This is a genomic window from Nicoliella sp. ESL1113 (genome assembly GCF_058509245.1).
In genome coordinates, this window is sequence record NZ_CP196388.1 from 230,113 (window position 1) to 287,783 (window position 57,671).

At 39.4% G+C, this 57,671-nt stretch carries 46 protein-coding genes (2 of these 46 only partly in view); 28 read left to right on the forward strand and 18 right to left on the reverse strand.

The features are described from left to right. The 8 genes from sufB to ACSYTJ_RS07870 form a co-directional block, all read right to left on the reverse strand. On the reverse strand, positions 1–1,274 hold the 5' portion of the coding sequence (gene sufB / locus ACSYTJ_RS07835) for a Fe-S cluster assembly protein SufB (RefSeq protein ID WP_491720280.1). Its footprint begins 127 nt before the window's first position; 1,274 of the gene's 1,401 nt are visible here — the first part of the coding sequence; the start codon lies at positions 1,272–1,274; its stop codon lies off the left edge, out of view. Beyond that, on the reverse strand, positions 1,267–1,704 hold the full coding sequence (gene sufU / locus ACSYTJ_RS07840; RefSeq protein ID WP_491720281.1) for a Fe-S cluster assembly sulfur transfer protein SufU: 438 nt from the start codon (positions 1,702–1,704) through the stop codon (positions 1,267–1,269). The genes sufB and sufU overlap by 8 nt, the downstream gene beginning before the upstream one ends. After that, positions 1,691–2,914, reverse strand: a complete 1,224-nt coding sequence (locus ACSYTJ_RS07845; protein WP_491720282.1) for an aminotransferase class V-fold PLP-dependent enzyme — start codon at positions 2,912–2,914, stop codon at positions 1,691–1,693. Before ACSYTJ_RS07845 ends, sufU begins: the two co-directional genes overlap by 14 nt. Continuing rightward, entirely contained in the window at positions 2,904–4,067 is a 1,164-nt protein-coding gene (locus tag ACSYTJ_RS07850; protein WP_491720283.1) for a SufD family Fe-S cluster assembly protein, read from the reverse strand. The genes ACSYTJ_RS07845 and ACSYTJ_RS07850 overlap by 11 nt, the downstream gene beginning before the upstream one ends. Continuing rightward, complete coding sequence (gene sufC, locus ACSYTJ_RS07855) at positions 4,067–4,840, reverse strand: Fe-S cluster assembly ATPase SufC (RefSeq protein ID WP_491720284.1); 774 nt, start codon at positions 4,838–4,840, stop codon at positions 4,067–4,069. The genes ACSYTJ_RS07850 and sufC overlap by 1 nt, the downstream gene beginning before the upstream one ends. 13 nt (positions 4,841–4,853) lie before the next feature. Further along, on the reverse strand, positions 4,854–5,435 hold the full coding sequence (gene nrdG / locus ACSYTJ_RS07860) for an anaerobic ribonucleoside-triphosphate reductase activating protein (protein ID WP_491720285.1): 582 nt from the start codon (positions 5,433–5,435) through the stop codon (positions 4,854–4,856). Beyond that, a complete protein-coding gene (gene nrdD, locus ACSYTJ_RS07865; protein ID WP_491719415.1) occupies positions 5,380–7,566 on the reverse strand; it encodes an anaerobic ribonucleoside-triphosphate reductase in 2,187 nt (728 codons plus the stop codon). Before nrdD ends, nrdG begins: the two co-directional genes overlap by 56 nt. Before the next feature lie 333 nt (positions 7,567–7,899). Next, positions 7,900–8,871 carry a YczE/YyaS/YitT family protein gene (locus tag ACSYTJ_RS07870; RefSeq protein WP_491717556.1) on the reverse strand — a complete coding sequence of 324 codons (972 nt, stop codon included), beginning with the start codon at positions 8,869–8,871 and terminating at the stop codon, positions 7,900–7,902. 260 nt (positions 8,872–9,131) lie between these two features. On the opposite strand from ACSYTJ_RS07870, the gene ACSYTJ_RS07875 reads away from it, so the two are divergent. Continuing rightward, a complete protein-coding gene (locus tag ACSYTJ_RS07875) occupies positions 9,132–10,013 on the forward strand; it encodes a GRP family sugar transporter (protein ID WP_491717555.1) in 882 nt (293 codons plus the stop codon). A gap of 115 nt (positions 10,014–10,128) precedes the next feature. Beyond that, complete coding sequence (proC, locus tag ACSYTJ_RS07880; RefSeq protein ID WP_491717554.1) at positions 10,129–10,905, forward strand: pyrroline-5-carboxylate reductase; 777 nt, start codon at positions 10,129–10,131, stop codon at positions 10,903–10,905. Between the two features lie 233 nt (positions 10,906–11,138). Here the strand turns inward: proC and ACSYTJ_RS07885 are convergent, their stop codons facing one another. Beyond that, complete coding sequence (locus ACSYTJ_RS07885; protein WP_491717553.1) at positions 11,139–12,071, reverse strand: replication initiator protein A; 933 nt, start codon at positions 12,069–12,071, stop codon at positions 11,139–11,141. 709 nt (positions 12,072–12,780) lie between these two features. Here ACSYTJ_RS07885 and ACSYTJ_RS07890 point away from each other — a divergent pair. The 5 genes from ACSYTJ_RS07890 (at position 12,781) to ACSYTJ_RS07910 (ending at position 16,510) form a co-directional block, all read left to right on the forward strand. Beyond that, positions 12,781–13,602 carry a ParA family protein gene (locus ACSYTJ_RS07890; RefSeq protein ID WP_491717552.1) on the forward strand — a complete coding sequence of 274 codons (822 nt, stop codon included), beginning with the start codon at positions 12,781–12,783 and terminating at the stop codon, positions 13,600–13,602. 1 nt (position 13,603) lies between these two features. Continuing rightward, the gene (locus tag ACSYTJ_RS07895; protein WP_491717551.1) at positions 13,604–13,930 is read left to right on the forward strand and encodes a DUF5388 domain-containing protein; all 327 of its coding nucleotides are present in this window, start codon (positions 13,604–13,606) and stop codon (positions 13,928–13,930) included. Between the two features lie 160 nt (positions 13,931–14,090). Next, positions 14,091–15,230 carry a family 20 glycosylhydrolase gene (locus tag ACSYTJ_RS07900; RefSeq protein ID WP_491720286.1) on the forward strand — a complete coding sequence of 380 codons (1,140 nt, stop codon included), beginning with the start codon at positions 14,091–14,093 and terminating at the stop codon, positions 15,228–15,230. Between the two features lie 196 nt (positions 15,231–15,426). Next, positions 15,427–15,759, forward strand: a complete 333-nt coding sequence (locus ACSYTJ_RS07905) for a hypothetical protein (RefSeq protein WP_491717549.1) — start codon at positions 15,427–15,429, stop codon at positions 15,757–15,759. 106 nt (positions 15,760–15,865) lie between these two features. After that, positions 15,866–16,510 carry a hypothetical protein gene (locus ACSYTJ_RS07910; RefSeq protein WP_491717548.1) on the forward strand — a complete coding sequence of 215 codons (645 nt, stop codon included), beginning with the start codon at positions 15,866–15,868 and terminating at the stop codon, positions 16,508–16,510. Between the two features lie 101 nt (positions 16,511–16,611). On the opposite strand, the gene ACSYTJ_RS07915 is transcribed toward ACSYTJ_RS07910, so the two are convergent. Continuing rightward, on the reverse strand, positions 16,612–16,878 hold the full coding sequence (locus tag ACSYTJ_RS07915; RefSeq protein WP_491717547.1) for a hypothetical protein: 267 nt from the start codon (positions 16,876–16,878) through the stop codon (positions 16,612–16,614). A 183-nt stretch (positions 16,879–17,061) separates the two neighbouring features. Here ACSYTJ_RS07915 and ACSYTJ_RS07920 point away from each other — a divergent pair, with 183 nt between their 5' ends. Continuing rightward, positions 17,062–18,852, forward strand: a complete 1,791-nt coding sequence (locus tag ACSYTJ_RS07920; RefSeq protein WP_491720287.1) for an acid phosphatase — start codon at positions 17,062–17,064, stop codon at positions 18,850–18,852. A gap of 78 nt (positions 18,853–18,930) precedes the next feature. Here ACSYTJ_RS07920 and ACSYTJ_RS07925 read toward each other — a convergent pair whose 3' ends face one another. Further along, positions 18,931–19,164, reverse strand: coding sequence for a hypothetical protein (locus ACSYTJ_RS07925; RefSeq protein ID WP_491717545.1), 234 nt, complete (start codon positions 19,162–19,164; stop codon positions 18,931–18,933). Positions 19,165–19,347: 183 nt separating this feature from the next. Between ACSYTJ_RS07925 and ACSYTJ_RS07930 the strand changes: the two genes are divergently transcribed. After that, positions 19,348–19,932, forward strand: a complete 585-nt coding sequence (locus ACSYTJ_RS07930) for a hypothetical protein (protein WP_491720288.1) — start codon at positions 19,348–19,350, stop codon at positions 19,930–19,932. A 78-nt stretch (positions 19,933–20,010) separates the two neighbouring features. On the opposite strand, the gene ACSYTJ_RS07935 is transcribed toward ACSYTJ_RS07930, so the two are convergent. Continuing rightward, positions 20,011–21,186, reverse strand: a complete 1,176-nt coding sequence (locus ACSYTJ_RS07935; protein WP_491720289.1) for an MFS transporter — start codon at positions 21,184–21,186, stop codon at positions 20,011–20,013. Positions 21,187–21,335: 149 nt separating this feature from the next. Between ACSYTJ_RS07935 and ACSYTJ_RS07940 the strand changes: the two genes are divergently transcribed. The 6 genes from ACSYTJ_RS07940 (at position 21,336) to ACSYTJ_RS07965 (ending at position 26,276) form a co-directional block, all read left to right on the forward strand. Then, on the forward strand, positions 21,336–22,106 hold the full coding sequence (locus ACSYTJ_RS07940; RefSeq protein WP_491717542.1) for a threonine/serine exporter family protein: 771 nt from the start codon (positions 21,336–21,338) through the stop codon (positions 22,104–22,106). 1 nt (position 22,107) lies between these two features. Next, positions 22,108–22,560, forward strand: coding sequence for a threonine/serine exporter family protein (locus tag ACSYTJ_RS07945; RefSeq protein WP_491720290.1), 453 nt, complete (start codon positions 22,108–22,110; stop codon positions 22,558–22,560). A 360-nt stretch (positions 22,561–22,920) separates the two neighbouring features. Further along, positions 22,921–24,378 (forward strand): MFS transporter, encoded by a 1,458-nt coding sequence (locus ACSYTJ_RS07950; protein ID WP_491720291.1) that lies wholly within the window; start codon positions 22,921–22,923, stop codon positions 24,376–24,378. An 18-nt stretch (positions 24,379–24,396) separates the two neighbouring features. Next, positions 24,397–24,888: a nuclear transport factor 2 family protein gene (locus tag ACSYTJ_RS07955; protein ID WP_491720292.1), complete on the forward strand. Its 492-nt coding sequence runs from the start codon at positions 24,397–24,399 to the stop codon at positions 24,886–24,888. Between the two features lie 331 nt (positions 24,889–25,219). Then, positions 25,220–25,855, forward strand: a complete 636-nt coding sequence (locus ACSYTJ_RS07960; RefSeq protein WP_491720293.1) for a pyroglutamyl-peptidase I — start codon at positions 25,220–25,222, stop codon at positions 25,853–25,855. A 79-nt stretch (positions 25,856–25,934) separates the two neighbouring features. Then, on the forward strand, positions 25,935–26,276 hold the full coding sequence (locus ACSYTJ_RS07965; protein ID WP_491720294.1) for a hypothetical protein: 342 nt from the start codon (positions 25,935–25,937) through the stop codon (positions 26,274–26,276). A gap of 77 nt (positions 26,277–26,353) precedes the next feature. Here ACSYTJ_RS07965 and ACSYTJ_RS07970 read toward each other — a convergent pair whose 3' ends face one another. After that, positions 26,354–27,964 carry an oligosaccharide flippase family protein gene (locus ACSYTJ_RS07970; RefSeq protein ID WP_491720295.1) on the reverse strand — a complete coding sequence of 537 codons (1,611 nt, stop codon included), beginning with the start codon at positions 27,962–27,964 and terminating at the stop codon, positions 26,354–26,356. Between the two features lie 325 nt (positions 27,965–28,289). Here ACSYTJ_RS07970 and ACSYTJ_RS07975 point away from each other — a divergent pair, with 325 nt between their 5' ends. The 6 genes from ACSYTJ_RS07975 (at position 28,290) to ACSYTJ_RS08000 (ending at position 46,715) form a co-directional block, all read left to right on the forward strand. Continuing rightward, a complete protein-coding gene (locus ACSYTJ_RS07975) occupies positions 28,290–44,015 on the forward strand; it encodes a DUF5776 domain-containing protein (RefSeq protein ID WP_491720296.1) in 15,726 nt (5,241 codons plus the stop codon). 108 nt (positions 44,016–44,123) lie between these two features. Next, entirely contained in the window at positions 44,124–44,444 is a 321-nt protein-coding gene (locus ACSYTJ_RS07980; RefSeq protein ID WP_491720297.1) for a hypothetical protein, read from the forward strand. Then, positions 44,419–44,751 carry a DUF5776 domain-containing protein gene (locus ACSYTJ_RS07985; protein WP_491720452.1) on the forward strand — a complete coding sequence of 111 codons (333 nt, stop codon included), beginning with the start codon at positions 44,419–44,421 and terminating at the stop codon, positions 44,749–44,751. The genes ACSYTJ_RS07980 and ACSYTJ_RS07985 overlap by 26 nt, the downstream gene beginning before the upstream one ends. A gap of 18 nt (positions 44,752–44,769) precedes the next feature. After that, positions 44,770–45,126 (forward strand): hypothetical protein, encoded by a 357-nt coding sequence (locus tag ACSYTJ_RS07990; protein WP_491720298.1) that lies wholly within the window; start codon positions 44,770–44,772, stop codon positions 45,124–45,126. Positions 45,127–45,228: 102 nt separating this feature from the next. Further along, complete coding sequence (locus ACSYTJ_RS07995; protein ID WP_491720299.1) at positions 45,229–46,068, forward strand: hypothetical protein; 840 nt, start codon at positions 45,229–45,231, stop codon at positions 46,066–46,068. 158 nt (positions 46,069–46,226) lie between these two features. Then, a complete protein-coding gene (locus tag ACSYTJ_RS08000; RefSeq protein ID WP_491720300.1) occupies positions 46,227–46,715 on the forward strand; it encodes a hypothetical protein in 489 nt (162 codons plus the stop codon). Between the two features lie 53 nt (positions 46,716–46,768). Here ACSYTJ_RS08000 and ACSYTJ_RS08005 read toward each other — a convergent pair whose 3' ends face one another. Then, a complete protein-coding gene (locus tag ACSYTJ_RS08005) occupies positions 46,769–48,094 on the reverse strand; it encodes an IS3 family transposase (RefSeq protein ID WP_491719859.1) in 1,326 nt (441 codons plus the stop codon). Between the two features lie 190 nt (positions 48,095–48,284). After that, entirely contained in the window at positions 48,285–48,707 is a 423-nt protein-coding gene (locus ACSYTJ_RS08010) for a MerR family transcriptional regulator (RefSeq protein WP_491720301.1), read from the reverse strand. 151 nt (positions 48,708–48,858) lie between these two features. On the opposite strand from ACSYTJ_RS08010, the gene ACSYTJ_RS08015 reads away from it, so the two are divergent. After that, entirely contained in the window at positions 48,859–49,395 is a 537-nt protein-coding gene (locus ACSYTJ_RS08015; protein WP_491720302.1) for an NAD(P)H-dependent oxidoreductase, read from the forward strand. Between the two features lie 2 nt (positions 49,396–49,397). After that, positions 49,398–49,682, forward strand: a complete 285-nt coding sequence (locus tag ACSYTJ_RS08020) for a YciI family protein (RefSeq protein WP_491717529.1) — start codon at positions 49,398–49,400, stop codon at positions 49,680–49,682. 51 nt (positions 49,683–49,733) lie between these two features. Here ACSYTJ_RS08020 and ACSYTJ_RS08025 read toward each other — a convergent pair whose 3' ends face one another. Both ACSYTJ_RS08025 and ACSYTJ_RS08030 read right to left on the reverse strand, forming a co-directional pair. After that, complete coding sequence (locus ACSYTJ_RS08025; protein ID WP_491717528.1) at positions 49,734–50,621, reverse strand: hypothetical protein; 888 nt, start codon at positions 50,619–50,621, stop codon at positions 49,734–49,736. Between the two features lie 81 nt (positions 50,622–50,702). Continuing rightward, positions 50,703–51,116 carry a LysR family transcriptional regulator substrate-binding protein gene (locus ACSYTJ_RS08030; protein WP_491720453.1) on the reverse strand — a complete coding sequence of 138 codons (414 nt, stop codon included), beginning with the start codon at positions 51,114–51,116 and terminating at the stop codon, positions 50,703–50,705. On the opposite strand from ACSYTJ_RS08030, the gene ACSYTJ_RS08035 reads away from it, so the two are divergent. Next, positions 51,052–51,249 (forward strand): hypothetical protein, encoded by a 198-nt coding sequence (locus ACSYTJ_RS08035; protein ID WP_491720303.1) that lies wholly within the window; start codon positions 51,052–51,054, stop codon positions 51,247–51,249. The genes ACSYTJ_RS08030 and ACSYTJ_RS08035 overlap by 65 nt on opposite strands. 48 nt (positions 51,250–51,297) lie before the next feature. Here the strand turns inward: ACSYTJ_RS08035 and ACSYTJ_RS08040 are convergent, their stop codons facing one another. Further along, entirely contained in the window at positions 51,298–52,863 is a 1,566-nt protein-coding gene (locus ACSYTJ_RS08040; RefSeq protein WP_491720304.1) for a PucR family transcriptional regulator, read from the reverse strand. 145 nt (positions 52,864–53,008) lie between these two features. Here ACSYTJ_RS08040 and ACSYTJ_RS08045 point away from each other — a divergent pair, with 145 nt between their 5' ends. From ACSYTJ_RS08045 to ACSYTJ_RS08060, 4 genes are all read left to right on the forward strand, one after another. Continuing rightward, on the forward strand, positions 53,009–54,223 hold the full coding sequence (locus tag ACSYTJ_RS08045) for a M20 family metallo-hydrolase (protein WP_491720305.1): 1,215 nt from the start codon (positions 53,009–53,011) through the stop codon (positions 54,221–54,223). Positions 54,224–54,235: 12 nt separating this feature from the next. After that, positions 54,236–55,444 (forward strand): pyridoxal-phosphate-dependent aminotransferase family protein, encoded by a 1,209-nt coding sequence (locus tag ACSYTJ_RS08050; protein ID WP_491720306.1) that lies wholly within the window; start codon positions 54,236–54,238, stop codon positions 55,442–55,444. A 189-nt stretch (positions 55,445–55,633) separates the two neighbouring features. Next, positions 55,634–57,022 carry an allantoinase AllB gene (gene allB / locus ACSYTJ_RS08055; protein ID WP_491720307.1) on the forward strand — a complete coding sequence of 463 codons (1,389 nt, stop codon included), beginning with the start codon at positions 55,634–55,636 and terminating at the stop codon, positions 57,020–57,022. A 16-nt stretch (positions 57,023–57,038) separates the two neighbouring features. Next, on the forward strand, positions 57,039–57,671 hold the 5' portion of the coding sequence (locus ACSYTJ_RS08060) for an NCS1 family transporter (RefSeq protein ID WP_491717522.1). It continues 729 nt past the right edge of the window; 633 of the gene's 1,362 nt are visible here — the first part of the coding sequence; it begins with the start codon at positions 57,039–57,041; its stop codon lies beyond the right edge, outside the window.

Consider the following 57,671-nt stretch of genomic DNA (forward strand, 5'->3'; position numbering starts at 1 on the left):
CTCAATCCTCTGCTCATCAAATAATAAAGCGACTCTGCAGAAATCTTGGACACCTTAGCCTCATGTTCAATGGTCGCATCCCCATTATTAATAATATTTTGCGGAATCGTATCGCTCTTTGATTCATCATCCATGATGATCGTATCACACTCAATATGTGACTTGGCACCATTACTATGCTCTGAGATACGTACCTTCCCGCGATAATTACAAGTTCCACCGGTCTTACAAATCGACTTTGAAACAATGTTTGAAGAAGTGAGCGGGGCGTTATGACGCATAATCGATCCGTTATCTTGATAAACGTGATGACTAGCAAAAGCAATTGACAGCATCGTTCCCGTTGCATGAGGACCATTTAAATCAATACTTGGATACTTCATCGTCACTTTAGACCCTAAGTTCCCATCGATCCATTCCATAGTTGCATTTTCAGCAGCAGAAGCCCGCTTGGTCTCTAGGCTATAGACGTTATCAGACCAATTTTGGATCGTCGTATACCTAGCAAAGCCGTCACGCTTCACAAATACTTCAACAACTGCCGCATGTAGGCTATCTTCAGAATAATTAGGCGCTGTACAGCCTTCAACGTAATTAACACTTGCCCCCTCATCGACAATAATTAATGTTCGTTCAAATTGACCAGTGTTGCCATTATTAATCCGAAAGAAACTCTGAATTGGAACTTGACAGTGGACCCCTTTGGGAACATACAAAAACACTCCTCCTGACCAAACAGCGGTGTTCAAGGCGGCGAATTTGTTGTTTTCAGGGCCAACTAGTTGACCAAAATATTCCTTGATCACTTCTGGGTATTCCTTCAAAGCAGTATCGGTATCGGTAAAAATTATCCCCATTTGAGCAAATTCTTGCTTTAAGTTCGCATAAACGGCTTCTGATTCGTATTGGGCCTCAGCACCTGCCAAATACTTGCGTTCCGCCTCAGGAACCCCAATTTTTTCGAACGTTTTCTTCATCCTTGATGGGACGTCATCCCAATCACGCGAAACGTGATCAGCAGCGCGTTGAAAATAATTAATTTGGTTTAAATCTAATTCAGATAGGTCTGGGCCAAAATTAGGCATTGGTAATTGATTGTAAATTTTAAGGGCCTTTAATCTAAGGTCTAACATCCATTCTGGTTCGTTTTTTTGAACTGAAATTTGCCTAACGACTGCTTCGTTCAATCCCGCTCCAGTTGTATAAATTGGCTCATATTTATCTTTAAAGCCATATTGATATTCATCGTTTAATTTTCTAATTGATTCATCCATCGTCAACATCTCCATTAATCGCTTGTAAAAGGGCCTTCCACGGCAGCATGACACATTTGATTCGCATCGGCAGTTTAACAATTGCATGCATTATCTGTGCATCTCCAAGTGATGCCTCAGTTGCTTTCGATAACGCTGCTCCCATCATTAGGCGTGAAAAACGGTCAATCAATTCATTAGCCTCTGGTAATGTTTTGCCAATCATCAGTTGTGATAACATTGCTAGCGAGGCTTTAAAAATAATACAACCGCTTGCTCGATAGTTGACTGAATCAATTACACTATTCTTTAGTTCAAGATTGAGCTGAATCCGATCACCACAAGTAGGGTTGCTAAGATTGACCATAAAGGTCGTCTTATTTAATGGACATGGATGCAATTGATTTGCGTAGTCCATAATGACTCGTTGATAAATTTCATTGATTTGCATGGTCAACAAAGAACTCCTTAGCCTCTCGAATTGTATTTACAAGCCGATCAATTTCTCGTTGTGAATTATAGATATAAGCACTGGCCCGCACTGCACCGTTCGTCCCCAATGCATGCATTAAAGGCTCTGCACAATGATACCCAGCTCGTACTGCAATATTTGCCATGTCAAGAATCGTGGCCACATCGTGGGGGTGTACACCATCGACGTTAAAAGAAACAATCCCCGTTTTCCGCTGCTTGGGACCGTATAGACTCACGCCGCTAATTTTAGCCAACTCATCATATAATGATTGACCTAAATTTTGACAACGCACTTGAATGTTGTTCATCCCCAGATGATTTAAATAGTCAATTGCAGCTCCCAAGCCTAAAACACCAATTATATTTGGCGTCCCCGCTTCCAGGCGCCATGGAATCGGCTGGACGGTAAATTGATCACGCATCACCATCTCGACCATCTCACCGCCTAATTGAATCGGCAACATTTTTGATAGATTTTCAATCCGCCCGTATAATACGCCGATTCCCGTTGGTCCCAACATTTTATGCCCAGAAAAAGCAATCCAATCGGCATTCCATTCGTTAACATCAACTGGTATTTCGGCAATTGCTTGTGCAGCATCTACGACCATTTGAGCTCCATGGGCATGTGCAATGGCTCCAATTGCTTTAACTGGATTGAGCGTTCCTAAAACGTTGGACACTGCCCCCACCGCAACGACACTTGTCCGATCATTGATAATCCTTTGCGCCTGTTCAATATCTAATCGACCACTAGCATCTATTTCAAGATACCTTAACCGTGCCCCATTGATATTCGCTAATTGCATCCAGGGCAGTAGGTTACTATGGTGTTCACTAATCGCCACAACAATTTCGTCCCCACGTTTGATCCGTGTCTTAAAATAACCATTCACGATCAGATTGAGCCCATCGGTTGTCCCACGGGTAAATATGATTGACCTTTCATTCGGGGCGTTAATAAATTTTGCAACCTTTTTCCTCACAGCCTCGTACTTGTCAGTAGTAGCTTGGGCAGCCGTGTATCCACTTCGATGGACATTATAACTGTCGTTAATATAGGCATCTTGAATAATTTTTAATACATTAGCTGGCTTTTGAGTAGTTGCTGCGTTATCAAAGTATGCCAGTGATTGATCATTATTGGTAAAAAACGGAAAGTGATTGCGCACTGATTCATCCAACATTAAAGCGATCCTCCAGTCTATTCATTAATTTATTTCTAATTGCACGTTCAGGAAATTGATCAACCAGCGGTAACAAAAAGCCCTTGGTCAACATTCGTTTGGCTGTAATCAAATCGATGCCACGGCTGTTTAGATAGTATAATTGATCAGAATCAACCTTCCCAACACTGGCAGCGTGTCCAGCAATAACATCATAATTATCAATCAATAACACGGGATTGACTTTCCCATGACTTGTTTCATCAAGCGTTAACAGCCGACTCACTTGATTAGAATAAGCGGATGAGCCGTTTGCATGAATAATTCCGTTGGTAAAAAAATGTGTTTTGGCATTATCAGCAACAACGCCGCGTTCGTTTATTTCACCATGGGTGTGAGGACCTTCATTAACAATTGATGTAATAATCGATTGCACCTGACTGCTCTCACCGAGGTTAACAATGTTAATCTGCCCAACACTATTTTGACCATCAAGATTAAGATTGCTTTCATAACGAGTATCATGATGATTGAATAGCCCAACAAAGGTTTGCAGGGATGCATTTTGTGCAAGGTATGCATTCAAAATGCGATGATTGCGGTAACTATTAGAATTAGCAGCATCGTAATATTTAACATGTGCATTATCACCTAGTAATCCTTCAACCACTAGACAATCATCACCTATTTCAGTTCGTTTATCTTCAAACATGACGGCTAGCTTTGAATTTGCGCCTGCAATGATTAAAACGTGTTTTTCTTGGGCCGAATGATCGAGCAGTTGACTAATGTTCAACGGTTTTCGAACAACTAGGTTCGGTGGTAAGTAAATGAATACTCCCGATTGAAGATAGGCCAGGTGCCTTGCATTTAATGCATTACTACGCCATTCCACCGCCTTTTCCATCAGATTTTCTTGAATCAAATTTGGATATTGACGAGCTGCACCCAATAGATCCATCAATACCATGCCCTGCTTTCTTAAATCATTTGGAGCATGGTTAGTTAAGTCAATTGGTTTTGCTATCAATGGTGGGATTTCAAATTGATATTTAGCTTGCTGACTGTCTAATGGTAATTTATTAATCATTGCACTCACTAATTGGCGTTTTATCGTAAGCCATTTTGGTTCTTGGTTGTGTTTAGAAAAGGATTCAAGCGTCATGTTAGTCATCATTCATCCACCAGCTCAACGTCTAGTCCAAGTTCATTTCGTAAGTTAGCATAACCACCATTTTCCAGTTTTTCAGCTAATTCTAACCCCCCGCTAGTAACGATCTTTCCGCCCATCATAACGTGGACCACATCGGGTTTTACATATCTTAAAATTCGATCGTAGTGGGTAATGATCAAGCAACTAAAATGAACTGAGCGCATTGCATTGATTCCATTTGAGACCACCTTTAAGGCATCAATATCCAATCCCGAATCAATCTCATCTAAAATCGATAGTTTGGGATCGATCATCATCATTTGCAAAATTTCGTTGCGTTTTTTTTCACCGCCAGAAAAACCTTGGTTCAAGTAACGATCAGTATATTCTTCTGGGATGGATAGTAACTTCATTTTCGCCGCTAGTTGGTTCATAAACTCAAAGACGCTTAACCGCTGTGACTTGGGACGCATTGCATCTACGGCAGCACGAATAAAATCAACATTCTTAATCCCAGTAATCTCAGTCGGGTATTGCATCGCTAAGAATATCCCTAACCGTGCTCTTTGATCAGTTGATAATTCATTTAGTCGAATCCCGTCTAATGTAATCGAACCGCTATTAATCGAATAACGACTGGATCCCATAATGGTTTGTGAGAGCGTTGACTTTCCCGTCCCGTTAGGCCCCATAATGACATGGATTTCCCCATCTGGAATCGTTAAATTCAATCCGTGCAATATCTCGGTACCCGTTTCGTTAATTTGAACATGTAGATCTTCTATTTTTAACACGTTATCCCTCCTATTAATGAATCAAACGATCCCACAAGACGACCTGGTTTTTTGATAATGACTCTGGAACCTTGATAATTCTTTGATTCGCGCTTCCTCTAAATTGAAGCGTCAAATCTTTTTGTGATTCTAAAAACCGCCCGTCAACTAAAATATCAATCAACGAAAGTAATTTTAGCTTGTCATAAGACTCCTGCATTAACTCATCCCAGGTATAGCCAGTCCAAGACCAAATATCTTTTGTATGCCCAAATTCCTTCCGAACTCGTTGGCAAAGTTTTAAACATACCTGTGTATTCAAAAAGGGTTCTCCACCCAGTAAAGTTAAGCCCTGAACATATGGCTTTTGCATGTCGTTTATGATCTGATCCTCTAGCTGTTGACTATAAGGTTGACCGTAGTGAAAATTTTGTGCTGCTACATTGTAACAACCAGGACAATAAAATAAACATCCACTAACGTATAAGCTACACCGAATGCCCTCGCCATCTACAAAATTGAACGGCTTATAATCTGCAACGTATTGCAAACTCAATTTATTAGCGCGCCATTCTTTGGGTGTCGGATTGTTTGGCCCTTTCATGTTCTGCCGCATTTTTGATCATTCCTCCTGTCATATGTTTTACACGCGCTGAGATTTCTACATGTCTCCCGTGAACCATTGGCCGCGCTTGTGGATTACCTAAATAACCACAAGTTCGCTTAACGACGTCACAATACCTGGGATCATGATTGCCACATTGCGGACAAACAAATCCCTTCGCAGTTGCATTAAAATCACCCTTAAAGCCACACTTAAAGCATTGATCAATTGAAGTATTGGTTCCTAGATAACCAACGTGATCGTATGCCCAATCCCAAACAGCCTCCAGTGCCTTAGGATTTTGCTTTAAATTTGGATATTCACAATAATGAATAAATCCCGCTGAAGCATAATGTGGATATGCTTCTTCAAAGGTTAATTTTTCAAATGGGTTCGGATTTTTGCGTACGTCATAATGAAAGCTATTTGTGTAGTATTCCTTATCAGTAATTGAATCGATTTTGCCAAATTTATCGATATCATCCTGACAAAACGTATCGGTTAAGGATTCAGCTGGCGTAGAGTACAAACTATAGTGATAGCCACTTTGCTGCGACCATTTTTGGCATAGTAGGTTCAGTTGCTTAACGATTTCTAAAGTGAATTCATGGGCAGTTTCGTTACGTTCCCAATTCGGACCAAAAAAGCTCGTTCCAACTTCATATAGGCCAATGTAACCTACTGACACAGTTGCTCGCTCATGGTTAAACAATTCATCCACACTATCATCATCACGCAACCTTTTGCCAAATGCACCGTACTTATAAAGCAGTGGGGCATTATAAGGTTTTGCCTCAGTACAGCGCTTGATACGATAGGCTAATGCTTCATGTACAATTCGCATTTTATCCCTAAAAATATTCCAAAATGCTGATTTACTTCCATTCGCATAAAGTGCGATTCGCGGCAAATTGACCGTAACTACCCCTAAGTTCATCCGACCAGCATTGATTTCATGTCCATCTTCATCTACCCACTTTGGCAAAAATGATCGACATCCCATTGGCGCCTTAAAATTACCAGTAATATCGGATAAAGTATCGTAATTCAATATATCTGGATACATCCGTTTTGTGGCACATTCCACCGCCAGTTGCTTAACGTCATAATTAGGATCGCTCGGGTTTAGGTTTAAACCTCGTTTCAAAGTAAAGGTCAGTTTAGGAAAGATTGCAGTGCGTTGCTCGACACCAAGCCCCTTGATTCTAATTTCGAAAATATCCTTTTGAATTTCTTTTTCAAACCAATTCGTTCCTAAACCAAAACTAACCGTTGTAAAAGGAGTTTGGCCCTGAGAAGAATAGAGCGTGTTAATTTCATATTCAAGAGCTTGCATCGCATCGTAAATATCTTTTTGGGTGCGTTGACGCGCATATTCTTCCTGTCTATCTTTAACAACCCACTTTTTAGCTTCCAGAATATGTTTTTGATAGTTTAACTTTGCAAACGGAGCGAGTACTTCATCAGCTCGATCAAATGAAATTCCACCGTATTGCAGTGAAGCAACGTTAGCAATAATTTGGGCAACTTGAGCGGTGGCAGTCTGAATCGACTTTGGGGAAGCAACCTTTGCGTTTCCAATCTTAAACCCATTGTTCAACATGTTCGCAAAATCAACTAAACAACAATTAGTTTCAGGGGTTGCTGGTGAATAATCTAGATCATGCCAATGAATATCACCACGTAAATGGGCCTTCGCAACTAATGGTGGTAGCATTTTTAATCCAATCGCCTTGCTTGCCCGTCCCGCTTGTAGGTCACGCTGAGTATTGAATACGTTACTATCCTTATTCGCATTTTCATGAACAACTCTAGCGTTCTTATCAAACAACTGTTTGAGGTTCTGATCAATATCAGTTGCTTCCTGCCATCTTTTTTGATCTTGTTTATAATATTTTTGATACTTTTGTAATTTATCATATAATTTATTATTAGACAATAAATTGTTAAAACATTCACGAATTATGCTGGTTTTTAATTCATTATTACTTACAGCCGTTAATAATGAATTATAAAATTGGCTTTTTAGATCTTCATTAATAGCTAATTGATTAAATAAATAATCTAATTTATAACTAAAAAATGGTGTTTTTTCGCCACTTTGTTTAATGACTATCACTTGGTTGATTTTTTCAGATCGCATTTTCAATCATGACCCTTCTTGAATTTGATATTCTATATATAGTGCTACATATAAAGATAAAGCACATATATAGTGTTATCAAGTCCAAGCCCATTCAAAACCAAAAGTTAGTCTACAATCTAATGTGGCTTGGAATTGGTATAATAATATTTGGGTCACTGCAATATTTTTTGAAAAAATTTTTTTAGTTGTAAGCGATATTTAAACCCCTTGCATTAATCAATCGTCTAATATTGATTATAATTTCACAAATTAACAGAATGTGTTTCATTTCTATGTAAAAAAAGCCAGCCACAATTAAGTGACTGGCTTTTAAGTTATTAATTAATTTGTTTATTTTTCGTACTCATCCAACTTAGGGACCTTAATATGCCGTTTGTTAGCTTCTTGCTTCAATGCATCTAAACGTGCTTGAAGATTACGCTGTAATTTAACGGATCTTTCAATTGATCTCTGAGTGTTGTGAGTCAATTCGATCAATTCTTCATCGGAGTATCCTGCTAAGTGTTGTTCAACAAATGATGTCTGTTGATAAGCATGGATAAACATACTATAACCCATTTTACCGACCCCAGCAATTCCTGAACTCGCATTCTTAATGGTTGGTTCAGTACTAAAGTGATCGATATGGTAAACCAATTGTTGACTAAAGTGTTGGTTCCAATAGTTGATCAGTGGTCCAGCAAAGAAGGCAACCACTAATGTTAAAACCCCAACGGCTCCATGGGCAACAAATGCAAGGACCATGAAGAAAACATCTTGAATATTTCTAACTAATTGATATTTAATGTGCAACCGACTAGAAAAAATTGGTGCGATCGCATCATACGGAGAAGCTCCTAAAGATGGCGACATATATATTGATGTTCCTAATGTAAATAAAATCAATCCAGCAATAACATCAACAATAACGACATAGATTCCACCACCATGAGGAAAAATAATCCCATATAATGATGAGAACCACTGAATTTCATAACCTACTAACACCATGTTCAAAATCGTTCCAATCCCAATTTGCTTGCGATCGAATATCAGCACTAAAATAAATAGTAATCCATTGACCATCAATTGAAATGAACCTAATTCTATGTGCAACGAGTTTGAAAAACCAATATTCATCGCAGTAAATGGATCCATCCCTAAGTTAGCTTGCTTTAAAAACGCTGCCCCCATGGAAAGAATGGCAATTCCAACAAATGACATTATCGATCTTAATGTAATATTGATAAATTTATGATTTTTTTGCGGTTGTTTATCAAAGTCGTCTTCTGATTGAGCACTGACAGCTTTAAATCCTGCCAATTAAATCAACTCCCTTAATTAATATTTGCAATTCTATTATATAACACTTTCCAGCTTTTTTTTAAAAAAGCGCTTACAAATATTTTTCAAGCTTTTGTGAACGCTTTCAAAACGCTGTTATGAATGCGTTTTCATCGTTGTTTTTATGCAATTGTAAGCGCTTTTTTTCTAAAGATTCCTTTACCTTTGTCAAAAAAGGGTATACAATTATATTCATAAATTTAAATTCGAAATGTTATTATTATAAGGGAGTTTTTCAAATGAATATTTTAATTGGGTTAGTGCCAGCTGCGCTATGGGGATTGATGCCCTTAATCGCTGGTAAAACTGGTGGTAGACCGATCAACCAGCTAGTCGGTAATACCTATGGTGCCTTGATCGTTGCGATCGTAATTGCATTGTTCAAACATCCACAACTATCATCAAGTGCATTTATCTGGTGTTTAATTTCTGGTGCATGTTGGGCCTGTGGACAATTATCACAATACTGGTCGTTCCCAGAAATTGGGGTTTCAAGAGCAATGCCAATCTCAACTGGTGCTCAGCTAGTCGGAACATCAGTAGTGGGAGTGCTTTTCTTCGGAGAGTGGGCAACTGGAACTGATAAAATATTTGGTTTTCTTGCTTTGATTCTAATCATGATTGGAATTTTGTTCACTACCAAGACTGATAAAGAAGATGCAAGTAAGGGACTCGATCCTGCAGTCCTAAGAAGGGGAACCATGGTTTTACTATTAGGAACGATCGGCTACGTTGGTTTCTCAGCTCTTCCTCAAATTCCGGTTGTAGATGGTTGGAGTGCTTTCTTCCCTCAAGCAATCGGAATGGTAATTGCATCAATTATTATTTCATTCTTTTACCGTGATAAGAACGAACCGAACCCCCTAACAGACAAGCGTTCGATTGCTAACATTGCTGTAGGAATCGACTTCGGAATCGCAACTGCCGTTTATATGTACTCAGCTAAAGTCAACGGAATTGCAACTGGGTTTACACTTTCTCAAATGAGCGTAATCGTTTCGACTTTAAGTGGAATCTTATTGCTAGGCGAAAAGAAAAGTAAAAAGGGTCTCACCTATGTTACTATCGGACTAGTTATCGTTGTTGTTGGTGGTATCATTACTGGATCATTAGGTAAATAAAAGATTTGTTATCATTAAGTCATCATTGATTAAATTCAATGATGACTTTTTTAGCGCCTTTCAATCTAATAGTGTAGTATCATTAATATAGTAATAAAAAATTGGAGGGATCTACATGAAAATTGGAATTTTAGGAGTCGGTAACATGGGTAGTGCAATTTTAAAAGGATTCACAAATAAACTGGATTCAAACAATCTTTTTGCTTTAAATCCAGTTAATCCACGTGTTGAAGCACTTCAAAAAAAGCTGGGGTTTAATCTATTTAATGACCCTAGTGAATTCAAAAAACAAAGATTAGACGTTGTTATCTCTACCGTCCCAGCTGATATTAACGTAAAGGTAATTAGACAATTAAATGGGATTAGCAACCATACGATTATTATCTCTGCAGCAGGGGGAATCAGAATTACTGAAGTAAAAATGGCACTTCCTAACAATCCAATCGCTGCAATTATTCCAAACACTCCAGTCTCAGTTAATCATGGAACGATTGCAACGAGCTTTGCATACGATGTTAGTAAGGAAGATCAAAAAACCACCAATGAAGTTTTAAGTTTATTAGGGGACGTAATAGTCACCAAAGAAGCTAATTTAGGAATTATTGGAACGATCGGTGGTTGTGGACCTGCATTTGTAGATGTTTTTATGGATGCCATGGCTGATGCAGCTGTTCAAGCAGGACTAAATCGTCAAAATGCATACAGGGTAATTGCTAGTATGGTAGCTGGATCAGGTCAATTAGCATTTGATACTGGAAAAACTCCTGCAGAGTTAAAAGATAAAGTCACTTCACCTGGGGGCACCACGATTAAGGGCGTAACTGAATTAGATGCTAATGGCTTCAGAAATGCTGTCATTAAGGCAGTTCAGAGCGCTAACGAATCAATGTAATTTATAATTAATTATAAATTTTAAATTATAAATTTTAAATTATTAATAAAAAGCTTCTTATAGTGGCCAATAATGGATCTAAAAATCATTATTGGCTTTTTTTAGCCATTTTTAGCGATCTTAACTGTTATCAATGTATTTTATCATTTAAACAATTAAAGTCTTTAAAACACGCTTAAAACAAATCAAAATGAATTTAATTCTAAAATGTAAATACCATTCAAATTGTCACCTTAAAGTTTACGAAATTCTTCTAATTTTTTCAAAACTGCTTGTTTTTGGGCTTCAGTTGCTGGTTTTACCTTTGGTTGATAATCTTTTCTAAGCCATTCTGGAACTGGTTTTTTAATGATCCTATTTGAACTAGCTGCAATTGGGGTAATTAGTTCATCTTTTTTTAATCCAAAGGCTTCCAAAAAGAATGTTTTCATGGATTTCATTAAGTATTTAGAACGTTCTTCCATTGTGGCAGGTAAATAACTAAAAATATGTTTTAGTTGCATTGCGAGTTTGTTTCCTAGGTTGGTATTATTTTCAAACCTTGTGATTGGACTGTTTAGTAATTTATTCTTCCTTGCAATGTTTGTTTTCGCATTTAATATAACCCCCATCATTGAGTGTGCCTGTTTTAAATCATTTTTGGTAAAATCTAATATTTGATCAATAACGATTTCCTTAACGTTTAATTTTCCACAAACTGCTTTTTTCCATTTAGCAACTGATTTGTTTGAGAATTCGTCACTTGTGTTAACTGTATTACTTTTTGATTTAATTTTTTGATTCTGTTGACTCTGATTAGGTTGCACTTTTTGCATTTGTGGAGTAGCAGAATCTGCATTTGTTTGTTGCAAATTTTGCACCTTAGTTGATTTAAATTTAGGCAAGAACAATTTGTCAGCTTTACTGAATTGCTTTTTCTTAATTAATAAGCCTAATTTGACCAACTTACTGAAGATTTGGCCCACTTTACGAATTGATACCTTTAGCGACGTTGCCATTTGTTCGAGCGTGTAAATGACATAGTAATCTTGTTTTTTAGAATCGAAAAACTGCTTACTGGTTCTTGATGATTTCATTCGATCGCATAGTAGTGCATATGTGATGACTTCATCGTTAGTTAAGTTTGGGTCTTTAATTAGGTTAATGTCTAACATGATAAATTGCATAGCTATTCCTCCTGGAATAGAAAAAGAGGAGCAAGTATAATTACTTGCTCCCCTTCTAAAATATGTATTTTAGGACTAATTAAATAAGCTATTAATATTGCAAAGATAATAGCAATAAGCTATAATAAAAGCATTCGTTGGAGAATTATCTCCAACCATCTAGTCTTTTTATAGTTAGTTACGTTTGTAACTACTTTTAATTTAATAGTTTTTTTAATTAGAGTGTTGGGAGAACAAGTAATTTGGGTACTTGTGATCTGTTACTAGGGTTACTGCTGTGAACAGTTGCTCTGGAAACACTCTTTTTTCTATATTCATTTTTAAATATCCAAAACTAAATTTTTAGGATATACATTGTTTTTTTATAATTTATAATTAATGAACCATACAATTTGGTAGGTTTTTAATTACAAGAAAAGAATAACTGTAATAATAAGAATAGTCAATAGCATATTTTTATGTATGCTTGCATACATGTATTTATTACTACATGAATACTAGTATGTACACATACATGACTACATATATCCAGGTATGCAATAATACATGGTGTTTGAAAAATCATTGATATAGGCACTTTTAGAAACTTTTTCATTGCATACATTAATACAAGTATTATATAATACTTGTATTAATTAATATAAAAATACATTTATACAATAATACGTACAAAAAAATTTTTTTAAATTTTTTTTGAGGAGCAAATTTTATGGCAAAAATAGTGACTTTTGGTAATTTTAAGGGTGGTACTGGTAAGACGACAAATAGTTGTATGATTGCATATCACTTGTCAAAAAAAGGATATAGAACGTTAGTGGTTGATTTAGATCCTCAAGCAAACGCAACTGCACTTTATTTAGCAACTAAACAGGCCCAGACTAAGGAAGTCGTTAAATTCGATACGACCTTAATGACCGCAATTAGCGATAATAATATTGAAAGTATTGTAACTAAGATTAAGGAAAACCTGTATTTACTTCCTAGCTTCGCTGATTTTACTTCATATCCATTGTATTTAGAAAAACTGTATCCAGGAGCGGATAACCAATACCTTAGAGCAATTCATTTTTCCAAATTACTAGAGCCGTTGGAATCTCAATTTGACTACATCATTATTGATACGCCACCGACCGTTAGTTTGTACACTGATTCTGCTTTAATGTCATCAAGATATGTAATTGTAGTTTTGCAAACTCAAGAACGTTCATATACTGGTGCTGAAGCATATATTGAATACCTACAAGAGTTGATCGATAATTATAAGGCTGACTATGATATTTCAGGAATATTACCTGTTTTATTAAAGAAAAAATCACAGGTTGATCAATTAATCCTCGATCAAGCTAAGAAGCAATTTGGGAATGATAATGTCTTTGAAACCATCGTTAAGAATATGGAACGACTAAAGAGATATGATATTATTGGCATTGTTGATCCAGATAATCCTAATCAAAAGCATGATATTCATGATCAAAAGGTGCATTATCTATATGACCAAATTACTGATGAATTTATTAAGCGGGTGAAATAATATGAGTGATCTATTAAAAAAGAATCTAGAAAATCAAAGTCGCAACAAAATGCCTAAAAACGTTTTTTCTAGAAACGAGTTGAGCAATGATTTTGATAATAAAATTAAAAAAATTGAGAAGTCTAGAAAGCAACGTGAAAAATCTACTAGTATTCGGGTTTCAGTTGATACTGCAAACCAATTAAATTCATTAGTTAGTGTTTTGGGACTAGATAGTGTGACAGAATTATTAGGCCAGCTATCAGAATCAGCAGTCGATAACTTAACTGATGAGGAAAAAATTGAATATAAAACCATGAAGAAAATTTTAGATAAGAAGAGGAAATAGAAATCGGGATAACTTCAGATGAAGGGATTCCCTTTTTTATTATTTAAAATTTATTATTTATTATTTATTATTTATTATTGTTATGAATTTATGATTTTATATTTTTTTACTTAAAAATAAGTTACAATAACATATATATGAATAAAAAAGGAGCTTAATAATGAAACGCTGGATTAAAATATTAGTCATTCCAGTTATCCTGGTTCTGATCTTAATTTTTGGAATCATTTGGCGAATAGACCAAAATAGCGAGGAAAATGATCATGTTAAGAATTACGGGATTACAACTGGATTGAATCTAGATGCCGCTCGGACTTACTATAAGCCACAAACAATAAAGAAGTTTATTGATACCTTAAGCGAGCATAATGGAAAGTACCTAATGCTGCATTTGACTGATAATGAAAACTTTGGCATTGAAAATGAATTCCTTGGACAAACCGTTAAAAATGCAAAATATGTAAATGGTGAGTACATTAGTAAGAAAACGAATCAGCCGTTTTTATCTAAACAACAATTAAAGGAATTAATTGCTTATGGAAAGGAAAAACACGTTTCGGTTTACCCAGAAATTGAAATTCCTGGACATAGTAAGGCGATGATCGACTTATTAAAGGCCAAAAAGTATCCTCACCTTAATTCAATGCTTGCGTTTTCAAATGAATTTGACTTTGGTGCTGATGGAGTTACAACATTATATAAGAAGGTAATTTCAGAATATATGTCGTTATTACCTAAGAATAGTTACTTCGGAACTGGTGGAGATGAATTTTCAATTGATGGGCATTCAGATGAGGTTTCAATTAGGCAGTTCGATAATAATATCAATCGTTATCTAAGAAGTCATGGAAAACAAATGATGGTTTGGAATGATAGTATTGTAAAATCGCAAGTTAATAAGTACGATAAGACAATCGTTGTTAACTATTGGAGTCAATCGAGTGCCGTTTCAGATCCAGCTAACCGTAAATCGCTATTAGCTTTAAATGCTACGTTACCTGAAATTAATCGGGCTGGTTTAAAAACTTTTAATGATAATCAGGCAATAACATATGTAGTTGTTGATAAGGGTAGTTTGGATAAGTCAGGACTTGATAGCTTTAAACAACGGTTATCAGGGTTTAATTCTGGAATGTGGGATGATCTAGATTCAACCCAACAAGCACCCAACAGTAATAACTTAGGTAGTTTCGTTTCAATTTGGTCAGATGTTAATAACGGCTATAATGGCGAACAGATTCAAGCTAAGACGCTCCCATGGTTAAATGCTTATTTCGACAGAATTAATAAATTTAGTTAATCGCAAGTATTTATCATTTAAGTATCTTATAATTGTTAGTTGTAATCTAACGATTTATAGGGTACTTTTTATTTGCATTTGATAAACATATTAAAAATAAATTATAAATTATTTATAATTATGGCTATTATTTCATATTTTAATTATATGTCTGTTATAATGATGGTAAATATATTAATGTGAGGGAATTAATCTAATGACACTAAAGTATAACACAGCAATTGTTCATTTTATTCAACTTAGTAATAACAAACCATTATTTCCAAAAGCCTATAAATTTTTTATTCCAGCTAAAATGAAATCATCATTATCAATTGGAAGTGTTGCACTTGTGCAAAATCATATTCAAGAAAAGAAATTTTTATCACCAGTTGTGATCACAGGAAATATTACTAAAAAGAATTCTAGAAAGGAATTTAAGTCACTATCTAAAGATACCGGCGAAATGTTTAGTTCCTATTTAGAAAAGCATATTGCAAAAACGACCGAGTATTTTGATAAATATACTAAGGAAGATAACGTTAAATAAAATTTCATAGATATTACAAATAGTTAAAAAAAGTTATGAACTTGGTTTTTGTCGTTTTAAGATGATATAATTACGTTAATACTTAATAAATAAAGGAGTTTTTATAATGAAGAAAAAACAAATTTTTGCAACAGTATTAGTTGCTGGAATTATTTCACCATTATTTGCATTTGGGAATGTTGCTAGTGCCAGTGCTAAGCCTACATTAACACCAAGCGTTTCATATAATTCAGGAAAACTTAGTTTTAAGGGGTCTGTTAAGGGTTCCGCTGCTAAGAACGTTACAAAAGTTGTTGTTAAGAAGGGTAGCTCAAAATTTGCTACTGCAAGCGTAAAGAGTAAGAAATTTAATCTTTCAAAGGCTTTTAGTGGTAAGAATAACTTTACTATCTATGGTACCAACAAGGCTGGTAAGAAGTTAACTAAGAGTTATACGATTAAAAAGTCACAATATGTAACTCCAGATCCTACTTACTACAGTATTGACCGTTCGAAGGCTGGTAAGGTTGCTGTTAGACTTTATGATCAAGGTGAAAAGAATGTTACCTTCTACACTAAGTTTAATGGTTATTCATTTAATACTAGTAATGATACTGCTGGTGGTACTATCACTTACAACTATCCATCTACTGCAGATTACACATTATCTGTTTATGCAGTTGCTAAGAATAAGATGGCAAGTAACACTGTAGACTTACCTGAAGTTCATGATGGACAAGGACAAACTAACCCAGAAATTTTCCCATTCTAAAATCCATATCAAAAAAGGATCAACCTTAAATGGCTGGTCCTTTTTTTATAACAAAAAATAAATAACAAGCAATAAATAATTTATTATTTATTGCTTGTTATTTAGATTGGTTTCACAAATAAAAACATTAAATTAAAAGCAAATCCCCGTCCCAAACCAATTTTAGGGTTTTTAAAAATTCCGTTATGGTTATGATGTTGGGCAATGCTTGCAGCTAATACCATTAAAACGTAAACGGAGACTAAAGCGATAATTCCCCAAAAGTATTCTCCCTTAGTAACAAATAGACTGATCAAGATACTAATGAAAACAATGATATCTAATATTCCAATGATTATATATAGTGCTTTTTGTTTATTTTTAAGCATATCGTTCACTTCCTAAATCACATTGTTTTTGATTGAAAATTTAAAAACTTAGCAAATGGTTTTAATAATTGTAAAATAGCAACTTTATATTTTACAATATTTTTACAATTAATATACAATAAATCTAAATTCTTAGTTTATTATTAAGATTGTTAAAATAAATTAAAGAGGCGGGATATTAACATGAAAAAAAGAATTCTACGTTCCAGTGTATTAATTGGTTTAACACTTTTAAGTATTAGTAGCATCACAAATGCAAAGGCCGATAAGAAGAGTACTAATAAGGCTTTGCTTGAAATTGATACTGATCATAAATCAGACGCAGGAAGATATTTCATTCAAGATTATAAAACAAACACAAGTGCTAATACCACAGCACAAACCAATGCTTCAATTGACTTATTATCACAAATGAACAATCTTTGGCAACCTGGTTCTGATTGGAACAACGGAAAACGCCTTAACACGAAGATTTTAGACGAAAATATTAATTATAATTACAACATTGCTAAAACAAGAACGAAAGCTGAAGAAGATGCATCATGGTTAGATGATAAAAATGACATGGGTTATTCTGCTCAAGAGGGACTTGGGACGCTAACTGATTACTTCAGAAAAGAAGCAAATATTACTGGTGGATATACATCAGTGCCATCAGATGCAGAAACTAAGGATTACGATACTAACTGGAGTAAACAAGAAGTAACTGGTGACCCTAACTCCAGCCTAGGAAGTGTTGTTAAATTAGCTGATACTATGAAAGATGGTAACTATTCTTCAAGTAGTACATCTAAGAAGTTTTATAAGTATCCACGTCCATTTAGATGGAATGATTTATCAAACATTACTAACGCCCAAGATAACGGGGTAATTATTCCAACGTTAAAACTATCAGCAAATGCTGATCCTACTAATGATTATGGATTCCCAAGTGGTCACACTAATAGTGCATACTTAACTGCATACGCACTTGCATATGCTTATCCACAAAAATTTCAATCATTGATCACTAGAGCTTCAGAAGTAGGAAACAACCGAATTGTTGCAGGACGCCACTCGCCACTAGATGTTATCGGTGGTCGAGTATTAGGGACTGCATTAGCAGCAGCTATCTTGAATGACCCTGCAAATGCCCAACTTAAAAAGGAAGCGTTTGACCAAGCTCAAAGCATCCTAAAGGAATCCAAGGCTGACAATAACAGCTATGGAATGGACAACAAGGAAGAAAATGCTCAAAAATATAACTTCCGCTTAACTTATGGTTTCTCAAAGATTGCTAACTCTAAGCACACTTACGTTGTTCCTAAGGGTGCTGAAGTACTTTTGGAAACTAGATTACCATACCTTAATGCCACTCAAAGAAGAGCAGTTCTTGCAACTACCGAACTACCTACTGGATATCCAATCTTAGATGATGGTGAAGGTTGGGGTCGTTTGAACCTCTACAACGCTGCTAATGGTTATGGCCAATTAGTTTCTGATACGACCGTTAAGATGGATGCATCTAAGGGTGGTTTCAATGCTGCTGATACTTGGAGTAACGACATTACTGGGGTTGGAAAACTAACTAAGACCGGTACTGGTGCATTGACATTAACTGGAAAGAACACATACAAGGGTGGCGTTGCTGTTAAGGATGGTTCATTAGTAGCAGCAAATAACGCAGCTCTTGGTAATGGATCTGTTAGCGTTAGTGGTGGTGATCTTAAGCTTAGTGCTAAAAAGGTTACCGTTAAGGGTACTTACAAACAAAGTAGCAAGGGCTCAACTTCAATTGCTAAGAAGGGCCGCTTAGTAGTTAAGAAGGGGGCAACACTTGGTGGAACCCTTAAACTTAACGGTGGTGAATTTAAGAACGGTGATAAGATTATGAGCTACGGCAGTCACAAGGGTAAGTTCAGTAAGGTTACTGGATTATCTCATGGTCTTCACATTGTATACAACAACCATGATATTAGCATTGCTAAAAAATAATTAAATAAAAAATCGACGATAACAGCTAAAATGAGGACCATTCATTATATGAATGGTCCTCATTTTCAATTTGAACTATTAACCTGAGATTTGATCAAAGTTAAAGATACGAAGCCCCTCTTTATATCCCATTAGATAAGGTTCACTATGTTTAACCTTAAAAATCCGATTAATTAAGTCATGATTTTTAACACTAGCCTTGAACATCATTTGGGTAATGCTAGGTTGATGGCCCTTTAAGTTGGCAACTGAATCATCGATGGCTTGTCGATATCCATTGTTAAAATCAATTTCTAAAAAGTTACTATCCAAAACGAATCATTTCTCCTTTTATCACTCTAAAATATGCTTAACTATTATAACGCTAAAGCAAATAAATTGGGCCTGATTTATGGAAGTCGTGAAACAATATTGATGCTTGTTCCACATTGCCTATTAATATAAATTAGCTTAAAATGGTAATCATAAAGCTGATGCTAATTTGGAGATGATAATATGAGAAACGGTTTAAAAGACTTAGCTGCTGACAAGCGATATGAATTTGTTGGGAAATTTACCCGCTTGGGATATGCTGAAGAATATAATGACGAAGATGGTTATTACTACCAACCTACGATTTTATTTTTAGATGTTCATGATGATATGGGCAACTTTATCACTGATCATGCTTGGGTTCATTATACGGAACCGTTTATTAAATTGGATGAATTAAAAGATGGTGATTTAGTTGGGTTTACAGCTCAGGTCCATTCTTACAAGAAGGGGGCTGGCATTAATAAAATTACTGATTATGAATTGATCGAGATTCAAGATGTTGTTAGAAAAGGCAATTTTAACGAAAAACGAAATGCAGTGCCTAGTGAGAATAAGCCATTAGTAGGGTACGTTATGGAGCGTAACCGTGCTTTTTATGAAAAGGCCCAACGAAAAGTGGATGAAGAATATACCCAGGCTTACGATCAATGGTTACATCCAGATGATTATAGTAATGAAACGTCTTATTCTGATGATGATGATTCAGGATTAGATCCAGAACTGTTGGCTAAATTAAAGCAGTTTTCTGACGACAATTTAAAATAAATAATAAATTATAAATTATGTTTATTGTATTGGTAAAAATAAAAGGCAGCTCGTCAATTATGGGCTGCCTTTTATTTATTACTGCTTTTTAAATATTTGGAATCCCAAGATAATGATCATTAATACAGCGATCAATACACTAAAGAGTCCGATTCCAGGTTGAGATCCAGAAATTGGTGAAATTTGATTTAAGAATCCCATCACGATTGGTGATACTGCTGTCCCAACGTTACATCCGACTAATAGGATTGAGTTGGCTAGTGCGGTCGAATTTTTGGGAGCTACTTTATCCATCAAGTTAAAAACGTAAGTCCCAGCAAGTGGGTACGCACCACCGATAATGATTTCTCCAATCGTTAGTACGATTAAATTAGGAGCAAAATTCATGATGGACATTCCAACCGTAAACACTAACAAGCCCAGGGGTAATACAAATTTTTTAAAAATCTTGAAGAAGGTTCCAAATAAAAATCCCATCAACATGCTAGCAATCGTGAAGATCGTAATTACGAAACTCGCATCGGTAGCACTACCTAGTTTTCCATTAACAACGATCGTAGGGGTCATAACACTAACCGTTGCTAGTCCCATCGTCATGATTGCACAAAAGACTCCGGCAACGATTACAGCAAGGTTAACCTTTGAGCGTTGCTGTTGTCCATCTTTACCAACGGGTTCACCTGTTTCGATATTTGGCACAGCCTTCCAGAAGATTACCAGGATAATCAAAATAAAGAAGTATGCTAAGAATGACACTTGCCAACTGATGTTTAATAATTGGCCAACTAGTATATTGACGATACAAAGACCAATCGTTTCAAATGAGTTGCGATTACCAAGCATTTGAGCTTGTTCATTACCACTATAAAAGATATTGATGATCGTAATTGCTAACGAATTGATCATCCCAATTCCAATCCCAAAGATGATCCTAGATCCCAATATTAACCATAGGTTGGGGATGAACGCTGGGATGACACCAGAAATCCCCATCAATAAGATTCCAAGGCCAATCATTTTTTTAATCCCAAATCGTTTTGCTAGTGGTGCTGACATTAATAGCACTATGAACGCTGGAATTTGTTGAATTGTTGCAACCATGTTTACCAAGGTTGCAGGATAGTTTGAAAATGCTTTTTGCATCGCTGGAAGTGCTGGTGAAATTGCAGTTCCAGTCGTAATGACCAATGAAACCGCTAAAATTGCGAAACGGTGAAACCATGTTTTAGCGTTCCATTCTGAATTATTAGCCATTTTAATCCCTCCAATCAGATCTCTGTAATTCACAATTTTATTATATCACTTTTTAAGCAAAAGAAAACGCTTACATTGATTGACTCAGTTTTTCATTTTTTATCATGATATAATGGTTTTAAATTAATTGTCACGTGGGGGGAAGCGTATTGCGGGTAGATAAACAAGATGAAATTGCTAATTTTTGTTGTCGATTGGGGCGTACTTTGGTCGAAAGTGGTGCTGAAATTAATAGGGTCGAAACTACCGTTGAATTCATTGGCCATAAGGCTGGATTGCACGACTTAAGATGTTACGCAGAATTAGGTGTAATATTTGTTTACTATGAAAACGGTATCAAAAACCAAATTATGAAGATCAAGGGGCATGACTTTAATTTTCAAAAAGTTGATGAGATTAATAATCTATCACGTCAGTTTGTAGAGAATAAAATTACATATGATTATTTAAAAAATGATTATTACAGAATTAGAAATAAGGTAATTGACTTTACGATCACCCGTAAAATTTTAGCTGCCGGGTTAGTATCAGTGGCTCCATTACTACTATTTCATACTAATTGGGTTAACTTAGCGTTATCCTTTTTCGTTGGAATTATGGGTTATTTAACAACTAGGTTTATGTCAGGGAAATCAAAAACCCCTTACTTGGATGTGGCGTTTGGTGGTTTTGTAATTGGAATGTTGGCGATGCTCATTAGCATTTTAGTTCCTGGAACGAACGCTGATATGATTATCTTTAGTTCGTTAATGCCGATTGTGCCAGGGATTGCCCTGACAAACTCATTTAGAGAAATTATGGCTAAAAATATTTTATCTGGACTGATCCTTGGCATGGAAGCAACCATGATTGCAGTTTCGATTAGTGGTGGGGTAATCATTGGCAAGTTATTAATTAAATTTTTGATTGGTGGGATATAAAATGGTGCTGAGCGTTGAATTTCTATTTGCGTTTTTATCAACTTGGGGGTTTGGTGTAATCACTAATGTTCCCAAGCGAACCCTAATTGCTTCGGGCCTAGTCGGCGCAATGGCTTGGCTGGCGTATATTCTAGCAGATGGAATGGGTGCAAATGTAATTGTTGCCAACCTACTGCCAGGAATTGTCGTCGGTTTATTTGGGAATGTGGAATCAATGATTGTTAAAACGCCCGTTAACTTAGTCTTTGTGCCAGCTGTAATTTCATTGGTACCAGGTGCACTGTTTTACAAGAGCATGGAGCAACTGACCATAGGATTAAGTAAACTTGCAATGCAAGGACTTTTAAAAACGTTATTGATTGCAATTGCATTAGGAATTGGTTTTATTATTGGAGAAGTTTTATTTAAACTCTTAAAACCAACAATTAAGAAATTAATTATAAAAAATAAATAATTAATTTTTTGTTACATTAGTTTTTAATTAAAATTATAATTTACTTTTAATGTTAGCCGTAGTAAAATAACAGCAGGTTAAATAATTAATAATGCTAAAGATTGAACTCCTTTAATGATTAGTGAATATAACCTCTGTTGTTATTACATAATTATTTAATCTAAACGGGTACATCATCAATTTTTCCTCGAATAACACCCCCATTCCTTGCAGATGGGGGTGTTTTTAATTTTTAACTAATTTTATGCCACTGATTATAAAAATTAGTGGCATAAGCCACGATATAGAAATAATTGACCATTTTATTAGCTTATAAATTTACCTATAATATCCAGCATATCAACAAATAAGGGGATGATTATGTTGGATAAGGATCGTACGACGTTGGCAATGTTTTCATTATTGCTCGCTAATTTTATGGGTGGATTAGATGCAACGATTGTCAATACAGCAATTCCATCGATCACTAGTGATTTGAGTGCGATTCAATTAATCGGATGGATCAGTTCAGTATTTTTATTAGGCGTTGCTATAACAACCGTCCTATGGGGACGCTTAGGAGAAATCATCAATAATAAACGGGCTTTTCAAATCGCGGTATTATTGTTCATCTGCAGTTCGGGCTTAGCGGGGCTTGCTCCTAATATGCTAATATTGATCATCGCTAGAGCATTGATGGGGATCGGTACTGGTGGGATGGTTTCGATTCCATTTATTATCTATGCTGAAATATACCCTAAGCCAGCTGAGCGAGCACGGGCAGTTGGTTGGGTGACCGCATCTTATACGCTATCAACCGTTCTAGGTCCAATAATTGGGGGATTGATTGTTGACCATTTTTCGTGGCACTGGGTGTTTTTTATTAACTTACCGATTGGATTACTGTCTATCTTAATGTTACAGCTCACGTATCGAGTTAATGATTTTAAACCTACGAGTAGTCGTTTTGATTATCTGGGTGCGGGACTATTGTCGATAATATTGACTTTATTGCTATTTGCCAGTAGCTCGTTATCTAGCCATTTTCAAATTACTGTGATTTTAATAGTAATTACGGTTGGGATATCAGTTATTTTTTATCACGTGGAAAAGAGCATTGATGATGCTTTAGTACCGATTCAGTTATTAAAAAATTGGCCGATCCAGTCACAAAACATCATCATGTTCTTGATCAACGGATACTTTATTGGCTTTAGCGTTTACGCCCCGATGTGGTCGCAAGGATTATTGGGCACTAATGCTACTTATGGGGGATTAACTCAAATTGCTGGTTCGATCTTATTGTTATTAGGGACTAGGCTTACGGCACACTTAATGAAACGCATTCAATATCGGACCATTGTGGGAGTAGGGATATCTAGCGTTTGTGTATCGTCATTGACAATGTTTTTAGCGACACAAAATACTCCATACTTTTGGTTATTGATTAGCGGAGCCTTCAATGGACTTGGGATGGGCCTATCGTTTACCCCTATGCAAATTTCAATTCAAGATGGAGTTGCTAAGCAGTTAGTGGGGGTGTCAACAACATTTGGATTATTAATCCGTACCCTAGGTGAAACTTTTATGGCAGCAATTTTTGGTGCGGTGTTTAGCATCAGGATTTCACAACAGACTAATTATCAATATCCATTGAAAATGGTAACAGCGTTAACTGATTTTAAAACTGCACAGTCATTGCCTTACCAACTAGTGCCGCATTTAAAGAGAATGCTTTTCAATGGGATCCACCTAGTGATGTTTATGGGGCTAGTCCTTTCATTAATTGCAATCGTTTTAAATTGCATTAGAACCTTACCGCAAAACACAAGCAAATAACTTTAGGGAGATTTTAATATGGAAATGAATATTCAAGAAATCAATGATCGTTTAGAGTTAAAACAACTAGTTGATCTATTTTCGAACTATGCAGATACTAAAGAAAATGAAAAACAGGTTCAATTGTTCACTTCTGATGGTGAAGTCAATATTATTAATAATGGCAAAGTGGTCTTTAAACTAAAGGGGCGCAAAGCAATTTATGATGCGTTCTCTAAATCCATGGAAGAGTATGAAACTGTTTTTCACATGAGTGGCCAACAAACGATTACTTTTATTGATGAAATGCATGCTGAGGGGATTGCTTATAATTACGTCTTTTTAGAAAATGCTCAATCTAAGGTACAAGAAGGCGTTCGATATGAGGATCGCTACGTCAAAGTGGATGTTAAATGGTTGATTGAAAAACGTGATTCTCATTTTATCTGGCATAAATCGAACAATATAATTGAAGCATCCAACTATTTAAAAATAGGGGGATGCTTTTTATTAACGTTTCAATCAATTTAATTTAATTTTAATAATAGTTAATCGTTAAAATTAAAAAGAAATGCTTCTTTAGCACTTATAAAGCCTTTAATATAACATTTTAAAATTTATTGAAATAATTTGGTTAAATTTAATGAAATCATTTTATTATTATTTTATAATTAAATTAAAATTAAATTAAAAAAGTGAGGAGAGGTGGTTAAATGGCTGAGCATTTTATTTATGACTATGTCAAGAACCATATAAGAAATTTTTTTGATTACATAAGATTTAGTGGTACTTCTGTACAAAATAGGAAAATGACAATGATGTCAGCTTGTTATCATCTTATTGAAGGGAGGAGTGATGCTAAATGAAGGGATTAGTAACCGGTTTTAACCCATTTGATAAACATCCTAATAATCCATCTTTGGATATTTTATATTCACTCCCTGATCGACTAGATGAAGCTGAAATTGTTAAATTAGCATTACCAACTGAGTTTCAAACCAGCAGTTTAATGCTTGCTGATTCGATCGAACAACATCATCCCGATTTCGTTTTAAACATTGGTCAGGCTGACGGTCGAATTGGCATTACTCCAGAATTAGTGGCTGTTAATGTTGATAATGCGGGCATTCCCGATAACAATGGCTACCAGCCAATTACAAGATCGATTCATCATGATGGTGAAGATGAATACTTTAGTAATATCCCAATTAAAACAATCGTTAGAAATATTCGTGATATTGGGATTGATAGTAAAATTTCTACCTCAGCTGGAAATTTCGTTTGTAACCACGTCATGTATGAGGTTCAATACTTAATGCGCAAAAGATACCCCACTATGAAGGCCGGCTTTATTCATGTTCCATCTAATTATTCCGATAATGATGATGTGCCAACCATGGCGTTGGATGATGAAGTAGATGGCATCAAGATTGCGCTACTTACAATTATTCATCACTTGGATGATAATATTGTACTAGATCATCCTTATGAATATTAAGTGATTTCAGTTTATATTAGTGATAAAGCTGATATAATTAAAGGGTAGATTAGTAACATAATTTTAAGGGATGATGAAAATGTTAAGAGCCAAAATTTCACATTTAGCAATTTTATTAGCAATCGCTGCTGGCACGACGATTTACTTTCAAGGAACTGATAACGTAAATGCTGATATGAATCAAAAGCAAGTTAATCTCATCCAAGCCCGTCGTCATCATAAATATGCACCTCAAAACAACGGTTCACATTCAGGAAGCGAGTTCGATCGCTTTAAACAAGTGCGATTGGCCAAAGCAAAGGATGACTTTATACATGCTAAACATGATTTGCAAAATGCTAAAAATAAAAAACAACTAATGACAGCAAAGCTTAATTACAATCATGCTAAGCAAAAATTGTTTAATGCAAATCACAAATAAACCGCATGTGATGTTTTAATTGGATTCAAACAAAAAATAAGGGGTTGATCTGAAATTAATCAGATCAACCCCTTATTTTATTTGAAATGTTTATACTTAAAGTATCGATAGCCCAATTTCATTCCAAAAATTCGCTTGGCAGTTCCGGTATGGTTGGCCAAAAAGATATATATCAATAGGAATGTGATTCCATAAATGGCTAAATAAATGAAACTGCTTAATCGATTGACTGGCTGAAACACTTGCTGGAAGGTGAAGTAATAACCACTCATGATGATGATTAAAAATGAATTGGTGTACAAAATAGGGACTAGTGAGCCTAATTTTACGCCATATAGATGGTTTAACTTAAAGTAGCCGAGTGCAACGATTGCTAAAAAGGCAGCATCAGTTGCGATGATTGCTCCATTTGCACCAAATAATTTAAGCAGTGGGAACTGTAAGGCTAGTTTGATAAAAATTCCCACTGACATGTACATGACCGCTTTTTTACTAGCATGGAGTGCCTGCATTAGCGTTAATACGTTAACGGCAAGGCCTAAAAAGATGCTTTGAATAATATTTTGGACGAGATAATAAGTTCCAACCTGGTCGTGAGTGAATAGAACAGTATAAACGGGACCAGCAGCGAATCCGCTAATAATAACAATTGGCATTAAAAAGAATAGTAGCAATTTATAGTTCTCTAATAATAACTTATTGATTTGGGACCATTCTTTTTTGGCATGTAGTTCTGAAAACAATGGCAAACTAGTTTCAGAAACCGATGTGACCAGTGAAATAATAATCGTAGTGATTTTACTAGGGTTAGCCGATGAGACAGTATAAAGATAGTTAACGTAATCAGAAGCCATGTGATTAACGTTGATCAAGACCTGCTTGAAGAATACTTGATCGATTAATTGGCTAATTGTAATACATGATCCGACTAACACGAATGGAATTGATGCGTACCATAATCCTAAAATAGTTGATACAACATTGTTGAGGGTTTCTGGTTTACTATTATCCATCTGTTTTTGATAGATTGATTTTTTATGATTGCCGTACAGCAGTAAGTATAAGTAGCTGATAATGGAACCAATAAATGCACCGAAGACGCTCAGGTAAACGGCAACGATATAGTTATGATGAAGCACTTTGATAACGATAAAGGTTGAAATGATAATGAATAAGACCCGTGATAATTGTTCCCAAAGCTGTGAGATTCCGTATGGTTTCATATCACTATGCCCTTGAAACCATCCCCTCATCATGCTCATTGAAGGCAGAATAACGATGGCTGGAACTAACATTCGAATTGAAATGATTGCTTGATGGATTGATTTTACAGGACTATTTTGAGCAATTAATGGTGCTAAAATGTACAAAACGAGTCCACATATAATTCCAGCGATAATCATTATTATAAATGCTAATTTAGTGACGTATGCACTATCTAGATATCGATTTCTAGAGTTTAACGATGAAACACGTCTAGCGATTACTGAGGGGAGTCCAGCAGTTCCAACCGCGATTAGTAATGCATATGGTGTATATGAAGCATTGAACACTGCTTGCGCATTTAACTGATCACTGTAGCTACCAATCATTATTAACCATGGAATTAGATAGACGATCCCTAACACCCTGGAGAAAATACTACCAAAAGACAGCCAAAATGATCCCGATAACATCTTTTTATTCAAAAAAATCCCTCGAGTTCTAAATATTTATTGTTTAGTTGAATTGATCGTTGCTAATAAGCGTTGAGCTCAATTCCAATGGATATATTACCACATGGTTATTGAACCCACAAACAACGCTTAATTATACACTATTTTTGAATTTGTTTAATAAGCTAATCTAATCCGGTTTTAAAATTTAAATTAAACTACGTTGTTTTTTGTTATGTATTAAATATGTTACTAGCGTATAATAATATTTGATACATTATGGTTTTTACATAATAAAATTATTCCAATTTTGGTTTATTTTATGTATTTTGATTCAGAAAATTAGGGAGTGATTAATTTGCCTTATAATAAATATCGTTTTAATAAAGTAAATGATAAAAAAGCATTAAAGAAAGTGAAAAGGCAATGGGTCGTAGTTTCAGTGTCAATGCTTGCTGCTCTAGGGGGAGCAACGATTGCTGAAAAAGCAGTGACGGTTAATGCCGACACCAATCCTTCTATTAATAATGATAACAGTGGAAGTAGTTCTGCTGATAAGCAATCAGGGGGCGCTTCCGCTAGCTCAACTGGAAGTAGCGTAACTAGTGATAGCACGAATAGTTCTACGGTTAGCAGTGCTAGCGGTTCCAATAGTGGTTCTACCAATGGGAGTAGTTCCTCATCAACCACTAGTTCGAACTCGTCTGCGAACGCTAGTGCTAGTGGAACCAGTAATACTAGCAGTGCTAGTGGCAGTGCTTCAACAGGTAGTAATAATTCAAACACCAGCAATTCTTCTGGCAGTTTCGTAAGTCAGGTTAACAGTGCTATCGATAGTGCTAATTCCAGTATTGCGGCTTCTTCTGCCAGCGCTGATCCTGTAGTTGTAAGTGCACAGTCTCAATTGGATACGGTCATTTCACAAGGGAGTGCCGTTAATTCGCAAACTAGTGCGGTTTCTGCAATGTTTAGCTCCGTGGCTGTTGCTATGAGTTATGCCAATTCTAATAGTGCCTCGATTGATTCCTATTCTGCGATGAGTAGTAATGCAGCTGTATTGAGCTCCGCATATAGTTTAATGCAAAGCTACCAATCTAATGCAAATACGACCAATAGTTCAGCTACCAATTACAAGTACAAAGTGCTGACTAGTTATGCGGTTAGTGCCTATGCTGGTGAATTGACGAACGTTTCGAGTGCTAACGCTTCGAACCTATCGCTAGCAACCGTGCTCTACAATAGTGCCAGTGCCGCTGTGATCGCAATCAACAGTGAATATTCGGCCACTTCGAGCAACTATGCTAACGCTACTTCCGCCGGTTTGAATGCGCAGGGGACCACCAACACGACGGTCAACGTTACCACGGCCCAAGCATTTAATGATGCAGTGATGAACCCGAACGTCTACCATATTAACGTTTTAAATGACATCGACTTACACCAGGCCCAAGGGGTGACCGATGCGGTCCAAACTCGTCAGGTGACTAAGAACGATAACACCAAGGACTTTGTGATCAACGGGTTAAAGGCCGACGGAACCTGGGCCAACATCGACTACGGTGGGGTCGACTACAGTCCGATGAACACGCGGACGATCACGTTGATGAACCAAAACATGTACGGGACCTCCCAATACGGGATCATTACCGACCATTTGGGTTCTGGAAAACCACTGACCACCGATACCTACATTAATAACGTAACCTACACAGGACCACAAATGATTCAAGCCAATAACTTGAACGCCTACATTCAAAATAACGTGACCGTTAATAGTGTGCCAAGCTTTACCGTTTCAGGGATTCCTAGCGATACGGCGACCCACTATGCCGACGTTACCAACAGTCGGAACCTTGAAGTTATTTCGATGACCGTGATGAGCGGGGCGACCTACAACGGTTATACCAATAATGGGACCGTAATTGAATTACAGGGCCAGTTCAACGTCCAAAAGGGTGCCACGGTTAATTTGAACCCGAACGGGGATGCCAGTACCTACTTTGGGCAATCCGCAGCAGCTCCTTCAATCAAGCATGGTTCACAAAGTGTCAGAGCACAAGGGCTATACGCTAAGGGGACCGCTGTGATCAACGGGACTGTCAACATCAACACCGGGAACATGCAGACTGGGAGTTCCAGTAATACCGGGAACAGTAGCTGGGGGACCAGTGCCCTCTACCTAGCCTCTGGTGCCAACATGGTTGTCGATGGTGGGTCCGTCAACGTCTCGATCAACAGTAAACCAGCCGCCTACCCAGTTGATATCGAAGGGAACCTGGATGTTAAGAACAGCGGTCAGTTCAACGTGTTAGGGAAAAACATGACCGACTACCAAAACATCGTTACCTATATTGGTGGTACCGTGACATCCGAAACGAACGGATTATTGCAATCCACGATCAACAACGTTACCGGAACCGGGAATCCATACGTTCTCCAATTGGGTTCGAACGCTACCTTGAACGTTGTAAACGGTGGGAATCTGATCCTGTCATCGGATGGGACCAGCAACCCGACGCTATTGTACACCCAAGGGACTGTTAACATTAATACCCCAGGGCAGGACGTTGTCTTTGATCTAGACACCACCCATTCGGATCCCGCCCAAAAGCAAAGTGCGGGGATTATTTCCAACGCTAACTTCAACGCCTATGCGGTTAGTGTGGATAACAACGGGAATGCGCAGGGAGCCTACTACGCAGTTAAGATTCCAGCCAGTGGGAACATCCTGTATTACAACGCCCAGGACAAGGCTTTTGAAAATCTGCCAAGTAACGGTGTCAATGGCTCGACTTCAATTACCAATTCCAAGTACCTGTCGTTTACGGCATCGCCAACCGCCAACTTCATTAGTCCACTGAACGTCCAAAAGGTGGTTAACGGGGATGGAACCGACGTTAATGAATACGAAATTTCTGGAACCCTCTCTTTGACGGGGGTCAATAACATCCCTGAATCCTTGAAGAATAAGCCAGTCTACATGAGTGTGGTCGTCAACGGCCACCAACTTCTAATTGACAACAACGGCCAGGGAGTCGTTGATGATCCTAAGACTGATGTCGATGGGGATGGTAATAAATACACTAATACGCTTCCGGTGAGCTACGTGAACGGACAGTTAGTGACCTCAATGCCATTTAGCTATCGGGTTCCCGCCAGTTGGTTGAACGATTTTAAGGCGGCCACCAGCAGCACGAATGCGATCGTTAACTCGTTGTCTGTTACTGCGCACTACTTCGTTTCAACGATCGATAGTGAACTCTATGAAGATAAGAATGGGAATACCTACACCAGTAGTAACATCATTAACCCAACAACCGGTCCGTTCAACGTTTCTAATACCCAGATCTATTCTGGCAGTATCAAGAACCACGCAATTACTGATCCACTCTACCTAATTAACCAACCAGCAATTGATCAAGCCAATGCTTCTTCATTGCAGGCTTCTTCAGCTGGCAGCAGTATGACCGCCTTTGCTAGCTCGAACGGCAGTGCGATTAGCTCGACTGCGATCAACAACTCTAGTTACGCCGTTAAGGCTGCTAGTGCCGCTAGTGCGACGAACGTTAGTTACACCAGTGTGGTCAGTCAATCAAGTGCCATGCAATCGTTGGCCTCACAGGGATATCCATCTGCAGTTGCAATGCAATCATCAATGGCTAGTGCCGTTAGTGCAATGACGATTAATAGTTCGAATGCTTCTGAGTACAACTCCCAAGCCCAAGTCGCCACTAGCTTAGCAACTTCTGCTAATAGTGACTACATTGTTCAATCGAACAACGTCAGCAGCTACGCTAGTTTGGCATCTTCATACGCCAACAACGTTACCTCAAATAACAACGCCGAAGCCAAGTTGAGCAACTTCGGCCCATCCGATAGTGATGCCTCCAGTGCCTCTTACTATGCTTCTTTAGCGAGCGCTGCAGTCTCATCCGCCAGTGCTGATTATTCTAACTTCAGCAGTGCCGTTAGTGCTGCTGCCCAACTGACCGATAGCGCCGTTAATGCTTCGAACGCGGCTGCGAAGTTTGCCAGTGCTGCCAACAGCATCTACAGCGATGGGGTTGACAATGCAAACAGCAAGGCCAGCTCAGCCGTTTCAGGGGCTCAAAGTGCCGCCGACAGCATTAGTAGTTTATCAAGTAGCGTGAGTGCTAACGTCAGCAATGCCGATTCAGTAGCCTCTAAGGCCCAATCAGAAGCCAACGCCGTTAGTGCTGCCCAACAATCTGGAAATAGTGCTTCGGCTGCCATTAGTAGTGTTGCCAGCCTTTATCCCAACGATTCGCAAATTAACAGCGATCAATCGGTTGCCAGTGCTGCTAATAGTGCCTTGAACAGTGCCCAATCGGCAGGTTCAGTTGCTAATTCGGTAGCTCAGTCTGCCAAAAACGATGCTGATAATGCGGCTTCTAATTATTCAACCGCTAGTCAAGCAGCTAGCCAGGCGATTGCCAGTGCGCAGAGCGCCTCCGTGCTTGCTTCTAGTTATGAATCCGCTGGTAACTTTAATAAGGCTTCTTCCGCCGCTTCCGATGCAGCAGTGGCGAATTCCGCTGCTCAAAACGCGGTCTCCAGTGCTAATGCGGCCAGTCAGGTGGCTTCTAGCGCCTATAATTCTGCGCAAAGTGATGAATCCAGTGTGGCTGCAGCAAGCAGTGCTGCAGCTAGTGCACTATCCAGCGTCGCCAGTGCCAACAGCAATGCGTCCGCTAGAGCAGCTTCACTTGCTAACTCGACTGCCAGTGCTGCCGATAGTAATGCCACTAGTGCCAATAGCAAGACTAATTCGTTGACGAGCGATTCTGCTAACCCATCCAACGTTGCATCGTTAACTAGTCAGACCAACGATGCAGCATCTGGGGCTTCTGCTAGTGATAGCGCCGCTGCCAGTGCCGCTAAGGAAGCTTCCGATGCCAACGCCCAGGTCAAGTCGATGGCATCTGCTAACCCGAACAACTCAACCGTTCAAAGTGCTGCATCTGGAGTAGCGAGCGCCAACTCAGTGGCCCAATCCGCTGCTTCTGATGCCGACTCTGCCAACACGGCCGCCCAATCCGCCAGCAACGATGCAAGTAGTGCAAGTGTGACCGCCTCAGCAGCTGCTAGTGTGGCCAATTCTGCCGCTAGTGCAGCCAAGAGTGCTTCAACTGCTGCTAGTCAAGCCGCTGCTAGCGGTGATCCCGTGGCGGCTTCTAGCGCAGCTAGTGCTGCCAGTGCTGCGGCTAATAGCGCCCAATCTGCCATCAGCAATGCCTCAGTTGCCCAGTCTAATGCCGTGATTGCATCCAATACTGCTTCCGCTGCTTCTGCCAAGGCATCTTCGGCTGCCAGCAATGCTGTTTCAGCTAATAACACCGTTCAAAGTGCAGAAAGCACTGCTAATAGTGCCATCGGTGGTGCTTCCAGCTATGCCAACGAGGCCAAGGCTCAAGCATCTTCTGCTGCTAATACCACCAATAATGCGCAACAGACCGCTAGCAGTGTTGCTGTGTTGAGCAGTTCTGCTAAGTACTCTTCAGAAGCCAGTGCAGCTTCCAGTACTGCTAGTCAAACAATGAGTTCGGTCGCATCAGCAAGTAGTGCCATCAATAGTTTAATCAATTCCAATCCATCTAACGCTAGTGTCCAAAGTGCCGCCAGCGTGGTTAATAGCGCCAGTGTCATTGCCAGTTCTGCTTCGATCGATGCGTCCGTTGCATCCAGCGTTGCTAATTCGGCTTCATCCGCAGCCAGCGCTGCTGCTCAATCCGCTGCTGATGCTGCCAATTCAGCAGCTGTGCAATCTAGTGTTGCCAATGCCGCTGCTAGTGCTGCAATTAGTTATGCTGCTAATGGTGATGTGAGTGCTGCATCATCTGCTGCCACAGCTGCTAAGTCGGCTGCGAGCCTTGCTAGTTCAGCCAATGATGTGGTCCAATCCGCTAATTCGAATGCTCAAGCAGCGACTGATAGTGGAAACGCCGCAGCTGCTAAGGCTTCCAGTGCGCAATCAACGATCGCTAATGTCGCCTCCGTTGCTTCTTCCGCCATTGCTGCTGTCAGCAACAGCGTCAACGATGGGGCTGATTACAACCATGAAGCCAGTTCCGCTAGTTCTGCTGCCTCGAGTGCTTCCGCTGCAATTAGTGGAACCTCTGCTGACGTTAATTCATCGATTGTTAGTGCTACCTCCTATGCTTCTGCAATTGCTGATGACGTAAGTAGTGCCAATAACTTTGCTTCAGGTGCCAGTTCGTTGAACAGCGATGCCCAATCAATTGCCGCTTTACATCCAAACGATTCTGCCATTGTTAGTCAAGCGCAGGTTGCTAGTTCTGCCAACTCGGTTGCTAATAGTGCTGCCAGTCAAGCAGTTAGTGCGCAATCAGCTGCTGAGACTGCAAAATCACAAGTAGTAAGCAATGCTAGTATTGTTGCCAGTGCGAGCGTTATTGCTAGCTCCGCCGCCAGCACTGCTGCTAGTGCTTCTGCAGCAGCATCTAATGCGGTGGCCAGTGGGAACAACTCGGTGGCCCATTCCTATGCCGACCAGGCATCCAGTGCTGCTGAAGTTGCTAAGTCAGCACAATCAGACGCAAACAATGCTGATCAAGCTGCGAGCCTAGCCAACAGCACCGCTGCCAGTGCTAACGCTACTGCTTCTCATGCTAGTTCGGTCGCTTCTAGTGCCAACCGTGCTGTTGCTAACGCTGATGCAGCAATTAATGGCAAGGCCGGAAGCCAATACGCTAGCGATGCTGATAATGATTACAGTGATGCCAGTAAGGCAGCTTCAGTCGCCAACGAAGCTGCGAGTGGAGCGAGCGGTGCTCAATCTGCTGCTAACGATGCGGCTAAGTATTCAACCGCCGCCAGTCAAGCTTCTGATGCGATTAACCAATCAATGGGTTCGCTCTCTTCAGCTAATAGTCAGGTGGCTAGTTTGAGTTCTGAGAACCCAAGTGATTCTGTCATCAACAGTGCGGTTAGTGCAGTTGCTAGTGACACATCAGTTGCTAATTCGGCCTCATCCGCTGCTAAACAGGCATCCAGTGCCGCTTCTGTTGCAAAGGATGCCGCCGATAGTGCCGCTAGTTCCGCTAATTCTGCTGCTAGCAATGCGAATACACAGGCATCGATTGCATCGCAATACGATAGCATTGCCAACAGCGCTGCCAATTCTAACGATCCATCGGGAGCTAGTTCGGCCGAATCTATTGCCTCCAATGCTGCTGATCAAGCTTCTAGTGACAGTAGCGTTGCCCAATCAGCCTCAAGTACCGCCAACCTATATGCTAAGGCCGCTTCCGTTGCTGCTTCGCAGGCTTCGTCTGCACAGGTAGTGGCTTCCAGTGCCATTGCTGATGCTAGTAAAGTCGCTTCAAAAGCGACCGAGGCCGTTTTAGCTGGTGATTATAATAGTGTTGCTAGTTCCGCCAGTTCGGTTGCCAGCAGCGCATCTGCTGCCGTAAGTTCTGATTCAGCAGTGGTTGCTCCAATCGTTTCCAGTGCGCAAAGTGCTGCTAACACTGCTACTGCTAACCAATCCGCTGCTAACACTGCAGTCAGTTCTGCCAATTCCGCCAGCACAGCAGCCAGCGTAATCGCATCATACTATCCAGATGATTCATCGATTGCCAGTGCGGTTAAGAATGCTTCAACGGCGACCCAAAGTGTTGCATCTGTTGCCCAACAAGTGACTAGTGCTAGTTCAGCTGTCGTTTCTGCAAAGAGTCGGGTTGACAGCAACGCTGCTAAGATTAGCAGCGCTTCTGTCATTGCTAATTCCGCTTCAATTGTTGCGTCAGCTGATTCTGTAGCTGCCTCCAGCGCCGTTGCCGGTGGTGATCGTGCTGCTGCAAAGTCATATGCCGAACAGGCATCCAGTGCCGCTTCAGTTGCCAAGAGTGCTCAATCTGATGCTGATGCTGCTACTAGCGATGCTAGTCAGGCTAAACAAGATGTTGATAGCGCTGCTAATCAAGGAGCTAGTGCTACTTCTGCCGTACAATCACTTGCTAGTCAAGCTGCTAGTGCGACCAGCGTTGCTAATTCGCTGGCTAGTGAACATGGAAGTAACCCAGCCCTCCCAGGAAACATTGCAGCACAAAGCGCAAAAGTGGCTGCTTCTTCCGCTGCCAGCCTAGCTGATTCGATTGCGAGTGCCAATGGAGCAAACTCCAATGCTGCAGATAAATACGCTAGCGTTGCCAGTGCCGCTAGTTCAGGAGCAAATAGTTCCACCAGTGCAGTTAGTTCTGCTACCAATGCAGTCAACAGCTATGCTTCGTCATACCCAGATAATTCCGTTGTGGCTAGCGCTGCTAATACGATTAGCTCCGCTAGTTCCGCTGCTCAGTCTGCATCTAATGATGCATCCAGTGCTAATAGTGTTGCTGCTAGCGCTAAGTCGGTTGCTTCATCAGCCGCCAACGAAGTGGAAAAGCAACGCTCAACTGCTGAACAAGACTCATATACTGCATCCAGTGCCGCAAGTGCCGCCTCATCTGCATATGTAGCGGGGAATAGTACTGCTGGGGATGCCTATGTGAAACAAGCAGTTGCTGCTGCTTCTGATGCTAGTGTCGCGGTTAGTCAAGCCAATTCTGCTAGTGATGTTGCCAGTTCCGCAGTTAACGATGCTGCCAGCGCCGCCAGAAGTGCGGTGAATGCATCCAGCGTTGCCAGTGCAGCAAATGATGCTGCTAATGCGGCTTTGAATTCTGCGCAATCAGCAGTTACTAGTAGTGGTTCAGATCTTGTTGCACCGACGATTTCAGCCGCTAGCACAGCCGATAGTTACGCTAAGGTAGCTAGTGCTGATAACTCGGGAGCCGCTCAATCAACCAGCTTCGCTAGTTCTGCTAGCGGAACCGTTAATAGTCTAGCGTCCGCCCATCCAGATAACTCGGTTGTGGTGAGTGCTTCTGCAACGACTAGTACTGCTGCTTCGATCGCTAGTTCTGCTAATTCAGTTGCATCTAGTGCCAATAGTGCTGCGATAAACGCCAAATCGGTTGCTGACTCAGCTTCAAGTGATGTGGTGGAACAAAGTAAAAATGCCTCTGCGGCTCTTTCCAATGCAGCAATTGCCAAGAGTGCTGCTTCATCAGCATACGCTGCTGGTGATCCACAATCGGGTGATCGATTCAATAGTCAAGCTTCTAATGCATTAAACACGGCTAGTTCTGCTGCTAGTCAAGCAATTAACGATTCGAACGCAGCTAGTTCAGCCGTAACGAGCGCATCCGCTGCTGCGGATTCAGCTAGCTCGGCTTCAGTTGTGGCTAGTTTTGCCGCTGAAGCTGCTAAGGATGCCTTAAATGCTGCTCAATCTCAATATCCAGGGATGAATAGTGAAGCTTCAATGGCCGTTTCTAACGCTAAGGCTGCTTTATCTGTTGCTACTAGCACCGCTAGTGGAGCATTATCGGACGTAAGCAGTGCCGATAGTTATGCTAAAATTGCTAGTTCCGCCAGCGTTGGTGCTGGTAGTTCTAAGAGTACCGCAAGCTCTGCTAACGATGTGGTGAATAGCTATGTTTCAGCATATCCAAATAACGCAGTCGTTGTGAGTGCGGCTTCTACTACTAGTGTTGCCTCATCGATCGCAAGCTCTGCTAATTCAGTTGCGGCTAGTGCTAAGAGTGCTGCAACTAGTGCCAAGAGTACGGTTGATTCAATTGCAAGTGATGCTGCTAGTCAAAGCGCAATTGCAAGTAGTGCTGCTTCAGTTGTTAATAGTGCCTCCAGTGCTGCTGCATCTGCTTATGCGAATGGCAACCCTACCGCTGGTGATAGCTATAGTCATCAAGCGACTGCAGCTGCTAGTGAAGCCAGTGTCGCTGCTAATAATGCCTCCGCTGATTCTAGTGCTGCTAATTCGGCCGTTTCGGTCGCATCAGATGCTGCTTCCACTGCGACTTCGGCTTCGGTTGTTGCTAGTTTTGCTGCCGATGCTGCAAAGGCGGCATTGAATTCTGCAGCAGCTGCTCTTCCAGTTACGGATAGCGAAGCTTCTGTTGCTAAGTCTACTGCCGATTCTGCTTCTGTCGTTACCAGTAGCGCTAATAGCGTTGCCATTGCTAACGCTAGTGCTGCTGACAGTTATGCTAAAATTGCCAGTGATGATAATTCAGGAGCAGGTATTTCAACCAGTGTCGTTAATTCACTTAATAGCAAGGCGGTAAGTTACGCTGCTAAGGATCCAGCTAATTCAGTCGTTGCCAGTGCTGCTTCTGTGATTAGTGCTGCTAATTCAGTTGCTAGTGTTGCAAATGTATCTGCCAATAGTGCTCATCAAATGGCTGCAAGTGCAAAATCTATTGCTGATTCTGCAGCTAGTGATGCTGCTAGCCAAAGTGCAGTTGCAAGTAGTGCCGCTTCATTAGCTAATGTGGTTTCTAGTGCTGCTACTTCCGCATACGCTGCTGGTAATCAACAAGAAGGTGACAGTTATAGTCGTCAAGCAGCTAGTGTAGCAGCTGATGCTAGTTCAGCTGCCGCTCAAGCATCCCAAGACGCCAGTGCCACCAGTTCTGCAGTTGTATTAGCATCCAGTGCCGCTGGAGTTGCTAGTTCTGCATCGACAGTGGCAAGTAGTGCTGCTAATAACGCTATTGCGGCAATCAGTGATGCTGAATCAGCATTGCCAGTTACGAATAGCGAAGCTTCAGTTGCAAACTCTAATGCAACGGTTTCTTCATCGGTTGCTGGGAGTGTCGATGCTGCTACGCTTTCAGCAGCAAGTAATGCCGATAGCTATGCTAAGGTTGCGAGCGTTGCTAACTCAGGGGCTGGTAGTTCTACTAGCGTTGCTAGTGATGCTAATCGCCAGGTTAATAGCTATGCTGCTCAGTATCCAGATAATTCCGTGGTGGCAAGTGCTGTATCCACCACTAGTGTTGCGCATTCAATTGCAGACTCAGCTAATCACGTGGCTGACAGCGCTAACAGTGCTGCGGCTAATGCCAAGTCCGTTGCTGACTCGGTTGCAAGTGATGCCAATCGGCAAAGTGTGATCGCAAGTAATGCTGCTTCATTAGCAGGGGTTAATTCCACGGCTGCTGCATCTGCTTACGATGCCGGGAACTCATCAGCTGGAGACAGCTATAGCCGCCAAGCATCGTCTGCTGCCGATGATGCTAGCGTTGCCGCTTCTAAGGCGGCCGATGATTCACTAGTTGCTAGCTCTGCCGTTCAAGTAGCTTCGAATGCTGCATCCAGTGCAACTTCTGCTTCCGTGGTTGCTAGCTTTGCTGCGAACGCTGCTGAGGCGGCTTTAAGTGCCGCCGCTTCAGCACTTCCTGTTACGAATAGTGAGGCTTCAATTGCTAAATCACATGCTGATTCAGCTTCTGCCACGACTACCAGCATCGCTAGCGGAGCAGTTTCTGCTGCAAGTAATGCGACTAGTTATGCTGATAATGCTAAGCGTTCGAATGCTAGTGCCGATAGTTCCACTAGTACTGCTAGTTCTGCTAATAATACAATTAATAGTTATGCTTCCCAATATCCAGATAATTCAGCAGTGGCGAGTGCGGTGCCAGTAATTAGTTCTGCTAATAGCGTGGCCAAATCTGCTAATGCAGTCGCATCGAGTGCTAATAGTGTTGCTAATAGCGCAAAATCCGTTGCCGATTCAGCTTCAAACGATGTGGTAACCCAAAGCTTAGTTGCAAGTAGTGCGGCTTCGGTTGCTCGTATTGCGTCCAGTGCTGCATCCAATGCTTACTCTAGTAATGATGCACAGGCAGGAAGTAGCTATAGTCGTCAAGCATCCGCTGCTGCCGATGATGCTAAGTCCGCAGTTGATCAAGCCGCTAAAGATTCAGCCCTTGCTAGCTCTGCGGTTACGGCAGCTGCGAGTGCTGCTGGTGATGCTAGTTCTGCATCTAGCATTGCTAGTTCAGCAGCATCGGTTGCTAAGTCAGCATTGGATTCTGCAGCCTCATCATTACCAGTGATCAGTAATGCTGCTTCGATTGCAAAGTCTAATGCCGATATCGCTTCTTCTGCAGTGGCTAGCGTTGCTAACGTCACGAATGCGAATGCCAATAGCGCTGATAGTTATGCTAAGGTCGCTAGTGGTGATAATTCTGGCGCATCGAGCTCTACTAGTGTTGTTAGTGCAGCGAATGGAATCGTTAATAGTTACGCCTCCGTATATCCTGATAATTCTGTTGTTGCTAGCGCCGCTACCACGATTAGTGTTGCTAGTTCAACGGCTGATTCTGCAAGTACGGTAGCATCCAGTGCCAATAGCGTTGCCGCTAGTGCTAAAGCTGATGCTGATTCTGCAGCTAGTGATGTTTCATTGCAAAGTTCAGTGGCTAGTTCCGCTGCTTCTTTAGCAACAGTTGCATCGAGTGCGGCTTCATTTGCTTATGTTACTGGAAACTCGTCAGCTGGAGATAGCTATAGTCGTAAGGCTTCATCTGCTGCAGCAGATGCCAGCTCTGCAGTCGTTCAGGCTAACAAGGACTTTAGTGTTGCTAATTCCGCAACAATCGTGGCATCAAATGCTGCTCAATCAGCCACGAGTGCATCTGGGATCGCTAGTTCTGCTGCATCCGTTGCGAACGATGCATTAAAAGATGCGATTTCCGCATTACCAACTAATAATAGTACGGCAGCTGTTGCGCAATCGAATGCTGCTTCTAACGCTTCCGTTGTTGCTGGTCTAGTTGCTCCAATTACCTCTAATGCAAGTAATGCTGATAGTTATGCAAAAACTGCTAGCGTTGCTAGTTCCGGTGCTGATGCTTCTACCAGTGCAGTTAGTGTCGCTAATGGAAGTGTGAATAGTTATGCTTCTGAATATCCTAATAATTCAGTGGTGGCTAGTGCGTCTTTGACGATCAGTTCTGCTAGCTCCGTTGCTAAATCCGCCAGTGCAATTGCTTTTAGTGCCAATAGCGTTGCTATGGGAGCTAAGGATGCTGCTGATTCTGCTGCTAGCGATGTTAATAGTCAAAATGCGATTGCTAGTGCTGCTGCTTCTAAAGCCACTAGTGCATCCAGTGCTGCATCATCTGCCTATGCTGCGGGTGATTCACAGGCTGGTGATAGTTATAGTCGCCAGGCATCAACGGCTGCTGATGATGCCAGCGCAGCTGCGGTTCAAGCAGCGAATGATTCTAGCGTTGCTAGTTCAGCGGTCAATGCGGCATCGAATGCTGCTCAATCAGCCACAAGTGCATCAATCGTAGCCAGTTCTGCAGCTGCGGTTGCTAATGGAGCCTTGAGTTCAGCAGCTGCTTCACTTCCTGGTAACAATAGTGCTGCTTCCGCTGCTGAATCGGCAGCTAGTGCAACTACAGGGGTTGCTAATGCGACAATATCAAACGCAAGTAATGCTGATAGCTATGCGAAGGTTGCTAGCGTTGCCAATAGTGGAGCTGCAAGTGCTACTAGCGTTGCAAATAATGATAATAGTCAATTAAGTAGTTATGCAACGCAATTCCCAGCTAACTCAGCAGTTGCCAGTGCGTCATCGGTTGTTAGTTCAGCCACTACGGTTGCGAACGTAGCTAATTCAGCTGCATCCAGCGCGAACGACACTGCAGCATCAGCTAAGTCAAATGCTGATTCTGCTGCCAGTGATGCGGTCAGTCAAAGTGCAATTGCATCCAGTGCTGCTTCCATTGCTAACAGCGCTTCCATAGCTGCTGCTTCAGCATATGCAAATAGTAATTCTCAATCTGGTGATAGTTATAGTCACCAAGCTGTTAGTGCTGCCAGTGTTGCTAACGCTGCCTTAGCAAGTGCAACCAGCGACTCGAACGTTGCTAGTTCAGCGGTGTCAGTTGCTTCCAGTGCTGCATTCGTTGCCACAAGTGCATCGGTCGTTGCTAGTTCTGCTGCCAACACTGCTAACTCAGCAGTTGCTAACATTTCAAATGCAACTAACTTTAATAGTGCTGCTTCCATTGCTACCAGTGGTGGAGTTGCTGCTGCGAGTGCCGCTTCCCAATTCGTTAGTCTAGCGAGTTCATCAACGAATCAAATTGCTACGATTGCTTCTCAAGCATCAACAGCTAACGGGCAAGCTAGTGCAGCTGCCTCTGCAGCTCCTGGGAATCCATTTGTTCAATCAGCTGCTGCGCTTGCATCGAGCGCCAATGTGATTGCTAGTTCAGCTTACGCAGGGGCTGTCAGTGCAACTACTAAGGGGCAGTCTGCTAACCAAGTTGCATCCAGTGCCGCTAGTACCGCTGCTTCAGCAAGTACTGCAGTGGTGAGTGCCGCTGTTGTAGCTAGCGTGCAAGCATCGGTTGCAAATAGCTTTGCAAACAACGGCAATTCAGCAGCCTTTAGCAGCGCTAATGCGTTGGTTAATAGTGCTAATCAAGTTGCCAGTTCAAATGCGGTAGTTGCACAAAGCGCTTCTGTTGTTGCTGCTAGTGCCAATGCGGTCGCTTCACTTGCTTACGTTAGTGCTGCTAGTTACTTTGCAGTTGCTCAATCAGCTGCACAAACGGTGATTGCTGCCAATTCTGCTGCACAATCAGCAGCCACTGTTAGTGCTGGTGCTGGCTATATCGTAAATCCTACTACGAGTAGTCAAGCTATCTTGGCATCATCATATGCTAGCCAAGCAGCTTCTAATAACACCGTTGTTAATAGTGCAACATCATTAATTATTAGCAATAATAATCAGGCTGCTTACTACTCATCCGTCGCAAGTTCAAGCACTTCACAGGCATCACAAGCGGCTATAACTGCTTATAGTGTTGCTTCTGTTGTTGCTAATGTATATGCAAGTAATGCCAATGCCACTAATAATAGTTATGCGACCCAAGTTAGTTCTGCTACGGTTACAATTGGATCTGCATCTGCTGATGCAATTATGGCAAATAGCGTGGCAGCTAGTGCTTATGCTGCCGCAAGCGTTGCTTCAAGTGCTGCTAATAGTGCCTACGCAGTGGCCAGTGCAGCGAACGTGACTGCTAGTGCTGCATATCAATCTGCATCGGCAGCCTATGCCCGTGGCGATATAGCCGCGGGAGATAGCTACACTTCAGTTGCTGGTTCCGCTGCTAGCGTTGTTTCAGTTGCTGATGGTCAAATTACTTCTGCTAACGCTGCTGCTAGTTTGGCAACATCACAAGCTAGTTCGGCAGCTAATCGGGCCGCCAGTGATTATCAAATAATGATTTTAGCAGCTCGGATCGTCTTTTCTGCAGCCAGTGCTGCCGGAGTAGCAACGCCTGACATTGATCAAATTGGCGGAAGTGGTAATTCTGGATTGATCAATCCAGATGGAACTGCTGCTTCTGGGACCACCGTAGGGAACATTGATAATTACCAACGCGGGTTGGATGATGCTACCGATGGTTATAAGAGTGATCCAATCTACACTAATGATCCTACTTATACGGGGGCCTTTGATGGTTATTCTGACGCATACAATGGGCAGAGTGCCAAAACTGACTTTACTGGGAAGTCAGCTCTTTACCAATCTGATTATGCAAGAGCATATGATGCTGGTAGAACGGCTTACTTACGGGATGTTGCTAGTGGTAAGAAAGCTGCTGATAAGAAGGCTTATGCTGTGGAATCTTTGGATGGACAATCAGCTGGTTATAAGTATGGATATGTGACCGAATTCAACAACAAGTTGAAAAAACATCCACTATATGTATATAACAATCGGGCGCTTTATCTATATGACAGCAAGAACTTTTATGCTGCGGATCGAATCAAGAAGTATAATAAGACCATTCAAAGAAACATTAGTGAATTTAAGATTAATCGAATCGCTGTATCAAGCAGTGGTTTAGTTCGTTACTATGTTAAGAGTCATTTAACTAATAATGTTAAGCATGGTTATCTTACTGCTAAGAGTGGCTATTTAGTCAATGCTTACTATCAAACCGCTGATTATAATGCTGCTGGTGAAAAGGTGGTTAAGGTTTTGAATCCACTTGGTGCCCGTGCTCATAGTACTAAGACTTTCAATGCTGATAAGGGTAAGTATTACAAGCCTGGAGCAGAGATTAGAGTTAAGCGAGTTGTGAAATATAAAGGATTAACTAGATTCTATATTGGAAATGGTAAATATATTACTAGTAACAAGAAACTTGTTAAGTTTATTTAATTAAATAAAGTCAAAAAAACGTCACTTGATGGAGTGGCGTTTTTTTGTTCTATAAATCGATTTTTAAAATTTAATCATGTATAATTACTAATGAATGGGGGTGAAATGATGCTAAAATGGATTAAAGAGTGGCACCGATTTATGAAATCTGGCGCATATAAAAATGAAAAATACCAAAAGCGTTATCATAAATGGCAGCAGGCAAATCAAAATCGTTATGGGAAGGGTGATCAGTACTATCAATATCATGGGAAACCCACAAATGATTTTCAACGCGGTTATGATCAAGCATGGCATGATAGTATAACCATGGAATATTTAGCATCACATAAATTGATGACTAAAATTTTTAAATTTTATCAAAACAAACGTTATAAAAGGGGAGTGGAATATAATAGTGGCTATGAATCATTCTTTAATAACGATTAAAACTAATGGAAGTGTGTTACTCAAACGGGTTACTATGATTCTTTCAACAACTGGGTTAGCTATGTTTATGTTTGTTTCACCAGCTGGTGAGGCTAAAACAACTAATGCCCCACTGGTTAGAACTTTACATAAGATCAATATCTACAGTCAAAAAAAGTTTAAAGATGCTAAATTACTGGGTTTTTATGCCAAAAACCAAAAAATTCCAATAATGAGGGTGGTTATAATTGGTGGAATGACCAGGTTTCAATTGTTGGATGGAAACTACATTACTGCAAATAAAAAATTTGTGGAATTAGTAAAATAATTTATGAGGAGCTAAAAAATGAATATTACAGATTATTTTCGAATGAGTCATTCGTCACAGCTGGTGTATATGATAGTCTTTGGGGTATTTTTCTGTATTTTTATGTACGGTGCGAGGCATTTGATTTATAGACATCGCAGGGTTCAAGTACAAAAAGCAATTAAAGAGGCTCCTGAGATTGCTAATAGCATGACAGCAGGACAAACCGTCGTAAAAAACTTAATTACAATTGATGACGAAAAAATTTCTGAATTTTTAGCACCATTTACTGCTGATAAATTCGATGTTCATATTAGTAATAAACGGATTGGAAACAATGAAAGTAACCATTTAATAACGGTTGTAAAAATTACGAAGAAGGTCCATCCAAGATAAGATTTTATTTAAATCAATTGGCGGTGTTTTTATATACAATTTTAATGCAATGTGTGATAATGAAGTTGTTTTAACTAGGTTGTGACTTGGAGGTCTTTAAATATGAATAAGAATAGATTACATAACTTAAAAAAGAGTAAGAATGGATTGGTTTTAGGAGCGGTCACCTTAGGGGTTTTAACGGTCGGATATATGGATAATCAATATTCAGTGAGTGTCCATGCTGATACTAATAGCGTTGCTAGTAGCAATGCGGGGTTAGCTTCAGTTGCTAGTTATGGACAGGCTAGTTTGGCCGTAGCAGAGGGGGCCTTATCTTCTGCTAGCTCAGTAATCTCGACTGCGCGGGATCAATTTGTTAATAACGCTAGTTTAATGAATGATTATACCGATAGGCTTAGCGATGCATTTGCAAATGCTACTACTGCTAATCAAAATAAGTATGCTAGTTTAGCTAATAGTGCAGTGGAACTTACCGATTATCGTGATTATAATAGTGAATATACTGATAGCTTTAATAGTGCTACTAGTGAGTATAATGCTGCTAATTCAGCTTTAAAAACGATTGTTGATCAATTTGAACAAATTACTAGCCAATCAAATGCTGCTTCGGTTTCCACTGCCAGCGCTGCTTCAGCTACTAACTCATTAATTTCTGAGGGTTCAACTCAAGCTAGTGTAGTTACTAGTGTGGCAAACTATACTAGTAGCATTGCTAGTCGTGTTCAATCCTATGCTGATGATTATAAAAAGACTGTAAAGTCACTATCTAATGATTTAGCTGTTAAGGCTAAAACCAATAAAAAGAGTGTGACGAATGCTAAAAAGGCCGTTAAAGATGCTAAAGCCCAGGTAAAAAAGGCTAAGGGGACTAAGGCTAAAAAGACTGCCCAAAAGGCGTTGAAAAAGGCTGAAGCTGCTCTTAAAAAACTTGAAAAATAAATAATTAATAATAAAAAATGACGCTCGGTAATTGTTTCCGAACGTCATTTTTTTGCCTAAGTCAGATAGGTGGGTATTTGTTATAAAGGACGGCATTTCATCAATAATTGCATGGTATAATATGGCTATTAATTTATCCCACAGGAGGGAATCTTTAATTGAGAAAAAAAGCGCTTCACTTCAATGATCAAGATGAGTTCAACATTATCCAAACCCAAATCGCTAAACGGCTGCAGGGCCACTGTGAATCGATATCCGCACGATTTGATCCAAATCAACAAATCGGAGTGATCAACCTATCCGTTTGGAATGATATGGATAATAACTTCGGATTTCAAGAGTCTCTTTCGATGCGGCAAGCAGACGATTTGATCTTATTGACAGATAACGGCGATGCATATTCGATCGTCAGCGATATTTATCGTGATCAACATGGTCATGACGTTGATCCAATCATTGTTAAACGAATCTATAGCAAATCGATCGCTCAGTATCAACAATCAAGTGGTACGCACCCGTACCTTAACGATGACGAAGCAATTCCAGAAATCGTATTTCCGTTTCAGAAGCTCACCGAAGTGGCTGGGGCCTTAGAGCAAATGAACACTGTTTACTTTTTACTTGCCCGTAACACAAGCCAAGCATAAATAATAAAAAAAGAACGTGATCTGACCCCTATAGGTTGGACTAATACTTTTTGCTAGGATATCAATCCCAAATATTGATTTGGTGATTGGTATCCTAGTTTTTCTTTTAATCTATTGTTATTGTAATCCTTAATCCATGTTTTCATCGCATTGATTAAGGATTTTTTGGTATCATAATGCGTATTCATCATTTCAATTTTCATGATATGGAAAAATGATTCCATTTGAGCATTATCTAAACATGTCCCCTTACGGGACATGGACTGAATAGCTTCATATTTGTTTAGTGTTTGAACCCAACTATGACTCTGGTATTGAATTCCTTGATCACTATGCACAATTGAATGCTTAACAGTGTTCTGGATTCTTTTTAGTGCCTGGTTCAACGGCTTTAATGTTAGTTCAACTGTTGGATGGCTGCTAATTCCATATGAAATGATTTTATCAGAATATAAATCCATCACTGGAGAAAGATAAACCCGATGGTTTATATCTTCATTTCCATATCTAAATTCACTTACATCTGTTGTTATCTTCTCTCCAAAATTATTAGATGAAAAATCACCATTTAAAACATTATCAGCAACATGGCCTACTTGGCCATGGTAAGAGTTATATTTACGTTTTCTTTTTCCAAATAGTTGGCACTGTAAACTGTATTTTTGCATAATTCTCTGGACTCTTTTGTGATTAACATGGTATCCATTATTGTTAAATAATGCTGTTATTCTTCTATAACCATAAGCAGGATGATCCTTAACAGCCTTTTTCACCTCAGTATCAAACTCATCATTTATTTTCGAAAGCGAAGCTTTTCTATGATGATAATAACTACTTTTAGGGAATGAAATTGATGATAATATTCTAGAAATTGCAACATCACTAAATTTTTTCACTAATAAATCAATACTTTCGTATTGATTATTAGTGCTTAGTAATTTTTCATAGGATAGTTTAATCGATAAAGCTAAATTTTGCTTTTTTAACAGTTTAATTTGCTTTACAGCGCTATTTGTGAGAACATTCTTTTGATGGGACTTACGTTTATTCATTAAATATAGGCTTCCATTCTCTAATCTCCGTTGCCATGTAAAGATGCTCGACGGAGATGCAATATTAAAATGAAGTGCTGTTTCTGGATACGACTTGTGGTAGAGGTGCATCCATTTCAGCACTTTTAATTTATACATATAAGAATATTCTTGATTATAATGTTTTGCAATAAGCGCTTTTTTACCAAATTTTTTATACGTCTTTACCCACGAGTAGATTGTTGCAACACCCTTAATGCCATATTTATGGTTCAACGTAGTTGATCCAACTCCAGAAAGGTATTCTAAAACAACTTTCAATCTAAATTCATAACTATATTTTGCCAAAATAAAGACCCCCGTATGCTGAACATTTTCTGTCCAACATACGGGGGTCTCTTCAACGTTTTGTGGTGCCGAACGTTCTTTTTTATAACCTAGTTAATATATGGCAAAATTGTAAGAACCATCGGATATTCGTATATAAATCTAGTGTAATTGGCATTAGTAATTAAAAAACAAGCTATACTAGGACTTCCTAGTGCAACTTGTTTTTAATTTCGCGTTCAATTCCATATTCTTCGTAGTAACTACGGTTATTCTTGATTTCCCCACTTGCGTATAAATTAATTTTGTGGCGAAGCCTGTGAATTGATTTGTTTAAGTTCGCCCGCTTCTCCAGCAGTGCTTGTTCCTGTTCCCGCAGCAATTCCTCTCTTTGCTTTAGGGTGGCATCACCCTTTTTGATCATTGCCACGTATTGCTGAAGTACTTTGACTGCCACTCCTGAATGTCTAAGGCAAACAATCATTTCAAACCATTGTTGTAAATCCGAATCATAATAACGATTACCATGTTCATTTCTAGGGACGTTGGGGATTAGTCCGATGCGCTCGTAGTAGCGAATTGTTTCGACGCTAACCCCATATTTTTGGCATAGTTGTGTAATTGATAGACTCAACTGATCACTTCCTTAATATTTATTATAGTAGCTGTAGTTAACTACATGTCAATTTTATTTATTTATTTATTCATTTGGGGTTGTGCTGGACCTCACTATAGGTGGTTTAATAGATAACGTTAACGATTACCAAAAGGAAGGAATTTCGATATTGAAAACATTAATTTTATTATTCCACCCCGATTTAGCACAATCACGCGTAAACAAAGCGTTAATTAAGGCGATTCGGGACGTAAATGACCCTAACGTTACCATTCGAGATGAGTACGCCGTTTATCCGAATGGCAATATTGACGTTCAAAAAGAACAACAACTTGCTGAGCAACATGACCGAATTGTATTCCAATTTCCAATCTATTGGTACAGCTCACCCAGCTTAATGAAGAAGTGGGAGGACTTGGTATTACTGCACGGTTGGGCATATGGATTAGCTGGAACGGTGTTGCACGGCAAACAACTGTCGTTAGCCGTTTCTACGGGCGCTCCTGCTGAAAATTATCACATTTACGGAGCATTCGGGCATACAATTGACGAAATGCTATCGCCGTTTAAGGCCACTAGCAACTTAATTGGGACCCATTTTACGAAGCCGTTTGTGACACAGGGAGTAATGCAGAGCTTAGACGACCAGCAACTTGCTACGCGGTCGGCAGAATACGCTAAATATATTATCGAAGGAGTGGATTAAAAATGAAGTTTATTGAAATTGCAACACCTAAAGCAGAACCATCTCAGTTGGATAAACAACAAATGAATCAGGTAATTGCTGAACACTTGGCATATCTGCGCAACCAATCCCAAATTGGCAATTTAGTGTTCGCTGGATCAACCATCGATAACGTGGGCGGGCTAATTGTATATCAAGCAGCGGATGAAGCTGCTGTTACTCCGTTAGTCCAAAATGATCCACTGTTTCAAGCAAATGCGATGAATATTCAAGTGCATCCGTTTAAAACGCTATCAGATTTAGAATAAATAAAATGACGTTCGAAAGTTACTTCCGAACGTCATTTTGCTTATTATTAACTATTTTTCAGCCTTTTTGAGGGTTGCCTTAGCTTTCTTAAGGGCCGCTTTAGCATGATCATATTTCTTTTTAGCATTTTGTTTTGCCTTTTTAGACTTATGCTTACTATCCTTTACATCTTGGGATGCTTTTTTAAGTGCCTTTTGAGCAGTTTTTACCTTTTGCTTAGCAGTTGTCACTTTATTACCATTGCTACTGGTTTGACCAGTACTGGAAGTGCTAGTTGATCCCGATGATTGGTCGCTAGAGCTAATTGTGGATGCGGTATCACTACTTGGATTGTCCGTTCGATTATTAATCTTATCAAGCGTTGTTTTAATTTTACTATCTTTTGGAATGATACCAGCTGATTCAAGGGCTAAAGCAGTCTGCATTACCTGAACATCGGCATCTGCATTGGGACTATGGGTACTATTATATTCCTCGATTTGTGAAATATAGTCTGGTAAATTATTAGTACCGTCGGCAACATCTTCTTCACCTAGTGTGCTAATTGTTACAACGTTTAGTGGCTGCATGGAGCTATCCTTTGCGTTGAATGTCATCGTGTCCATTTGGCCTACCCATCCGCCTGAATTAGGGCCAGTTAAATTGACCTGATTTTCATCTCTTATGTAAGGAGCCGTTGTAAATAAGAATTGTTGCTTAATGCTACTAACATTATTATAAACTTGCTGACCAGCATCAGTTAGGACAGCTCCTTCGATTGGATCAGATTGGACGTATTGAGCAGTTTGTGAATCTAGTGGTTTGAGTAAAATCCAAGCACCAGTACCGGCATGAGCAACAGTGGGGCTCAAAAAAGTATCGTTGACGGTATTTACTGCTGCAACTCCACCAGCAGAAAGGGTGGCTAATGTAGCTAGGTATATGATTGTCTTTTTCATTTAAGATCATCCTTTCGTTATTAATCTAAATTAGCATCAAAATTGATAACACACTTTATCTAACTTATTGTACATTATACACTAATCATTCCCAAATTGTTGCACCATAACATCTAATAGGTTGATCAACGGTTTAGTCAGCTGGCTTTCCTTTAGGGATACCAGCCCGATTCTGACTTTTAAAATGCTACTATTAATTTTTAATGGAACGATATTAGAATAATTCTTAGCGGTTAATACTGATTGGGGGATGAGGGCGATTGCGGCATCGTTTTGCTTAACAACGTTGATGCAGCTATCAAAACTACTCAGTTCAAATTGACAATTGGGAAACATTAATTGTTTTTGAAAGTATTGGTTGATTAGCTTTCGAAAGTAGAATTTACCACTGAGGGTGGCGATTTTTAATTTTGCAATCTCAGTCATCGAGATGGATGCATTACTACTGAGCGGACTCCCATCAGCAACTACGGCAATTACTTCATCGCTGAAAATGTATTGCGAAGTTAGTGATGGATCTTCAACTGGTAGAAATGTGACCTCGTTGGTTCAAAATGATCCGTTGTTTAAGGCCGATCTAATGAATATTCAGGTGCATCCATTTAAAACACTATCAGATTTAGGTTAAATAAAATGACGCTAGGGCAGGGTTCCCGAGCGTCATTTTTTGGTTAATTTATTGTTTATTTACAATTGAATATAGCTTAATGGCCAATGATAGTCTTTCGACTTCCTCTGGATTTTTAATACTGAGCTTTAATGTTTTTTCGACCTTTTTTAGTCGATAGACAGCGGTATTACGGTGTAAAAATAAGTTATCAGCGGCTTTGGATAGTGATTGATTTGCGATAAAGTACTGTTCTAATAGCTCAAGCAGTTGCTCAGACTCATTGGTCGGTAAGTTAAAAATGCCACTTAGGGTTGATTTAATGAACATATTCACTTCATTTTTAGGGATTAGACTTAAGATATCATCAACGTCATCGGGGCGAAATTCAACTGGGGTATCTGAATGATGACTTTTGGCTAGCTCTAATGCTTCTTTACATTCATTCATTAATTTTTGAAAATTGAATAATTGCTTTTGATAGCTAGTAAAACCGATCCTAATTTTGAAATCGCTGAAAGTATCAATAATAAAGTTCTCTAGCTTTTTTAATACTTCGGTTAAGTTACCATCTGTCTTAACTAATACAAAGATTTTAAAATCCCAGTTAATGACAACGATTGGAATTTCGATTTTTTGAAAATACCAATAAATATAGTCAACAATTTTATGCATTGCTGCTTGATGATTTCCGGTATCCACTGAATTAGCTTCATCAATTGCAAACGCTTGGTAGGAGTCATTAATATCCAAGTCTTTAAAGCTCAGGGTATTTTTAAAAACTTCTTTAGACATTTTTTTGGAAAGTAGGGTTTCGAAGAATTCACTTTTTCTTTGCCGTTCATCATTAATGTTAATGCCGACCTGCATGTTTTCCAAACTGAGGAGGTTCACCATATTATCAATTAATAGGTGCTGACCAGATCCATTAATGCTAGTTAAGTTAAAAATGACGAATCGACTCGTTAGTTTATTGACCGTTTTTAACGGGTAAATGACGTAATTATCTAAAACTCGTTTAGAGTTCTTGAGTTTTAATAACTCAATTTTTTCAGAAATGAATTGAAATAGTTGATCATTAACTAAAGCCGCTTTGTTTTTAGCTTTAAGACGACCAAAAGTGTCAATGATGAACACATCACATTTTAATAATTGGGAAATATGGTCCAGAATTTCATTGTCACTTCGTTCTGCCAAAATATATTTTGAAATATATAGAGAGTCATTCATAATTTGAGTTAATTCATCTGTTTGTTGCTGTAAAACGGCATGGAGCAAATTTCTTACAACGACTGATAGACTAACGCTGTCTGGTAATAAAAGGATTGGAAAGTGGGCCTGATTGGCAACTTCAATCACACTCTTTGGAATTTCATTGAAGTATCTGCGATCCTTAATGCCAATCGCAGCTGCCCCTCTTTGGCGCATTGCAATAATGAGCTCGTTTAATCCTTGTAGGTTATTAATGAAGTGATACCCAGTCGTTACCAATAACTGCCCCTTGACCACGTAGTCAATAATGTCAGGAGCTTCCATCATGCCCACCGTTGTTACGTTTGTAGATAGATCCGCATTCGCATTGATTAACTTAATTTTGCTAAATTGCGGACGGGCTAATAGTTCTGCTAGTTTCATATATAATCCCCACTTACATCTTTTAAAGATGAATTTGTATAAATTTACTAAAATCATACATTTAATTAGATGAAAATACAATGATAAAAATACATAAAACTGTAATAATTAACCTCATCAAATATTAAATTGTGAGATGATGTTTATGATTAATTCAGTGAAGAATAGCTCTTTGATGATATTACTAAATCAATTTAGCGAAATTGGTAAGGTATCGACCAATGGAGTTACTAGAAAGGTATATGACAGCCATTGGGTGAATGCCCAACTACAATATGCTAAACGTGCTAAACAGTACGGACTAAAAGTGTTTATGGATCAGATGGGAAACGTATATGCTTCTAATACTGATGATTTAACCAATAAAAAAGTTATCTTAACGGGCTCACATGTTGATACGGTTGAAAATGGCGGACGTTATGACGGAATATATGGCGACCTAGCTAGTTTGGTTTCAACTGGCGAATTATTTTTGAAAAATGGCGAATCACAAGTACCGATCGTTGCGGTATCATTTTCTGAAGAAGAGGGGTCAAGATTCGAAACGACTTTCTCAGGTTCTAAATTTACGACTAATCAATTTAATGAAAATGATTTATTACTTACTGATGAACATGGAATTGATTTTGAGACCGCTAGAAGTAAAGCCGTTTCAACTTTGAATAATTCAATTGATTTAGTAGATTCTAAACTGGACATTCAAGAGTATTTAGAGCTACATGTTGAACAGGGTCCGGTATTGGAAAACCGAGCCGTTAATATTGGAGTTGTTTCTGGAATCACGGGGCAAATTAGATTATTAGTAACCGTTATCGGTAGATCAAATCATGCGGGCACTACCCCGATGGATATGAGAGACGATGCTCTTAGGAGCACCACTAAATTGATGAGTCAGATTTACGATAGTCTTTCGCAAATTGATAGTCTGAGATTTACAATTGGTAAAATCAATGCTTATCCTAACGTTACGAATGTCATCCCTGGTAAGGTGGTATTTTCAATTGATATGCGTGATTTAGACCAATCCGTTTTAAGTTCAGCATTCCAACGAGTAAGTGATATTTGTAATTCTCAAAACGTAAAAATTGATATAACAACTAACGTAACACCATCAAAGATGGATCCTAAATTGATCGACGCAATCAATAAATCCACCAGTGAATTGAACTTAAGCGACTTATCGATTCCATCAGGAGCAGGGCATGATGCGCAGGTGCTTTCATACAAAGTTCCGACAGGGATGATTTTTGTTCCTAGCGTAAACGGGGTTAGCCATTCACCAGAGGAATTTACTGAGGCGAATGATCTTGAGAATGGATTGAATGTTTTAAAACGAACACTATATAAACTAGCATACTAGGGGGCAATTATTATGACATTAAAAATTACAGATAGATTAATTATGACACCAGGACCAACCATGGTAGACCCAAGGGTTTCCCAGGCAGCATCTAATCAAATTTTAGGGCAGTTTGATCCAGAATTTACTAAAATTATGAATGAAAATATGGAACTAATCAGAAAATCTTTTCAAACTAAGAACACCTGGGCATTTCCAATTGACGGAAGTTCTAGAGCAGGGATCGAAGCGGTTATCAGTTCCTTGGTGCAAAAAGGTGATAAAGTTTTGATTCCACGGTTCGGCAGATTCGGGAACCTAGCAGTCGAACTAGCCCGTAGAGCGGGAGCTGAAATAACCGTTATTGATGCGGAATGGGGACAAGTTTTTGATCAAGACCAAATCATTGAAAAAATGAACGAAGTTAAACCGAAGGCCATCCTGGTGGTTCATGGAGAGACATCAACTGGGAGATTACAACCATTGGATCAGGTAGGGCATGCAGCTAAGCAAGCGGGGGTATTTACCATTGTTGACTGTGTTGCTAGTTATATGGGAGTCAACATTCCAGTTGATGATTGGGAGTTAGATGCCGTAATTGGTGGAGCACAAAAATCATTATCAGCACCAGCGGGAATTACACCAATTACCTTTAACGACCGCTTTGCAGAAGCCATCTTGAAACGAAAACGTGTTGAAGAGGGGGTCGCAGATGACTCCTCAGATAAATCTGAAAACTACATCTTTTCTAACTACTTAGATTTAACCCAACTAATGGACTATTGGTCACCAGCAAGGTTAAACCACCATACTGAATCTACGATCATGAACTACGCTTTACATGAAGCGCTATCGATCGCGGTAAATGAAGAAGGGATTCAGAATCGGTTTGCGAACCAGTTGAAACACCAGACGGTCTTAAAGGAAGCATTACGGAAATTAGGGTTGACCATCTTTGGTGATGAAAAACATGAAATGCCTAACATGGTGGCCGTAGAGATTCCTAGTGGTGTTGATGGTGACCAATTCAGAGCGACCCTATTAGATGATTATGGGGTGGAAATTTCATCAAGCTTTGGGCCAATGAAGGGTAAGATTTGGCGAATTGGTTTGATGGGCTACGTTGCTCAGCAACACTATGTTCTACGTTTCTTGTCGATCTTTACCCACGTTTTAAAGGAATACGGGGTAACGATTGATGAGTCAGCAATGAACGAATACCTAAAACAAGCATATAAATAATTTAATTTGAAGGTGGGCAATCACATGATTGCCCACCTCTTTTTATATTAGAAAACAATTATAATATTTGTCATTTTTCATCAAAATAAATGCCAGCTTTGTATTTTATAACGAATAAATATGCATTGAATTAATATATCATGTATATAACATATTAATTTGTTAAAAACTATGAAGGGTGTGCTGTTTATGAAGTACGATACATTAATTTACAACGGTAAGATTGTCACGCCAAACGAAGTGTTCAACGGACAAATTGGGATTAAAAATGGAAAAATCGTAGCAATCGGAAGCGACCTAGATGGTCAAGCGACTGAAAAAATCAACGCTAATAATAACTACGTGCTGCCAGGGATGGTTGATGGCCATGTGCACATTAATGAACCTGGACGAGGAGATTGGGAAGATTATAACACTGGTAGTAAGGCATTAGCAGCTGGTGGGACAACTAGCATGATCGTAATGCCTTTGAATGCACTGCCTGCCAGAACCACTAGTGAAGAATTTAAAACGCATCGTGAGATTGCAGCTGATAAGTCTTACATTGACTTTGCTTTGTACGGTGGATTAGTACCTGGCAATATTGATGAAATTAGTAAGATGGCAAACGATGGTGCTGCATCATTTAAGGCTTTTATGGCAACGACAGGATCTGATATTCCAGGTGAATTTCACAATGTTGATGATTACGAATTATACCGTGGAATGCAAGCAATTCAGAAAACGGGTTTGAAGTTATTATTACATGCGGAAAATCCAGTATTAACCGATCGCTTTGCCGAAGAAAAAATTAGTCAAGGCAAAACACAGATTCAAGATTACGTTGATTCTAGACCGCCATTTGTAGAAGTCGAGGCCGTTAAAAGAGCGCTTTACTTCGGTAAATTGACTGGCTGTAAACTACACTTTGTGCATCTCTCAACAGGCGAATCAGTCAGAGAAGTTGTTAAGGCCCAAGAAGCTGGCCAGGATGTCACTTGTGAAACCTGTGTTCATTATTTAGTACTAACCCGTGACGACTTTGAAAAAATTGGCCCGCTTGCTAAGTGTTCGCCAGCATTGCGAAGCCAAGCAGTTCAAGATAGTTTATGGAATGAAGTCTTGAAGGGGCACGTAGATATGGTTACTTCTGATCACTCGCCTGCTCCTGAATCGATGAAGGAAAGCCCTGATAACAATATCTTTGATATTTGGGGTGGCATCAGCGGGGCGCAAAATAACGTTGATTTATTCTATGATATCGCTGTGAACAGTGGCAAGCTAAGCATCACCGAATTCTCTAAGTTGATTTCGGCTAATCCAGCTAAAATATTTGGACTGAAAGATAAGGGTACGATTGAAATTGGCAAGGATGCCGATATCACCTTCCTTGACCCGACTCAATCATATACCTTACAAAAATCAGACCTTTACTACAAAAATAAAATTTCTGCATATGAAGGATTTAAGATCAACTGTCGAATTACTAAAACGCTTCTTAGAGGTAAGACCATCTTTGACCTAGCAAATGGTTTTGATGATCAACCAACTGGTAAATTTTTAACTAATGATAGCGTTTTAAGAAAAGCAACGGAATAAAAAGGAGGAACTGCCAATGCAAAGTGTAGCAATCGAAAAAGAACCGCAACCACAAGCTCAATCAGATATTTCCGCAGATTTATTACCGATTCAAAATAGTAAAAGAAAAATTGGACGGCTGGCTTATATGTCAATGTGGCTAGGGGATGGCTTTAACATCGGAAACATTACCCTAGGTTCATCGATAGTGGTTGCTGGAGTAGCAACGATGAACCTATTTCAAACGTTATTAGCAGCTGCAATTGCAATTGTAATTGTTTCAATTATCTTTGCTTTTAATGATCGCTTTGGGTATCAGACTGGTGCTCCCTATGTAATGCAATTAAGATTATCATTTGGTCGGAATGGTGCTAAATTTTCTAGCTTATTTAGAGGGATTCCAGCGATCGTTTGGTATGGTTTTCAAAGTTGGACAGGGGCGTTAGCGTTAAATGAAATCGCTAAGATCTTAACTGGCAACGAATTCAATAATACTGGGATCTGTTTTGTGGGATTGATGATTGTACAATTAGCGTTATCCCTTCGCGGATTCCAATCAATCAAGACGGTAACTTCCGTGATTTCAGTTATTATGATGATCTCATTGACTGGATTATTCATCGTATTGTTAGCCAACCATGGGAGTATGATTAGCCAGAACTTAGTTCAT

Coding starts and splice junctions, on each gene's coding strand:
- sufU (WP_491720281.1), bottom strand. CDS start 1,704: ATGCAAATCAATGAAATTTATCAACGAGTCATTATGGACTACGCAAAT.
- ACSYTJ_RS07845 (WP_491720282.1), bottom strand. CDS start 2,914: ATGTTGGATGAATCAGTGCGCAATCACTTTCCGTTTTTTACCAATAAT.
- ACSYTJ_RS07850 (WP_491720283.1), bottom strand. CDS start 4,067: ATGACTAACATGACGCTTGAATCCTTTTCTAAACACAACCAAGAACCA.
- nrdG (WP_491720285.1), bottom strand. CDS start 5,435: ATGCGGCAGAACATGAAAGGGCCAAACAATCCGACACCCAAAGAATGG.
- nrdD (WP_491719415.1), bottom strand. CDS start 7,566: ATGCGATCTGAAAAAATCAACCAAGTGATAGTCATTAAACAAAGTGGC.
- ACSYTJ_RS07875 (WP_491717555.1), top strand. CDS start 9,132: ATGAATATTTTAATTGGGTTAGTGCCAGCTGCGCTATGGGGATTGATG.
- proC (WP_491717554.1), top strand. CDS start 10,129: ATGAAAATTGGAATTTTAGGAGTCGGTAACATGGGTAGTGCAATTTTA.
- ACSYTJ_RS07885 (WP_491717553.1), bottom strand. CDS start 12,071: ATGCAATTTATCATGTTAGACATTAACCTAATTAAAGACCCAAACTTA.
- ACSYTJ_RS07890 (WP_491717552.1), top strand. CDS start 12,781: ATGGCAAAAATAGTGACTTTTGGTAATTTTAAGGGTGGTACTGGTAAG.
- ACSYTJ_RS07895 (WP_491717551.1), top strand. CDS start 13,604: ATGAGTGATCTATTAAAAAAGAATCTAGAAAATCAAAGTCGCAACAAA.
- ACSYTJ_RS07900 (WP_491720286.1), top strand. CDS start 14,091: ATGAAACGCTGGATTAAAATATTAGTCATTCCAGTTATCCTGGTTCTG.
- ACSYTJ_RS07905 (WP_491717549.1), top strand. CDS start 15,427: ATGACACTAAAGTATAACACAGCAATTGTTCATTTTATTCAACTTAGT.
- ACSYTJ_RS07910 (WP_491717548.1), top strand. CDS start 15,866: ATGAAGAAAAAACAAATTTTTGCAACAGTATTAGTTGCTGGAATTATT.
- ACSYTJ_RS07915 (WP_491717547.1), bottom strand. CDS start 16,878: ATGCTTAAAAATAAACAAAAAGCACTATATATAATCATTGGAATATTA.
- ACSYTJ_RS07920 (WP_491720287.1), top strand. CDS start 17,062: ATGAAAAAAAGAATTCTACGTTCCAGTGTATTAATTGGTTTAACACTT.
- ACSYTJ_RS07930 (WP_491720288.1), top strand. CDS start 19,348: ATGAGAAACGGTTTAAAAGACTTAGCTGCTGACAAGCGATATGAATTT.
- ACSYTJ_RS07935 (WP_491720289.1), bottom strand. CDS start 21,186: ATGGCTAATAATTCAGAATGGAACGCTAAAACATGGTTTCACCGTTTC.
- ACSYTJ_RS07945 (WP_491720290.1), top strand. CDS start 22,108: ATGGTGCTGAGCGTTGAATTTCTATTTGCGTTTTTATCAACTTGGGGG.
- ACSYTJ_RS07950 (WP_491720291.1), top strand. CDS start 22,921: ATGTTGGATAAGGATCGTACGACGTTGGCAATGTTTTCATTATTGCTC.
- ACSYTJ_RS07955 (WP_491720292.1), top strand. CDS start 24,397: ATGGAAATGAATATTCAAGAAATCAATGATCGTTTAGAGTTAAAACAA.
- ACSYTJ_RS07960 (WP_491720293.1), top strand. CDS start 25,220: ATGAAGGGATTAGTAACCGGTTTTAACCCATTTGATAAACATCCTAAT.
- ACSYTJ_RS07965 (WP_491720294.1), top strand. CDS start 25,935: ATGTTAAGAGCCAAAATTTCACATTTAGCAATTTTATTAGCAATCGCT.
- ACSYTJ_RS07980 (WP_491720297.1), top strand. CDS start 44,124: ATGCTAAAATGGATTAAAGAGTGGCACCGATTTATGAAATCTGGCGCA.
- ACSYTJ_RS07985 (WP_491720452.1), top strand. CDS start 44,419: ATGAATCATTCTTTAATAACGATTAAAACTAATGGAAGTGTGTTACTC.
- ACSYTJ_RS07990 (WP_491720298.1), top strand. CDS start 44,770: ATGAATATTACAGATTATTTTCGAATGAGTCATTCGTCACAGCTGGTG.
- ACSYTJ_RS07995 (WP_491720299.1), top strand. CDS start 45,229: ATGAATAAGAATAGATTACATAACTTAAAAAAGAGTAAGAATGGATTG.
- ACSYTJ_RS08020 (WP_491717529.1), top strand. CDS start 49,398: ATGAAGTTTATTGAAATTGCAACACCTAAAGCAGAACCATCTCAGTTG.
- ACSYTJ_RS08025 (WP_491717528.1), bottom strand. CDS start 50,621: ATGAAAAAGACAATCATATACCTAGCTACATTAGCCACCCTTTCTGCT.
- ACSYTJ_RS08035 (WP_491720303.1), top strand. CDS start 51,052: ATGGATGCATTACTACTGAGCGGACTCCCATCAGCAACTACGGCAATT.
- ACSYTJ_RS08040 (WP_491720304.1), bottom strand. CDS start 52,863: ATGAAACTAGCAGAACTATTAGCCCGTCCGCAATTTAGCAAAATTAAG.
- ACSYTJ_RS08045 (WP_491720305.1), top strand. CDS start 53,009: ATGATTAATTCAGTGAAGAATAGCTCTTTGATGATATTACTAAATCAA.
- ACSYTJ_RS08050 (WP_491720306.1), top strand. CDS start 54,236: ATGACATTAAAAATTACAGATAGATTAATTATGACACCAGGACCAACC.
- allB (WP_491720307.1), top strand. CDS start 55,634: ATGAAGTACGATACATTAATTTACAACGGTAAGATTGTCACGCCAAAC.